Below are 57,671 nucleotides of genomic sequence, written 5' to 3'. Positions count from 1 at the left end.
ATAGAGTAAAGATTCTTTTCTCTACCCACTACCTTCGCCTTGAGACCGAAATCGCGTAATCGACCTTCAATTTCGCTGTGAATTCGCTGAATCATCTCTTTGCGGTTACCACGCGCAGACTTAACTACATTCTTTAATACGCGATACCGATTAGGATAGAGAGCTTCAAAACCCAGCTCTTCAAGCTCAGTTTTGATGTTATGAATACCTAGACGATGGGCAAGGGGGGCAAATATTTCCAGAGTCTCACGAGCGATTCGGCGGCGCTTATCCGGACGAAGTGCGCCCAGTGTTCGCATATTATGAGTACGGTCAGCCAGTTTTATCAGAATAACGCGAATATCCTGAACCATAGCCAGAATCATCTTACGAAAGTTTTCTGCCTGAGCTTCTTTGCGGTCTCGAAACTTCAGTTTATCTAGCTTAGAAACACCGTCCACAAGTTCGGCAACAGCCGTGCCAAATTTGGTTTCAAGTTCTTCTTTCGTGACTTCGGTATCTTCAATGACATCGTGGAGAAGTGCGGCCTGAAGGGTTTCAAGGTCTAGGCGCATTTCAGCCAGAATTCTGGCGACAGCGACCGGGTGGATAATATAAGGTTCGCCGCTTGAACGGGTTTGCCCTTCGTGGGCATCTCTCGCTACCACATAAGAGTGACGCAGAGCCTCAATTTGAGGCTCTGACAAGTATTCCTGGGCAACGTCTTTGAGGCTATCAAATAGATACAAATTATAGGCCCGTGATGTTGTGTGACTCTTTGCTCACTATTAACGGTTGTGAGCGATACTGCTTACTGCTGCTAGTTCTGCAGCTTCTTGTTCCTGTTGTTCCTGACGCTCACGTGCATCAAGTACTTCTTTAGTGATAAGGCCTTCTTCGATCTCGCGTAGAGCGATAACGGTTGGCTTATCGTTCTCTTCCGGCACTAGTGAATCTTTACCGCCAGTTTGCATCTGACGAGCGCGGCGAGCCGAAATAAGAACTAAGTCGAAACGGTTGCCAATTTTTTCAACAGCGTCTTGAACAGTTACGCGTGCCATGAGAACTCCAATAAATAAAATTAATTACAACGGGTGACGATAAAGTATACAACTTAAGACAATGCTAGGCTAGCTGTATACTTTACATAAATCTACAGATTTCTGATTATGCCAAGAGCTCGGCAAGCATGTGACTATATTTAGCAGCTTGCTTCTCTTCTTTCAATCTTTCTGCACGAATGATGGCTTTTAAGTCCATCAGAGCGACATCAAAATCGTCATTGACGATAACGTAGTCATACTCATCGTAGTGTGAAATTTCAGACTGAGCTTCACTCATGCGTTTAGCTATGACCGCTTCACTATCCTGACCGCGAGCATTCAAGCGACGCTCAAGCTCTTCTTTTGACGGTGGAAGAATGAAGATACTTTGTGATGCAGGCATCTGTTTACGGATTTGTTGAGCACCTTGCCAGTCGATATCCAAAAAGACATCAATACCTTTATTCAGGTTATCTTCGATCCATACACGAGAGGTGCCGTAATAATTTCCAAACACTTCAGCGTATTCTAGGAATTCGCTCTTGGAAATTAATTCTTCAAAGTGATCTTTTTGTACAAAGTGGTAATGGATACCATCTTGTTCCCCTGGACGCATACCTCGTGTCGTGTGAGAAACCGACACTTTCATCGCATAAGTCGGGTTGGTTTCTAATAGAGCAGAAATCAAGCTCGATTTACCCGCACCACTTGGTGCAGAAACGATATAAAGAGTACCTTTGCCCATAGTCATTATTCCGCAATTATTCGAAGAGGTTAGATCAGGTTATCTTCTGCCAAGCCACTAATTAGCTCTTAGTAGACAGAAAATGGAGGCGAAGAGTATCATGATCAACAGGATCTTCTCAAGTTTTAAACGATTTAGGATCGTAGACTAACCCCAGTTTATGGGGTTGTACTTATTAATACATAGAGTATAATCGCCGCCCCTAAGAGAGTGATGAATTAATCATCATTTTATACACATTGTTGATAGAAGTATTACTTCGTTTGGGTTCCCTCGCCCCCAAATCAAACTAAAAAGGTATCGTATGAGTCAATTTACTCCTGCTCAGCAGCGCAAAGCCCTTTCTTATCTGGTTCTATTCCACCTATTGGTTATCGCATCCAGCAATTATCTAGTACAGATCCCGTTTACCATCTTTGGGTTTCATACTACCTGGGGTGCCTTTACGTTTCCCTTTATTTTCTTAGCTACGGATTTAACCGTGCGAATTTTTGGTTCTGCATTAGCAAGGAAAATTATCTTTATGGTGATGGTTCCTTCTTTGCTCGTCTCTTATGTCTTGTCGGTTATTTTTTATCAGGGCACATATCAGGGAATCGTACCGCTAAGCGAATTTAATGTATTTGTTTTTCGTATTGCTGCGGCCAGTTTTATGGGATACCTGCTAGGTCAGATTCTTGATGTTCACGTATTTAACCGTCTGCGTCAGTTACGTCAGTGGTGGATAGCTCCTGCAGCATCGACCGTGTTTGGTAATGCGTTTGATACTGTCGCTTTTTTCGGTATTGCGTTTTATCAAAGTCCAGATCCCTTTATGGCGGCGCACTGGACTGAAATCGCAACGGTGGATTATGGATTCAAACTACTGATCAGTCTTGGTCTGTTTGTTCCGATGTATGGGCTTCTATTGAATTTCTTGGTACGTAAACTAACGGCAGTCAATCCGGGATTAAAAATTGCTGGGATCAACGCCTAAAAATGAAAAGAGACCATCAGGTCTCTTTTTTATTACGGGGAGGATACAAACAAACACCGTTACATCACAGAAACGCTTCGGCCACTAATGCAGAGCCGACATATGTTCCTGTAAAAACAAGGAGAGAAACTATGGCAATTTTAATGCCTGATTGCTTGAACAGGTTGACTTCCATATTGGTTACTGCCATCGCTGCATAAGCAAGAACAGGGGTCGCAAGTGATAGGAAGCTAAGCGTTTTAAGCTGTTCTAGCATAGCGTCTGAAAACGGAAATCCTGGTAGAGTGCAGATCACACTGACAATTGAGACCCATGCAACAGTTGGTAGCGGTCCGCCGATGAATTTCTTCAGCGTCATACCGATAAGTATCATGACAAATAAAATCGCCATGCCCGGTAAGGCTGTGATAAAACTGTTACCACTTCCTGCCCAATTACTCATTAGAGCGATACCACAAAAGATCACTGTTAAGATAATATTTTCTTTGAAGCCCAATACTGGTTCGTCTTCTGTTTTTAAATCCATTTCATTTACGTTCATCATCATCCCTCCATTAAATCGTATTCGTTGTGCTGGTAGCTGAGCCTCTTACCGCACTTAATCGTTTGTAATACCATTCCGCAAATGGAAGGGCGACGAAGATTGCTACATAGAGACCTGTCGCATTAGTCAGTAGGTTACTGGCACCAGCAAAGGCAAGAATTTCATCTTTAATATCGGGATAGGCTGCGGCTAATGTTCCTGAGCAAGCTGCTGTCATGCTGCCACTGCCAACACCACAGGCCATCGCCAGAGCTTTTGGATCTATCCAGCCTGTTGAGGCGAGGAAACCGGAGATAAGTGCGAAGTAAATGGTACCAAACATTGTTCCCATCACGTAGACGCCCATAACCCCAACGCCTTCACTACTTTTTAGACCAAAGCGATCTGAAATGACGGCAATGTTTGGCTCGCGAGCGATAGAGTAGGTTGCGCCAATAGACTCTCGACCCATTTTGAATAGCAGCACCGCCACAGGCATAGCAATCAACATAGTGGCTAAATTACCCAGTTCCTGAAGTACCATTGCTACACCAGAATCCAGGATTTTAGGCAGGGCTGGACCAATCAAGGTACCAAACTTTGCTATGAAGGGTAGAATACCAATCGTAATGACAGACGTTGCTATCTTAGCCTGCTTCTTACTGATGAGTTTGGCTGAAAAGCTTGTGATGTTTGGGTTGACAAACAGGCAGATCAGAAACGCATAGAAAAGGGGAAGAAAAAGAAGTTTTGCACTTCCGATCGGGATACTTTGAATTCCGATGAGTTCGGAAATCACAGCTGACACCAGTACAATACAGTGCAGGCGCCAGTTTAAAAGGGCTTTAACAGAGTCATTACTCGCCATGGTACTCTCCTTGAGTAGCTTATCTATCCATGAAACATATCGTTTACAAAACCATTACATCACATAAGGTGTTCTATTAGTAATGCTTTATCGTTACCAAAAAGGCAACACTGAATTTTATTCATTTTCCATTAAAATCAATATTTTATTGTGTTTGGTTGTGTAATGGGGTGTAACGTAAAGCAAAAGGGTATGAGGGGAGTTTAGATAAGGTATTGATATTAAACCATTGGCTAATATTAAATCAGCCAATGGTTTTGGTTATTTAAGCAGATCTTCGACGAGATTTTTCCATAATGAAAGACCCGTTTCGATAATCGTGTCGTTAAAGTCGTAGTAAGCATTATGGAGTGGTTTGGACGGTGTTGTGCTGTCTGCTCCAAGCCAGAAATAAGCACCAGGGCACTGTTCTAACATGCATGAAAAATCTTCAGACGCCATTGAAGGTGCAATATTCCAATGAACACATTCCTCTCCCAGCGTACTTACTGCGATATCGTGCACTTGTTGTGCTTGTTCTGGATAGTTTGTCGTGACCACATAACCGTCAAAAAATTCACAGTGACAACTGACGTCATGACTGTTTGCCACACCAGTCGAAATCGACTCGATAAGCTGTTTTACTTTGTGTTGAACTTTCTTATCCAGACAACGATAAGTGCCTTGCAACTCAACAGTTTCCGGTATTATGTTAATGGCTTCGCCACCATGAATCTGTGTCACACTGACGACAGCGGAATCGAGAGGCGATAACCTGCGTGACGTGATTGTCTGTAAAGCCGATACGACTTCAGAAGCACAGACGATTGGGTCAATTCCTTTATCTGGCATGGCAGCATGACAGCTTTGACCCGTGAGCGTTATCTTAAACGTATCCAATGATGCCATCATGGCTCCACTATTCACCGCGATGTGTCCTGCGGGAAGTCCTGGCCAGTTGTGCAGCCCAAATACACTCGACATGGGATAACGGTCAAATAATCCTTCTTCCACCATTTTTTTCGCGCCGCCCAGGTTTTCTTCTGCGGGCTGGAAAATAAAGTGCACTGTCCCGTTAAACTGGCGAGTCTGACTGAGGTATTTAGCTGCGCCAAGTAAAATTGCGGTATGCCCATCATGCCCACAAGCATGCATGACGCCCTGATGGCACGATTTATGTTCTATATCACCGAGTTCGGTAAAGGGTAGGGCATCGATATCTGCCCTCAGTCCGATAGTCGGTCCGTCACCGTTACTTAATGTCGCGACAACGCCAGTCCCGGCTATGCCTGCTTCCACCTTTAATCCAAAGCTACTCAGTAGCTCGACGATTCTTTGCGAGGTTTTTACTTCTTCAAATCCAAGTTCTGGATATTGGTGAAATTCTTGGCGCCATGAAATTGTTTCTTCTACTAATGAGCGAGATATCGTCATTACTTCTTTATCCTTCTACTGTTCCGTAGTTAAAACTGAAGGCTGGTGTATCGGATGTTTCAACCCAGATACTTTTTACCTCACTGTACTCTCTGAGGACATCCAGCCCAGAAGAACGGCCATAGCCACTCTGTTTGTAGCCACCAAATGGGGAGCTAACATGGATTGTTTTATAACTGTTGATCCAGAAAGTGCCTGCTTTTACTTTATCAGCGATACGATGGGCTCTGGCAACATTATTTGTCCATACTGCACCGGCAAGACCAAATGAACTGTCGTTTGCGATTCTGATTGCTTCTTCTTCATCTTTAAATGGGATAGCAATCACCACAGGACCAAAGATTTCCTGCTGAGCTACATACATATCATTGTGACCTTCTAAAACAGTTGGATTAATGTAATATCCAGTACTGTCTGGGTTAGGTATGGTATCTCCGACGACTTTAGCGCCTTCTTTCTCAGCAATTTCAAGCATTTTAGCGATATGTTGATACTGTTTTCGGTTATTTACTGGTCCTATTTCGCTTGTCGTGTCAGTTGGATTTCCTACACGAATATGCTGAGCGGCTTTGGCAACAGAAGAAACGAATTTGTCGAATATTGTGTCTTGTACAAGTAGCCGTGATCCTGACACACAGCTTTGACCTGAGCCGCCAAAAATGGCTGACATAGCGCCTTTCATCGCTTTGTCTAGATCGGCGTCATCAAAGACAATATTGGCTGACTTCCCACCGAGTTCTAGTACGCATGGAATGGTTCTTTTTGCCGCGGCACTTGCAATATGACTTCCTGTGTTAGGCGAGCCAACGAAGCATACTTTTCTGATATCAGCATTCGCAATGAAGTCTTGACCGATGCTGTGTCCGTACCCAGCGATAACGCTGACTAAACCTTTAGGCGCACCGGCTTTCTGAATCAGAGCACCTAGTATCAAAGAGCTGATGGGGGTGAGCTCTGAGGGTTTTAAGATCACGGCATTTCCGGCTGCTATCGCCGGAGCGACCTGCCAGCCGCCGGTGAAGATTGGGGCATTCCATGGCGTGATTTGCATTATAGTACCCATGGCTTCGTACTTAACGTAGTTAAGGTGAGAGCTTGGTACGGGAATCACTTCGCCATGCAGTTTATCTGTCCAGCCTGCGTAGTACTCAAACATTTCTGCAACTGCGATCACTTCACCTTTGGCATTGCCTAATGGCTTATTCGCAGTAATACATTCTACCCAAGCTATAGAGTCAGCATTTTCTCTGATTTGAGCACCGATATTGTACATAACCCGCCCACGTTCTTTAGCTGCAAGTTGCCACCACTGTGTTTGGGCTTGTTGAGCGATTTCATCAACCATTGGTACGATTTCGCTACCCGCGTCTTGATAAGATAATATGACGCTCTCATCATGAGCCTGGATAAGCTCGATGGTCTCACCTGTTCCCGGGATCACTTCTCCATTGATCCAACTGCCAACGGTATCGGTACCCAATAATTCGTTTAGTATGTTGTTAAGTTTTTGCTTCATGATTTCAATTCTTCCCTGATATGGACTAGTACAAGTGGCTATCTGACTCTTTGACTATCTCGTTAAAGTCATCCGTATCGGACAGGTTGCTTTGATCTCGCCACATTTCGATGACTTGACGAGTCAGTGGCATTGCTAAGTCGAGTGAGTCCGCCAGTTTTTCTCCGAGGCCAACATCTTTGCGCATGAGACCCATTGTAAAACCTGAATCGTAGGCGTTATTGAGAATCCATTTGGGGAAGTTCACCTGACTGACGCCACTGCGCCCAGAGCCAGCATTGATTCCTTCGAGTACCTTTGCCGGATCAACTCCAGCCTTGTTAGCTAGGCTGATCACTTCGGCATTGGTGATGAGGTGAGCGGCACAAAGTAAGTTATTCGCAATCTTCGCGATGTTACCTGCACCAACATCGCCGATATGAACTTGTACCGAGCTGATTTTCTGTAAGATAGGCATAACGTTATCGATGGTTTCTTTATCACCACCGATGACCATGCTCATAGTTCCTGATGCAGCACCTGCTGGACCACCTGAAACGGGAGCGTCGATAAATTCAATACCAGAAAGTGCGAGCTGTTTTGCCACTTCTCTACTGGTTTCAGCCTCAGACGTTGTGGTGTCGATGAGTATTAAGCCTGATTTGGCGAAGCTGGCGATACCATTATTGCCCAAACAAATTTGCTTAACGTGTTCAGCTTTGGGCAGAGAAAGAATGATGACATCACAATGGGCTACTAACTCTGCTAAGTCTGCTACAGGAGTGACTCCCTTTGGCTTAATAGCCTCTAGAGCTTTTTCTGACAGATCGTAGCCAAAGACTTTTTCCTGTTTACTTGCTAATGTGGCTGCCATGCCTGAGCCCATGTTGCCAAGCCCGATAATGCCTATTTTCATATCTCGATTCCTTGAGTCGTCATTATGTGTGCAAAATGTTGAATTTTTGTTGGTCAAAACGATCGATTTTGAGGTGTTTTTCGAGTATAGATAGGCGTAGTGTTCTAAACAATAAACCCAATTTCACAAATTGTTGCCTTTAAGGCAACACATTGAGAGCGCGTGCGATGAGCTACTTACAGGAAAATAGAATTAAGTTTTTTTATGAAGCGGTTCAGCATGGCAGCGTACGTGCTGCTGCAGATTTTCTTAATATTGCGCCTTCTGCTGTGAGTCGCCAGATCAGTCATTTGGAGCAGGAGCTCGACACCGTTTTGATCGAAAGACACCGAAGAGGTATCAAGCCGACAGACGCTGGGGAAGAGTTGTTGCGCTATTACAAGCGTTACCAAATGCAGCAGGAAATCTTATTAGACAATCTTAAATCGTTGCGAGGTTTGCAATCCGGCACAATAGAACTGGCCGTAGGTGAAGGGTACATCAATATCACAACTAAGGTGATGTATGAGTTTTCTAAACTGTATCCTGGTGTACAGATTCATTTATCGGTCCATAGTGGGAATGATATTCTGCGTAAAGTTATCGATGATGACGTTCATATCGGGATTGTCTTTAATCCACCACCGCATCCTAAAATCCGTTCTCATTATTCCTCATTTCATCCAATGGTTGTCGCAGTGGGTAAAGAGCACCCATTGAATGCAGAGGAGCAGCCGCTTCGAATGAGTGTGTTAAAAAAATATCCTATTGCTTTACCTGACATGGCTCATGGTGTTCGTCATCTGATTGCTGAAGTGGAAAATGAAACCTGTATAACCCTAACCCCCAATATTATTAGTAATAATCTGACGGCTTTACATTGTTATGCAGCAAGCGGTGGCGTCACCATTATTCCTGACTTTATGATTCGTGGCATGCCCGACTGGTATCATTCTCTCAACTGTCTTTTGCTGAAAAATGAGCGTCTGAATAAAACGGACACGCACGTGATTAGTCGGCTTGGTCGACAGATGGGAAAAGCGCCCAGTACTTTTCTCAAAATGTTGATAAGTCGGATAGAAAAAGAGCTCGTGGCTTAGAAATAACCTAGATAGAAAAAAGCCTGGGACATACAGTCCCAGGCTATAACTTGATACATTCTTTCTTGTTTTAATCTAGTGGTCGTGTGCTTGTCCTGCGCCTTTAGGATAGCGTATGGATTCAACCATCTCTTGCACATCAGCCGGAACTTCTGCAGTAAACTTATTCACCACGATGGCGACCACAAAGTTCAGACACATACCTAGCGTACCGATACCTTCAGGACTGATACCGAAGAACCAGTTGTCCGATGTATTCGCAGCAGGGTTGATGAACTTAAAGTAAATGATATAAGCGGCCGTGAAAATAATACCAGCGAGCATGCCTGTCACAGCTCCTTCCTTGTTCATTTTCTTATAGAAAATACCGAGAATAATCGCAGGGAAGAAGGATGCAGCGGCAAGTCCGAACGCAAAAGCTACAACCTGAGCAACAAAACCTGGTGGATTAATACCGAGATAACCCGCCCCGACAATAGCGAGCGCGGCACCTACACGGGCGGCGAGAAGCTCTTGTTTGTCAGTCATATCAGGCTTAAAGCCCTTTTTGAGTAGGTCATGAGAGATTGATGTCGAGATGACTAGTAGTAGACCTGCTGCTGTGGAAAGAGCGGCAGCCAGACCACCTGCAGCCAGTAAAGCTACAACCCAGTTTGGTAATTTTGCCAGTTCAGGAGACGCCAGGACGATGATATCCCGGTTAATTTGTACTTCATTACGAGCATCGCCCGCATAGAACATGCGACCATCACCGTTTTTGTCTTCCCAAGAGACTAAACCTGTGTTTTCCCAGTTTTTATACCAACTTGGCGCATCAGCTGCTGCTACACCTTTCATGTCTGGGCCGTTAATGGTATCGATCATATTGACGCGAGCAAAGGCTGAAACGGCAGGTGCTGTTGTATAGAGGAAAGCAATAAATACTAAAGCCCACCCAGCAGAGATTCGAGCGTCAGATACTTTGGGAACGGTAAAGAAGCGAATGATTACGTGTGGTAATCCAGCCGTACCGACCATCAGTGCAGCACAGATGAAAAAGACGTCAACCATACTCTTTGAACCATCCGTGTAGGCGGTGAATCCGAGTTCTTGAGTTAGACCATCCAATTTTTCAAGCAGATAGGTGTCTGTTCCAGACATTGTGGAACCAAAACCAATTTGTGGAATTGGTGTCCCTGTCATCATCAGAGATGTAAAAATAGCGGGCACGAGGAAAGCAAAAATCAGGACACAATATTGAGCTACCTGAGTATACGTAATGCCTTTCATTCCACCCATCACGGCATAGAAGAATACGATTGCCATACCGATAATAATACCCATATTGATATCCACTTCCAGGAAGCGAGCGAATACCACCCCAACTCCACGCATCTGTCCGGCAACATAAGTGAAAGATACAAAAATGGCGCAGAATACCGCAACCATGCGTGCTGTTTTTGAGTAATAACGATCACCGATAAAATCTGGAACGGTGAACTTACCAAATTTACGGAGATAGGGGGCTAAACATAATGCCAGTAGAACATAACCACCAGTCCAACCCATGAGGTATACGCCACCATCGTAGCCAATAAATGAGATGATACCAGCCATGGAGATAAACGAAGCGGCTGACATCCAGTCGGCAGCAGTTGCCATACCATTAGCGACAGGATGAACACCACCGCCTGCAACATAAAACTCACTGGTGGATCCCGCTCTTGCCCAAATTGCTATGCCAATATATAAGGCGAAGGTGATACCGACCAGGATAAAAGTCCAAGTTTGAATATCCATTGGAGTCTCCTCTAGTCTTCGTGAACGTTGTATTTTTTGTCCAGGGCATTCATTCTCCACACGTAGACAAAAATAAGGGCAACGAAGGTGTAAATAGAACCTTGTTGAGAGAACCAAAATCCGAGTTTGAAGCCTCCCATATGAATGGTATTCAACTGTTCAACAAACAAAATACCTGCGCCGTAAGAAACTAGGAACCAGATAGCGAGCAACGTTCCCATGATCCCTAAATTCTCTTTCCAGTAGGCTTGAGCATGTTCCGATGATTCGAATGACATGGTCATCTCCTTTTATCATTGTTGTTAATTAAATGTTACAAAGGAAAGATAGCAGGGGTCGCAAAGAATCTCCTTGCGACTTTGGTCTTGAGGTTTATTTTTTATTTTTCAGTTGGTTACTTTTAGTTGGGGGCGAATTTGTGACGCAAGAAAGGGGGGCTGATTTTTAGCTTTAGCCTAAAGTAGTATAAGTAACTTGTTGAGTGTGATAGAAAAGTCGCGTTATTCGTGCAATTCATTGAGCAATATCACAGCTTGAGTTCTATTTTTCACGCCAAGTTTGCGAAAAATAGCCGTCATATGCGCTTTGATAGTGGCTTCTGACACATTGAGCTCGTAAGCAATTTGCTTATTGAGTAAGCCATCTGAGAGCATATCCAAGACCTTATGCTGTTGAGGTGTTAATGCAGCAATACGTTCGGAAAGATCATTATCTTGGGTACTTTCTACGATCAAATGCTCAGGGAAATATGGGTCTCCGTCGAGCACTTGATTGAGTGCTTTGATTAACTCGCGCATGTCACTGGATTTCGGAATAAAGCCAAACGCGCCATGCTTTTTCACCTGAGAGACAACGCTAGGTTCTTCGCTGGCAGAAATCACAACAATCGGTAAGTCAGGATACTCATTACGCAATTGAATCAGACCGGACATCCCGTTAGCCCCAGGCATTTTGAGGTCAAGAAGCAGTAAATCGGGGTCGGATTCTTTGCTCAGTAACGTCATCAGTGCATCTAACGAATCAGCCTCGAGCAAATTAGCGCCACTCACAGCCATCCTTATCGATTGAAATAATGCATTTCTAAAGAGGGGATGATCGTCAGCGATTATTATTGTGTAGTCTGCATTCATTGCTTTCGATGCCTGTCGTGATGAACTTAGTTCATTATTGTCAGGAATCGAACTATCAACAATATTGAGCCTATAAAAGTCTGATGTTTATCGCTATTTTACTTGATTTGTGAATTGTTTATTCCACTTTTTGCTTAATTGGTTTAGATGGTTCAAATAAGTATCTGCGTTCATAAACCCGGTTACTCTTGTTTGGGACTGTGTTTCGCCTCTTGGGTCCCAGAACTGAATAGTAGGCAATCCCAAAATGCCTAATGTTTTGAGCAGTTCCTGGTCGTCTGCGTTGTTGGCTGTAACATCGGCTTGAACGAGAACATAATCTGCCAAAATCCGTTGAACTCTTGCATCGGTGAACGTGTACTTTTCAAATTCCTTGCATGCCACGCACCAGTCAGCGTAAAAGTCCATCATCACCGGTCGGTTTTGTTTCTTCGCCTCCGCCAGTAGATTTTGTAGTTCAGACAGTGTGCTAACATGAACAAAGGACAATGCTTGTTGGTGAGGAGATTGATACGCCTTCCATGATCCAATCCAGAAAGAGTTTATCGACAGGGCTAATCCAATCACCAGTATAGCCGAGACTAAAAGTTTAATACCGATAGATGGTTTGAGCGATAATAGCGTTTTGGCCAACCAAAGGAGCGTACAAACAGCCAGTAATCCCCAAAATGCTTTGGAGAGGTAGTCTGGTATGATGCGCTCTAATAAAAAGAGTGGGGCCGTTAATAAGACGAATCCAAAAAGGTGTTTCACCTTATCCATCCAGGCACCAGAGCGAGGTAAAACGTGTTGCCCAAAGACGGCGACCGCAATCAGAGGAACGCCCATACCAAGCGCTAAAAGATACAAAGCTAGTGCACCAGTATATAAGTTACCTGTCTGGGATACGTAAAGCAGTGCGCCTGACAACGGGGCTGTTGTACATGGAGAACAGACCAGACCAGAAATTGCGCCCATCACAAATACGCCCCACAGCGTTCCACCTTGTTGCTCGTTACTCCAGGCGTTCAGTTTGGTTTGCACCGAGCTGGGAAGCTGGAGAGAGAAAGCCCCGAACATTGATAAGGCCAGCAAAATGAAGAGAATGCTTAACGTCACCAGAATATACGGATTTTGTAAGTAGGCCTGAAATTGCAGACCTGCAGAGGCAACAATAAGGCCTAAGATCGTATAAGTTAAGGCCATTCCCTGTACATAGATAAAAGATAGGGTTAGGGCTTTCGATTTCGTTAATTCTTTTTGCCCAAATACTAAGCTGGTCAGAATCGGATACATCGGTAGAACACATGGCGTAAAGGCTAAGCCGATTCCTAAGATAAACAGCAAGAGTAAGGTCCAATTATCACTGGATAATTGGCCTGCTATCTGGTCTTGTTGGGATAAATTAATTGGCGGAGTCGCTGCATCTGATGTTGGAGACAGAGTAATGGTTCTGGTCTCTGGTGGGTAGCAAAATCCAGCATCAGCGCATCCCTGATAAGTAATTGATATAGAGCTGTTATTGCCAATATTTGAGAGAGATTGCTTAATAAATAATGAGTCACGGTAAATCTGAACGTGACCAAAAAACTCGTCTTCGTGTGGTAGGCCATCTGGTAGTGACAAAGGGGTTAAGCTGACATCTTTCCCGTTAATTTTGATGCTTTTTCTATACAAGTAATATCCGGATTTAATTTGCCAGTCGATATGTACTGTATCTTGGGTTTGGCTCGCATTGAAGTCGAATGCCTCGTCAACTTTAACAAAACGATTTGATTGGTTATTAAAGGGGGATACAGCATTAGATTCAAAGGCGGCAGAGGCTATTTGAGAAAACACACACAATGAAATAAGGAATAACAGTCTGAGCATAGCGAGTCACAATTGATAAGTCTGGCTGCATCATAACCTATCAGGTCATTAATAAATATGCCAGTAATGTTCAAGACTAAGAATCGGGCCCTTACTGGGCCCGACATAGAAGATTAAGCGTCTTCTTCTGTATAACGTTTTGCTTTGTATTGTGGTTTGCGTAAGTTTTCTACCGAGAAGATATCATTCAATTCATCTTCGGTAAGAAGACCACGTTCCAAAACTACTTCGCGTACACTTTTGCCCGTTTCGGCACAGATCTTACCAACAATATCCCCCTCATGATGACCAATATATGGGTTTAGATAAGTCACAATGCCGATCGAGTTAAAGACATAGTTTTCACAAATATCTTTATTGACGGTAATGCCATCGACGCATTTATCTCTTAGGTTGATACAGGCATTAGACAGCAGAGAAATGGATTCGAATATACATTGTGCAATAACAGGTTCCATTACATTCAGTTGTAACTGACCACCTTCTGCAGCAAATGAAATAGTGTTGTCGTTACCCAAAACTTTAAAGCAAACCTGGTTAACAACTTCAGGGACTACCGGGTTAACTTTGGCTGGCATGATTGAAGAGCCCGCTTGCAACTGCGGCAAATTGAGCTCGTTCAGACCTGCTCGTGGACCAGAAGATAACAAACGGAGATCGTTACAGATTTTAGAAAGTTTTACCGCCAAGCGTTTCAGAGCACCATGAGCCATAACATAGGCTCCACAGTCTGAAGTCGCTTCAATCAGATCTTCAGCCGGAACCACTGGCAGGCCCGTTACCTCAGCCAGATGTTTAACTGCCAGCTCTTGGTAACCTGGGGCTGTGTTTAATCCAGTACCAATTGCCGTTGCTCCTAGATTCACTTCAAGCAATAGTTTTGACGTGTATTCCAAGGCGCGAATTTCTTCATTAAGTGTGACTGCCCACGCTTTGAACTCCTGGCCTACTGTCATTGGTACCGCATCTTGGAGCTGAGTTCGTCCCATTTTTAAAACGTTATCGAACTCCTGACTCTTTTGCGCAAAAGACTCTTTAAGGTATTCAATGGTTGTGATGAGTTTCATGACGCTATTGTATACGGCGATACGAAATCCAGTCGGATAGGCGCAGTTAGTTGACTGACTTTTGTTGACATGGTCATTAGGGTTAATAATGTCGTACTGACCTTTTTCTTTACCAATTAACTCTAACGCAAGATTGGCAATCACTTCGTTGGTATTCATGTTGACTGATGTTCCTGCTCCACCCTGATATACGTCGGAGGGAAACTGATCCATACATTTACCAGTATGCAAAATAACATCACATGCTTCGATAATTGCGTTTGCAACGGATTTAGGCAGAACACCCAGTTCTTTATTAGCAAGAGCAGCGGCTTTTTTAGTCATAACCATACCACGAACAAACTCAGGAACATCTGAGATGGTCGCGGATGAGATATTAAAGTTTTCGATAGCTCTTAAAGTATGAATACCGTAATAGGCATCAGCCAGAACGTGACGCTGACCTAACAAATCTTCTTCTAGACGAGTTTGAGCGGAAGCATGAGCTTCACTGACGATTGTCATATATGTAGGACCCTTAATTAACTGAAATTACTATTGATGTTACTTCGTTAAGAATCCTTTCAGTTTTTGCAAACTGGTTTCCTGCCAGTAGGGGGCTGTCTACGACAGATACAAAATATCTTTTTTGGCGTATTTTCTGTATCAAACAACCTACGAGGCATAATCTACGGACTTGGCGAGGTTTTCACAACTGTAAGATTTTCAAAGCCGTGAGCTGAGACACAATTTTTCCCTTTTCGTTTTGAACGGTATAAAGCTTTGTCTGCATGCATGAATGTAAGTTGATTATCCTCTGATATCTCCGAGATGCCGATACTTACCGTTACTTGAACATCTGTAAAGGAATCGATGACATTGCAGATTCTGTGCATTAATTCGTATGCGGCTTTGACATCAATGTGTTGAAGGATCACAGCAAATTCGTCTCCACCGATTCTGGCGATGATATCCGTGTCCCTCAAACGGTTTTTGAGCTGGGATGCTAGGGTATTAATTACCTTGTCGCCGGTATGGTGACCATACGTATCGTTAATCGATTTAAAGTCGTCAATATCTATGATCGCGAGACAACTTGATGGTTGATCCGGATACCGTAGGCGTAAGCGAGAATAGTGAAGCAGGCTATCATTGAACTTTTTCTTATTCCATAGGCCGGTTGCAGGATCCTTTTGACTTTGATCTTTTAGCTCATCAATCACATGAGATTGCTCTGTTATATCGACAAAGGAATAAATGTACTGTTTGGAGTGATGAAAGCTGCTTGGTAACTCTTTGACATCCATCTGATAGTGCTTGTCACCAATATCGACTTCACAATGCCAATGATTGTTCATTGTTAGTCCTTGCAGCAGTTCTTTTCGAATAAATTCGACCTGTTTAAACGTGAGCATATTAATTTTTTTTATTTCAGCCAGCTCAAGTCCTAGAAGGTGACATAAGTGTGTGTTGGCCATTAAGACTCGATGCTTATCATTGGTCAGTGCTACGGCTAGTCCGTTATCGAGAACACTTTTATTGAAGGTTTTCTCCAATCGAATACGTTGATAGCTATCCCAAAATACGGCGGTAAGACCCGAGATAATGCCAAGTAAAAGCAGTAATGATAAAGAATCGTTTTTTACCTCGTCATCACGGTTGGCAAAAACATCACTTATCTGTTTCATTGGAATCAAAGTAATGAGTGTGAGTGGTTTTGTACTATCAAACAATCTCGCCGAAAAGGGTTTATAGATATACAGACCAGCAGGCGTAAGTAGCGCACCACCTCTTGTCTTCGTGGAGGAGACTTCTTTCCATAGATCTGGATTTTGTTTAGGCAGATTGATGTTATTTCTTTCTTTAATTAGGTCACCAAATAGCTTGGTCTTATCACTACTCATAACGTAGTAGCCGTCACTATCGATAAAATCCACCGAATAGTGTTGTGTATTACTTGTTACGTAATCAATGCCACCAAGCACTTCTAAATTTGCGATGAAAAAGCCCAAACGAGTGCCTTCAGAATCGATTGGGTAAATGAGACGAAAGCCAGGTTTATATGGGATAACTGGTTTGCCATGTTCATATTCAAGATCAATCCCAAAAGAGCCTTGCTCTCCTGGTGAAAGATGCTCAGCATACAAAAAGTAATCTCTTTGGCCTTTGTTCTGTAATTCCTTGTCGGGAACAATATACGGTGTAGGCATGAGCTGAGTGTAATCGACCCGAATCATTTCCTGACCACTGTTATCCAGATAGCGTAGTTGATAGAAAAAACGCAGGTTTTTAGCCGTTATATACCACTGATGCTCTAGGTATTGTTTCAGTCTCGGGTCATTATTTTCGGCATAGTCTCTAAGCAGAGGTGATTGACTAAGCTCTTTATAAATTCCGCGAATACGTTGATGCAACTGTGAGGCTCGGTCATCAACGAAAGATAAGAATTGGTTTCCCTGTTCTTCAAAGCGGGAAATGAGAAATCGGTGGGCTTCACTGGTCGTGTGTCGGTAATACAACAATGGAATTATCGAGAGAACGAGCCAAACTATCACCATCTTTTGAATAATACTTATCGATGCTTTCATTAATACGCCAACTCAATATTGTTATGACACAAAGTGACTATTGTCCAAAGTAAAAGCTAGTTTAATAATTTGTGTTTTGCCAATTCATTTATGAGACGTTTCGACAGAAGGTTTAAATTCTCACTCACTACCCCAATATAAGAAGTACCAGTACTTGTGATGACGCCGAATTTTCCGCCATCGTGCATATTTTGATACAAAAGTTTGATATGGCTAATTCGGATTCCTTTTGAGAATACGCTAAACTGGACCGAATTACTGAAGCGGAGGTACTGTGTTTCCAATCATTTTAGTTTTATTTATTGCTGTCCCGAGCATCGAAATTGGCTTGTTTATTCAGGTGGGTGGATTTCTTGGGCTCTGGACGACAATTGCGCTGGTTTTGCTCACCGCATTTGTGGGAGCATCGTTAGTTAGAAGCCAAGGTATCCAGACATTGATGACAGTGCAGCAACGTTTGAATCAGGGTGAAGTACCAGCACAGCAGATCCTTGAAGGCGTTATGTTGGCCGTTTCTGGTGTATTACTGTTGACTCCAGGTTTTATGACGGACACTCTCGGAATGGTATTGCTTCTGCCCAAACCAAGGGCAAAACTGGCTCAATACATGATGAAGCGAGTCGCTGTACAGAGTCAGTTTAATTCTGGCTTTCATCGTCCCAATGGTTCCGATCCCGATGGGGGTAACACCTATGACGGTGAATATGAACGTAAAGATGACGATGATAACCATCGACTAAGATAGACGCTTAAATGGGGCTCATTACTGAGCTCCATCAAACTCCATTTGACGCCATGCTTCATAAGCTATGATAGCCACTGCATTGGAAAGATTAAGACTCCGCGCGTCTGGCATCATAGGAATTCGAATTCTTTGTTCAATCGGCAAACTTTCGATCACCTCAGAAGGTAACCCTCGGGTTTCCGGTCCAAAAAGCAATACATCCCCTTGTTGATATTGTGCGTCAACGTGATGACCTGTCGTCTTGGTCGTGCAAGCAAATAGACGGTATGGTTGCTCTCTTTCATTTAAAAAAGTGAGAAAGGCAGAGTAATCTTTATGTCTGGTCACATTTGTCAGGTCATGGTAATCCAGACCTGCACGTCGTACTTTTTTCTCTTCTAAATCAAACCCAAGTGGTTCTATTAGATGAAGCTTCGCGCCACAGTTGGCGCAGAGACGAATAATATTACCGGTATTAGGCGCTATTTCTGGCTCGTAAAGAGCAATATCAAACATGAGTTATTTTAAGTGACTGGGATTGGGTGCTGAGAGTATAAAGCGGCCCGCTCTAATTGTAAAAGCAGGCCAGAGAAGAGAGTTGGATTACAAGGCATCAGTATAGTTTTTTTCGACGGCTGACCAGTCAACGACATTCCACCAGGCCGTTATGTAATCTGGGCGCCGATTCTGATAACTAATGTAATAAGCATGTTCCCAGACATCGAGAGCGAGAATAGGGGTTCCCTGTTTAGGAGCCACATCCATTAATGGGTTATCTTGATTACTAGTCGATACAATACTGAGTTTGCCTGCATTGACCACTAGCCATGCGAAACCAGAACCAAATGTATTAATGGCCGCTTGAGAGAACTCTTCTTGAAATTGTTCGAAGCTACCAAAAGTAGAGTCGATTGCACCTGCTAGAGATCCAATTGGTTTACCACCTCCCTCAGGAGACATGCAATTCCAATAGAGAATGTGGTTGTAGTACCCGCCACCATTATTGCGTATCGCTGCCGAATGCGATGATATATTGGCAAAAATGGCTTCTATACTTTGCTCTTCAAGCTCAGTGCCTGAAACTGCTGCCATAAATTTGTCAAAGTAGGTACGGTGGTGCTTACTGTAATGCACTTCCATTGTCTTTGCATCAATGTAGGGTTCAAGAGCATTGTAGGCGTACGGTAGTTCTGGAAACAGATGAGACATAGCTGATTCTCCTTATCGATTATTGTTATTTGATGTTAATGATAATCGATCTCATTATCAACTATGTCTTTATTGTGGTTATTTTATCAACGGCAGTTCGAACTCAATTTTAAGCCCACCAAACTGGCTTTTCGTGGCTGTCAGCTTACCGTTGTGCTGACGTACCGCATTTTCTGTAATGGCAAGTCCAAGGCCAGCTCCGCCACTTTGACGATCTCGAGCCGTAGAGACTCGATAAAAGGGACGGAATATATCTTGAAGCTCTTGAGCTGGTACACCAGGCCCATCGTCTTCAACGTCGATTTGCAATATCTCACCTTTGGTATGAAAGCTAACGACAATCTGTTTTTCACTGTATTTAATGGCATTGCGAATGACGTTCTCAAGTGCACTTATAAGCAACTTGGGGTTCCCCGAAATGGAACGATTGGGAATGCCTGAATAGCGCAGTGTCTTGTGGCTTTGTTCCGCTTCAAATTGGGCATCGTCAAGCATGGTTTCCCATAAACTAGAAAGTGATTGTGTTTCATGCTCCATATGACTATTGATTTGCATACGGGATAACTCAAGTAATTCACCTATCATCTGCTCAAGTCGACGAGCCTCGGTATCGATTCGCTCAAGTTCAGGACTGTCGCCGAGTTTCCTTTTGGCCAGGGCATTCGCCATAGTTAAGCGTGTTAGTGGTGATCGAAGTTCATGAGATATGTCTGATAGCAGTCTTTGCTGACCTGAAATCATGCCATTGACGGCCTCAACCATCTTATTAAAACTTCTTCCTGCCTGTCTGAATTCTATGGTTCCTGATTCCAAAGATGGATCGCTTTTAAATTCGCCTCGCGCAACGCGTTGCGAAGCCTGTGCCAAGCGATTGGCTGGTTTGCTTAATGCCCAAGCTAGCCAAAGTAGTAAGGGGGTACTCACTATCATGGCTAACAGTAAAAATGATAAAGGATTATCTAAAAGCCTAATGATAAACGGGGGGCCATTATCAGTTCGCATCGCGATGTAGAGCAATAAGTCTTTTTGTGCGAGATGAACAGGAAATGGACCGGCTATAGTCAGTCGGCCATATAACCTTTTCTGTGGCTCAGACACAGAATCACTTGAGGTGATGAAGTTCTTTAACACTTTTATTTTAAAGTCTTCACGAGTTTCAGAGTGAATCAAATTACCATCCTGATCGGTGAGGAAAAAACGCATTCGATCCCGACCTCTATCCGCATGCATACTCAGGTGCATGGCAATCTTATCCAGGTTAGATAAACCAGAGAATTGCAGTTCAATTCCATCGCGAATATCAATAAAACGCGCTAACTCACTCCCGGCTAGATCTTTTGACCTTCGCGGGTCCAAACTTGGAAGACTCAATACTGTTATCAGTATGAGTAGAATAGTCAGCCAGAAAATCGCAAATATCCGACCATATAAATTATTGAATCTTGGTAAAACCATCAATCCTCCAAAATCATCATGTAGCCACGGCCGCGAAGGGTTTTGATGCGAGGCTTACCGTCCTGACGTTCTGGCAGTTTTTTACGCAAATTGGATACGTGCATATCGACAGCTCGATCAAATGCAGATAGCCGCTTACCCAACACATCCAAACTCAGTGTTTCTTTTGTTATGGCTTCGCCAGGATGCTGGATAAAGTGACTTAACAGAGCAAACTCAGTCGTGGTTAGGTCAAGATATTCCTCATTGCAATACGCTTCTTGTTTACCAGGGTAAAGAGTGATGTCCTGATAGCTTAAGTGATCGCTTTTTACCACTGTTCCATTTTGAGTTCGACGCAGAATGGCCTTAATACGAGCGAGTAGCTCTCTATCGCTAAAAGGTTTAGGCAGATAGTCATCCGCACCTAGTTCTAAGCCGATGACGCGATCGATTTCTTCTCCTTTTGCTGTCAGCATCAGCACGGGAGTTTGCCACTTCTCACGTAATTTTTTGAGCGTATCCATACCGTTGAGTTTGGGCATCATGACATCGAGGAGTATGAGATCAATTTTATCATCAAGACAATCTAGGGCTTGCTCACCATCATTAGCTTCAGAAACAGTGAATCCCTCCAGAGTTAGGATTTCTTTTAATAATCCAGTTAATTCGGTGTCATCATCTACGATTAGAATATGAGTCATCTGCTTCGCTCCGTTTGGCTTGTTTAATTATTCTACGGTGAAATGGTCGAAAAAGGTGCAGCTAAAATCTTGTCTTTACACTCTTTTACTCACTGCATACGTTGATTGACATATGAGGCGCTATTCTACAATCACACGCTAAGAAAAACGAAATTGAACCGAGATTGGAGGAACATCCATGAAAGCCCTTAAAAAATGTATTCTCGCTGCAGCTATGATTCCTGTTGTACTTGGCTCCGCTAGCGCCTTTGCACACAATGGCGATAAGGATCGCGATGGTAAAAGGCCAATGATGCAAGATTGTCGCCCAGATGGTGAGCGTGACATGATGCGCAAACTGAACCTTACACCAGAGCAGCGCGATCAACTACATGATATTCGTCATGAACAACGTGAGGAAATGCGCGCTGATATGGATGCTCACAGAGCACAAATGCAAGCGTTTCGCGCAGAAGAAGATAAACTTCTGTTGAGTAAAGATTTTAGTCCTGAACAAGCGAAGGCATTAGCGAAGAAAATGTCAGATCAACAGATTGAACGTCGTGTTCACATGATGGAAAATCGTCATAAAATGCTGAGTGTCTTGACGCCAGAGCAGAAAGCCAAATGGTCTGAACTTAGGGCTCAAGGTCCTAAAGCATTTGCAGAATGTCATTTTGGTAAAGGCGGACCAGATGGTGACAAGCACCCTCAGCCTCCAATGGAGCCCAAACCAGCAATGGAATAATCCATTTTTTTAGCAAAAAGGCAGCGTAAGCTGCCTTTTTTATTAGGGGAATGACAGTGCTAATTTTAAGGGAATACTTTGATTTATGTAAAAATACGCCACTATAATAGGCTCAAATCAGGGAGTTGAGAGGTTGTATGGAAAAAGAATATGCACGTTTGGTGTCAACGGCAGCATGGGCTGCAACGGCAGTGGCGACGCTTTTACTTATTGTTAAATTAATGGCGTGGTGGGTTACTGGTTCAGTGAGCTTACTCGCCTCGCTAATTGATTCCTTTATTGATATCGCAGCGTCAGTTGTCAATCTCATTGTTGTTCGTTATTCACTGCAACCTGCGGATCGTGAACATGCCTTTGGTCATGGTAAGGCTGAATCATTAGCGGCACTCGCTCAAGCCATGTTTATTACCGGTTCTGCTGTTTTCCTTATTTTAAATGGTATCGATCGCTTCTTTAGACCACATCAACTTCAGTCTCCAGAATACGGTGTCTATGTCAGTATATTTGCTTTATTGGCGACAGCTGGCCTGGTGATGTTTCAGAAATATGTTGTGAAAAAAACCAAAAGCCAAGCGATCGCTGCCGATTCACTTCATTACCAAACCGACCTCTATATGAACGTCGCGATCATGATTGCTCTTTTGCTTAGTTGGTATGGCTTTTCTCAAGCGGATGCCATCTTTGCTATTGGTATTGGTATTTATATCTCTTTGAGTGCGATTAGGATGGTTTATCAGGCTTCGCAGACATTACTGGACAGAAAACTTCCCGATAGTGAGATTATTCAAATTCGTAAAATTTGTATGGATGTGGAAGGGGTTCTGGGTTTGCATGGGGTTCGCACCAGAATGTCTGGTCCTATCCGTTTTATCCAATTGCATCTGGAGTTGGACGATGACATGCGCCTTATTGAAGCGCATAAGATATCTGATACCGTTGAACTTAACCTAAAGCGCCATTTTCCAGGTGCCGATGTATTGGTTCATCATGACCCGTATTCAGTTATTTTTGATCAAGAAATAGAACAGAAAAAAAGAGGTTGGTAATAGAAAATTAATTAAAAAATAGCCAATTTTTGTAATAATAGAACGTGAAAATGATATGTATCAACGAAGAATAACGACATTGTTGTAATACTTTTTCACAAATTAAAAACTTAATCAACGGTGCAAAATAAGAGTAGTATTCCTTTCCAATACGGGTAACATATTGCACAGTTTGAAACCGAATCTCCATTTATTGACAGGTTCGTAAATGGCTACAACTATTAAATAATAAGTTCCCAATATCATAGGGGTGAGCATGATTAAAAAGATCGGGATTTTGACAAGTGGCGGTGACGCACCAGGGATGAATGCTGCGATTCGCGGCGTCGTGCGTACTGCATTAGGAGCTGGACTAGAAGTATACGGTATCTACGATGGTTACTTAGGCCTGTATGAGGATCGTATCGTTAAATTAGCCCGCTCAAGTGTTTCAGATGTAATCAATCGTGGCGGTACCTTTTTAGGTTCGGCTCGTTTTCCTGAATTTAAGGAAGAGTCTGTTCGTGCGAAAGCGATTGAAAACTTGAAGAAACACGGTATCGATGCACTTGTTGTTATTGGTGGTGATGGCTCTTACATGGGAGCGAAGAAACTGACTGAAATGGGTTACCCATGCATCGGTTTACCAGGCACTATCGATAACGATATCGCAGGTACGGATTATACTATCGGTTATTTAACGGCGTTAAATACAGTGATTGAATCGATTGACCGTTTGCGTGACACTTCATCATCACATCAACGTATTTCTATCGTAGAAATTATGGGTCGTCATTGCGGTGATTTGACTTTGATGTCTGCGATCGCTGGTGGTTGTGAATACATTATTACGCCAGAAACTGGCCTGAATATGGAAGAGCTGATTGCGAACCTTCAGGACGGTATCAAGAAAGGTAAAAAGCATGCAATCATCGCATTAACTGAGTTAATGATGGATGCGAACGAACTTTCTCGTAAAATTCAGGCGGCAACAGGTCGTGAAACTCGTGCGACAGTCCTTGGGCACATCCAGCGCGGTGGACGTCCAACAGCATTCGACCGTGTGTTGGCTTCTCGTATGGGTAACTACGCTGTACACCTTTTACTTGAAGGCTATGGTGGTCGCTGTGTCGGTATTCAGAAAGAAGTTCTGGTTCATCACGACATTATTGATGCAATCGAGAACATGAAGCGTCCAGTACGTAATGATCTGTACAAAGTGGCGGAAGAGTTGTTTTAATCAGGACTCTTACCAGATTTATAAAAGGTCGCGCGAGCGACCTTTTTTAATGATTATACAATTACGGCTCTTTCTTCCGGGTCCTTACGATCTAAGTAGTGGATGGATTTAATTCGACGAATTGTACGGCAGCGACCACGAATTAAGAGCGTTTCAGTGGTAGCAATATTGCCTTTACGGGTAATGCCTTCCAGAAGGTCACCTTTCGTTATCCCTGTTGCTGCGAAGATAACGTTATCACTGCGCACCATATCTTCCATCGCCAATACAACATTGGCTTCAACGCCCATTTCAGCACAACGACGTAATTCTTCTTCACCCAGCTTACGATTCTCTTCTGAGTCACCTTTAACATCATGACGAGCTAACAGTCTCCCATGCATGTCGCCGTCTAGAGCTCTGATAACAGCTGCAGAGACGACACCCTCAGGAGCACCGCCAATGCAGTACATCATGTCGACTTCGCTATCAGGCATACAGGTCAAAATCGAAGCTGCCACATCACCATCAGGAACAGCGAATACGCGTACGCCCATATTTTGCATCTCAACGATAACGTCATCGTGACGTGGTTTCGCTAGCGTGATAACGGTCAATTCAGTTAAAGGTTTGCCTAAAGCAAGCGCGACGTTTTCCAAGTTTTCTTTGAGTGGCTTATGTAGATCAATACAGCCTTTCGCTCCCGGTCCCACGACTAGTTTTTCCATATACATATCTGGCGCTTTAAGAAAACTACCTTTATCAGCGGCGGCGAGTACTGCGAGTGCATTCGATTGTCCCATTGCAGTCATACGAGTGCCTTCAATAGGATCCACTGCGATATCAACGGCATCTCCACCCAAACCCACTTTTTCACCAATGTATAGCATCGGTGCATCGTCGATTTCGCCTTCACCGATAACAATTTCACCATCAATTTCGGTTTTATTTAGCAGGCTGCGCATTACCTCTACCGCAGCACCATCGGCGGCATTTTTATCGCCTCGGCCAAGCCATTTGTAACCCGCCAGTGCCGCACCTTCAGTGACGCGTGAGAATGCCATCGCTAATTCGCGTTTCATGCTTACTCCAAATAAAGAGAGAAATAAAAATTTGCAGAAATTTTAGCATATCCATAGCTAAACGTTTGCTATTTTGCTCCTTCGCGGGTTGCACTTGATCAAATTGATCTGAATTACATTAAGTAATTTGTAGAATATTGCTGTCTATTTAGGGCAGGGATACATCAGTTCGATTCGTTTTCGTTAATATCGTGTCAATTAACGCTTTTTTTTTAAGCGAATGGCGCGATTATCCAATATAGGACGTGTTTCTGAACGGATCGGTGAGTAAAATAAAGCAAATTAGGTGAAGATTTTTCACGAGACTATATTCAACGAGGAGAGACGAATGTCTTTTGAAGTACTAGAACAACTAGAAGCTAAAATTCAAACTGCAGTAGACACCATTACTTTGCTACAAATGGAAGTGGAAGAACTAAAAGAAGATAAGCAAAAGCTGGAAAGCGAAGCAAATGAACTCAGAACCAGCCGTGAAGAGTTAGAGCAACGTGTTCAGACTATCCAGCAAGAACATGCTGCATGGCAAGAAAGAATCCGCAGCCTGATTGGTAAAATGGATAACGTAGAATCCTAAGTAAAAAAGCCGACGTTATCGTCGGCTTTTTTCTTTATCTGGAGAGAGTAGATTATTCGTTATACCTGAGGACGAACGCCTAGTGTATGACAAAGAGCGTAAGTCATTTCAGCACGGTTTAATGTATAGAAATGGAAGTCTTTTACACCTTCTCGGCAAAGAATACGCACCATATCGATTGCTTGGCTCGCACCAACAAGCTGACGTGTTGTTGGATCATCATCTAACCCTTCAAACTGTTTTGTCATCCAGCTTGGTACTTTTACATTATTGATAGCCGCAAATTTACTCGCTTGCTTGAAGTTTGATACAGGTAAAATACCAGGAACGATTTCTACATCGATACCGGCAGTCACGCAACGGTCACGGAAACGCAGATAGCTTTCTACATCGAAGAAGAACTGAGTAATAGCTCGGTTAGCGCCGGCATCTACTTTTCTTTTCAGGTTTAGAAGGTCAGCTTGTGCACTTTTGGCTTCAGGATGAACTTCTGGGAAGGCCGCAACAGAAATATCGAAATCATGGCGAGACTTTAGAAGCTCGACAAGGTCTGAAGCGTACATATCTGGTTTACCACCACCTGCAGGGATATCACCACGTAGCGCAACAATGCTCTCAATACCGTTTTTCCAGTAATCTTCAGCGATGGTGATCAATTCGTCGCGAGTAGCATCAATACAGGTTAAGTGAGGAGCAGCGATTAAACCAGTCTGATCTTTGATTTCTTTGATAATCGAATGAGTACGATCTCGTTCACCTGAGTTTGCGCCATATGTAACAGAAACGAACTTAGGTTTTAGTGTTTTTAGGCGATGCACGGAGTTCCACAGTGTTTCTTCCATTTTCGGACTACTTGGTGGAAAAAATTCAAAGGACACATTGATATCATCTGATAATTCAGCAATGTTTTGGTTTAATGCGTCGATGTGACTCGCGTGTGTGTAACCCATAATACTACTCTCCAAGAAGGGAAAACCCAGTATGCTACTCTTATTGACGTTTAGACGTCTATATGTCTAAAGAATGTCTTGAATTGAATTTAATGTCAATGATCTATGCATGAATTTTATTCATGCTAAGTTGAGTTTTATTCACGTAGAAAAAAGGAGCTCTAAGCTCCTTTTTCTTATAGTAATGATGATAGCAAATTGATATCAGATTGCAGTGCGCCTGCTGTCACTTCTCGACCGGCTCCCGGACCTCTGATGACCAGAGGATTATCCTTGTACCATCGGCTTTCAATAGCAAAAATATTATCGCATGGTAATAAGTTGGCCAGAGGATGTTCCGCCGATAACGCTTCAACACCGACACTTGCTTTACCTGAACGTTCAAGTCGTGCCACGTAGCGTAAAACTTTATCTTCTTTTTGGGCTTTATGTAAACGTTCTGATAGTAGCTCATCAAGTTTGTGGCTGTTATCTAGAAAGTCGTCCAAAGAGAGTGGCTTTAGCTCTTCAGGAACTAGAGATTCAACGATAACACTATCTGGTTCAATTTCTTGGCCAGCTTCGCGGGCAAGAATGACCAATTTACGCATGACATCAGAGCCATCCAGATCTGCCCGAGGGTCTGGTTCAGTGAGACCTTGTTGCCAAGCTAAATCGACAAGCTGACTAAAAGGTACGGAACCATCGTATTGTTGGAATAACCACGACAGTGTTCCTGAGAAAATACCGGATAGGGCAACAATTTCATCACCGCTTTCTCGAAGGTCGCGCACAGTATGGTTGATGGGTAAACCTGCACCTACCGTCGCATTGTACAGCCAGTGTCGGTTAATCTTAGAAAACGACTCTTTGACCTGATAGTAAAACTCACTCGATGCCGAACCGGCTATTTTATTGGCCGAAATCAAGTGTAAACCTTGTTGAGCAATATCCAGGTATTGGTTGGCTAAATCTTGACTGGCTGTAACATCCAATACAATAACGTCATCGTATTTTTCTGCTTTACCCAGTTTTAGCAGCCACTCGGTGCCGTCGTTGCTTATGGACTTGTCTTTAAATTGCTTATCCGCTGTTTTAGCATCGATCCCATCTTCATCGAACCAGTATGATTGACTATCAACGATAGCGATTAATTCGAAATTCATACCACGCCGCTTTTCCAACTCACTTTTCTGTTCAGCGAACAGTTTGAGCCAGCTAGAGCCAATATTTCCTTTACCGCATAATGCAATTCCAACCCGCTTCTGTGCTTGGAATAATTGGGTATGTACTCCCTGAACAAGTGCTGCAAGTGGGGCGGTGCTACGCAGGACTGCAACAAGGCTTAGCTCGGTATCCGATTCTGTAATAAATTCAACCGGTGATGATTTAAGTTGCTGATAAAACCCAAAACAGTGCTGAGCATTTTTCGTCACTCCCGCACCAACGGCCGCAATAAGTGAATAGCCTTCACGAAGCTTAATTTCAGCTTCTATTGCAAGTTCCTGTAGATATTCAATCGCACTGTTGGCTAGTTCGCTGGTATAGGCGAGACGAATACGTTGCTGATCGGCATGGATATCTGTTGCCAAAGGGACTAATTGTGCTTTTTGCAGCAAATCCATGGTTGATGTCAGCAAGCGCTGAAAATCATGGCCTTTCGCAAAGTTGAGCTCTAGCAGCATCACGTTTTCTAGTGAAGAGATGATCTTCGCTCCACGACCTGATGCAAGAACCCGCTCTACATGAGTAGATCCTGATTCTGGTTGGTAGCTGCAGCGAAGATGAAGGTCAATGGCACTTTGAGCAACGGGCTGAAGCGTTCGGCTATGTAGAACGGGTGCTGCCAATCTGGCCAGCTCACTGGCTTCGTCCAGTCGCAGAAGTGGTAATAGGCAAGCATCTTCGACGATTCTTGGATCGGCGCTATAGACACCTGCAACGTCACTCCAAATCGTTACTCGTTCCACTTCCGATAACGCGCCGATGATGGTTGCGGAATAATCAGAACCATTACGTCCGAGTAAGACCGTTTTTCCATCGTCATTTTGCGCGATGAAGCCAGTAAAGACGATACGTTCATTCGCGTACTGAGCCAGAATCTCTTTCAATAAAGGATACGATTTGGCTTTCTCTATTTCTGGCTGAGCGCCAGATGGCGCGCGAAGGAATGTTCTTGAGTCTTGAGCGATCGCGGTCAATTCATTTTGATTTAAAAGCGCAGCCAACAAGCGAGAAGACCAAACTTCTCCATGAGCGAGAATACCTGCGTAATCAAACGTGGATAAAGGTGCTGTGAATTGAGCAAGTAATTTCAGTTCATCCTCTAATTGAGCAAGTAGGGAAACTGCAGATTGCCCATCAATCAATTCGTTAATTAACGTCGACTGAAATACTTTAATTTCTTCAAGAATTGCGGCTGAATCAATCTCTGCTGTGGCAAGAGATTCAGTGAACCTGATTAGGTTATTGGTTGTTTTCCCTGCTGCAGAGACCACGATAAGGTCGTTGGTATTCGAATACTGCTTGAGAATATCAACGACACGTCTGTAGCATTTTGGATCTGCTAAGCTACTACCGCCAAATTTGTGTAAGTGACGAGCCTCAGACATTATTGAATCCCCTTCGATGACTCAAGTGCTTGAGTTAAATCTGCAATCAAATCAGACGCGTCTTCTAGACCAACAGAAAGACGCAGCAACTGTAATGAAACTCCAGCAGTAGCGAGTGCTTCTTCGCCCATAGCACGGTGCGTCATGGTTGCTGGATGGCACACTAAGCTTTCTACGCCACCTAATGATTCAGCAAGCGAGAAGAGTTTTAACGCACTTACGAAGTGTTTCAGTTGCTCGTAGCTACCGCCAAATTCAAAGCTAAGCATACAACCAAAACCGGATTGCTGTTTTTTCGCAATTTCATGGCCAGGATGGCTAGGAAGACTTGGGTGATAAACTTTTTTCACCAGCTCATGTTGAGTTAAGAAGGCTAAAATTGCCTGGCTGTTTTCTTCATGCGCGCGCATACGTGCACCAAGCGTTCTTAATCCCCTTAATGTCAAATAGCTATCAAACGGCGTACCGGTCGAGCCAATACAGTTACCCCACCATGCAAGTTCTTCTGCGTGAGCCTGAGTTTTAGCAATGATAACGCCACCAATGACATCAGAATGTCCATTCAGATACTTAGTTGTTGAGTGAACAACGAAATCTGCACCGAGAGAAATTGGCTTTTGGAACACAGGTGACAAAAAGGTGTTGTCGACCGCGACAAGAGCACCGATTTCTTTTGCCTGTTTACATACTTTCGCGATGTCTACCACTCGTACAAGTGGGTTTGATGGGGTTTCCAACAGGATAAGTTTTGGTTTTTGCGCCAGTGCTGCCTGCATTGCCTCTTCGTTACACTGATCAACAAACAGAACTTTAAAATCGCCTTTTTGACTACGAGTATTGAACAGACGGTAGGTACCACCGTAACAGTCATGAGGAGCAACAATGGTATCGCCTGGTTTTAGAAACGTTGATACCCATAGGTTCAAAGCTGATGTACCGCAGTTAGTAACAACGGCACCTTCACCACCTTCTAATTCGGATAAAGCAGACTCTAATAGTCCTCGATTTGGGTTACCAGAGCGCGTATAGTCATATTTAGGAACTTCGCCAAAAGCAGGAAAGCCATAATTGGTCGATAAGTAAATTGGCGGAACCACAGCATGATATTGAGTGTCTGATTCGATACCGGTACGAACCGCAATAGTAGCTGGCTTATGAGTGGACATATCTGCTTTCCTTCCTAATAAATGCAACGATGAGAAAGATAACCCATCTCTCTTCTTGTTTAAATAAGTGAACCTTACTTCGTAATATGCACACTTTAAACTTGTCTGGTAAAGACGTCAATACTTCTAGACGTCCATATGTCTTTGCTTGTAGCAGTAAATAACGCTAAAATTGTCCTCAGTTTTCGAATCAGTATTATTTTGAGAGAGGGATAAAAATGGCGGATTGGAATGGCGAGTACATCAGTCCTTATGCAGAGCATGGTAAAAAGAGTGAGCAGGTAAAGAAAATTACAGTTTCTATTCCTCTTAAAGTCTTGAAAGTTCTAACTGATGAGAGAACCCGACGCCAGATTAATAACCTGAGACATGCCACGAACAGTGAACTTCTATGTGAGGCTTTTCTGCATGCTTACACAGGACAACCTTTACCAACTGATGAAGATTTACGTAAAGATCGTCCAGATGATATCCCAGCGGAAGTGAAAAAAATCATGACGGAAATGGGAATCGAGTTCGAATCGTTCGACGAAGAATACTAATTATCTCTCTTATTAATGAAAAGCCGCTGAATTATTTAGCGGCTTTTTTGTTTCTCTTCCTTTTAGACGAAAACGTGCTCTTTTAGGCCTTATTATTCTAAAAACACCATCCTTATAAAAAAATATTGCAAAGATTCAAATAATTTTTACTTGAACTGGTTTCATAGGAAGAGGATGATTAAAAAGTGAGATGTAGAGCACACTTTTAAATCATCCTTATCCTCGTTATAAAAATTTATAAGTCAGCCATTCAACAAATGGGGAAGTTATATGAGTAACACTAGTATTGCATATTTTATTACGGACACTTTACGCCAAGCGGGAATTAAACGTATTTGGGGCGTAACCGGGGACTCACTCAATGGAATCAGTGATAGTTTAAGAAAAATTGGTTCAATTGAGTGGTTAGGAACTCGTCACGAAGAAGTGGCTGCATTTGCAGCTGGTGCAGAAGCCCATATCTCTGGTGAACTTGCTGTCTGTGCTGGCTCATGTGGTCCTGGCAATATGCACCTTATTAACGGATTGTATGATTGCCACCGCAACAAAGTACCTGTACTTGCGATTGCTGCCCATATCCCGTCGTCGGAAATTGGTACCAACTACTTCCAAGAGACTCACCCACAGGAACTATTCAAAGAATGTAGTGTTTTCTGTGAGTTAGTTTCAAACCCTGAACAAATGCCGTACATGCTAGAAACGGCCATGCGTCAGGCTATTCTGCATAATGACGTTGCTGTCTTGGTTCTACCTGGTGATGTTGCTCTTAAAGCGATGCCCGAAGGCGTGACTGCCAAATGGAATCAGCCTAAACCTGCTTTCTATACTCCAGCGCAAAGTGATTTAGATGAATTAGCCGAAGCACTTAATGGCAGTCGTAAAGTGACTCTTTTATGCGGTGCGGGTACAAAAGGCGCTCATGACGAAGTAGTAGAATTAGCGAAAAAACTTCAGGCACCTATCGTTCATGCTATGCGTGGTAAAGAGTATTTAGAATATGAAAACCCTTATGATGTGGGTATGACAGGTCTGATCGGTTTTGCTTCTGGTTATCACGCGATGCGCGAAGCAGACACATTACTTTTGGTCGGAACCAGCTTTCCTTACCGAGCTTTTTATCCTGAGAAAGCACGTATTTTACAAATCGATAATAACCCTGGTTCACTTGGCCGCCATGCGCAAATTGATCTTGGTGTTTTGGGTGATACCAAAAGTACTCTCAAAGGGTTATTACCTCTAATTAAAGAAGATCGTTCAAGTAAACACTTAGATAGTTGTTTGAAAAACTATAAGGAAGCGAGAAAAGATCTTGACGACTTAGCGGACGGTAAAACATCACATAACTTAATTCATCCACAGTATTTGGCGCGTCTTATCAGTGAGCAGGCTGCAGAAGACACGGTCTTTACTTGTGACGTTGGTACCCCAACGGTTTGGGCTGCTCGTTACCTTAAAATGAATGGCCAACGTCGACTGATTGGTTCCTTTAACCACGGTTCGATGGCGAATGCGATGTCCCAAGCTATGGGGGCTCAAGCGGTGGATAGAAATCGTCAGGTTGTCGCGATGTGTGGTGATGGCGGTTTCTCAATGCTTATGGGGGATTTACTTTCCCTGAAACAGTTGAATCTGCCAGTAAAAATTATTGTTTTTAATAACCGCTCTTTGGGTTTTGTGGCAATGGAAATGAAAGCGGGTGGTTATCTATCGGATGATACTGATTTGGAAAACCCGAATTTTGCTGAAATCGCTGAGGCGTGCGGTGTTAAAGGGATTCACGTCTCTGATCCAGAAGCGCTCCCTGGCGCCCTTCAAGAGACGATGCATTATCCTGGTCCTGTCGTCTTGTCTGTCGATACAGCAAAACAGGAACTGGCCATGCCACCACAAATAAAAATGGAGCACGCAAAAGGCTTCAGTGTTTATATGATGAAAGCCATTATCAATGGTCGTGGTGATGAAATTGTTGAACTAAGTAAAACGAACTGGTTACGTTAATCCGATATAGTCAGTTTTGGGCCACTCATGTGGCCCTTTTTTATGGAATATTATTACGTGAAGCGTTAGGGTGGGTGAAACTAAAAATAGAGAGGTTAGGTTTATGATTCAGCTTCATCATCTAGTTATGTCGCGCTCCAATCGGATTGCGTGGTTACTCGAAGAGTTAGATCTAGAATATGAGGTGATTCGTTATGAGCGCGATCCTAAGACGTCAGCTGCACCAGAGTCATTAAAGGCAGTACATCCCTTGGGTAAATCACCAGTTATTACTGATGGTGATCTGACGATTGCTGAGTCCGGGGCGATTGTAGAATATTTGATCGATACTTATGATACTCAAGCAAGACTAAAACCTTCCGGCGGACAAGCATTGCTAGATTATCGTTTCTGGCTGCATTTTGCGGAAGGGTCAATGATGCCATTGCTGGTTATGAGGCTGGTATTGGATAAATCGTTGACGTCGCCAATGCCATTTTTTATTCGTCCCGTGATTAAAAAGTTCATCGCGGCGTTGAACAGATATTTTATTGAACCGCGTTTAACCCCCCAGCTTGAGTTAGTGGAAGACCACCTGAAGCAAAGTGACTGGCTTGCAGGCGATGCACTGTCAGGTGCCGATATTCAAATGGTGTTAGCACTGGTTTTTGCCAAAACGACGACTGACTTTGCGCCATACCCTAATATTAATGCCTACTTGCATCGGGTGAGTTTGCTTGACTCTTACCAAGCTGCTGAACAAAGGATGTAAAAAAACCGCTGATTAACAGCGGTTTTGTATTTCTAAAGAATTAGGAAATTAGCTTTCCATATAACCTTCAGGCATTGCAATTCGAGCTGAGCCAGAATCAACGGCTGCTTGTGCGACAGCTTTTGCTACACGAGGAAGTAAGCGAGGATCCATTGGTTTTGGAATAATATAGTCTTTACCAAAGCTTAGGTGCTCGACACCCGCAGCTTTTAATACTTCCACTGGTACTTCTTCTTTCGCTAACTGGCGGATAGCTTCAACAGCTGCGAGCTTCATGTCATCATTAATTTCCTTAGCTCGTACATCCAGTGCACCGCGGAAGATAAATGGGAAACATAAAACGTTATTCACCTGGTTAGGGTAGTCTGAACGACCTGTGCCCATGATTAGATCATCACGTACCGCGTGAGCTAATTTAGGTTTGATTTCAGGATCTGGGTTTGAACAAGCGAATACAACTGGTTTATCAGCCATCAACTGCAGTTCTTCTGGTGAGATTAGATTTGGACCGGATACACCAAGGAATAGGTCAGCATCTTTAATCACATCTGTCAGTGTGCGCTTATCGGTATTATTCGCAAATAACTGCTTATATTCGTTTAGATCATCACGGCGAGTATGAATAACGCCTTTACGGTCAAGCATGTAAATCTTCTCGCGCATCGCGCCACACTTAATCAAAAGCTCCATACACGCTACGGCTGCAGCACCTGCACCAAGGCAGACAATCGTGCAGTCGTGAAGATTTTTACCTTGTAGCTCTAACGCGTTAAGCATACCCGCAGCAGTAACGATTGCCGTACCATGCTGGTCGTCATGAAAAACGGGTACATCACAACGTTCGATGAGCTGCCTTTCGATTTCAAAACAGTCTGGTGCTTTGATGTCTTCAAGGTTAATACCGCCAAAAGTATCAGCAATGTTGGCCACGGTATTAACGAACTCTTCAGTCGTTCGGTGTTTTACTTCAATATCAATCGAGTCAATACCTGCAAAACGTTTAAACAGAAGTGCTTTACCTTCCATGACAGGCTTTGATGCTGTTGGTCCAAGATTACCTAAGCCCAAAATAGCCGTACCGTTGGAAATAACCGCAACAGTATTTCCTTTAGCGGTATATTTATAAACGTTTTCCGGGTTTTGCGCGATTTCTCGAACCGGTTCTGCAACGCCTGGACTATATGCCAGCGCTAAATCTTCGGCTGAATCTGCTGATGTCGTTAGTGAAATTGCGATTTTACCTGGAGTAGGGTATGCATGATAGTCTAGTGCTTTGTTTCGAAATATCTCTTCTGGAGAGAGTTCTTGATCATTGTTATCGGACATGGATTGTCTCTCTTGTCGTTGTTATAAAAGTTTTAAAGTTGATAATTTGCCGCAACATTTTAGATCAAGCTGATAAAAGCGACTAGCAAAGAAAAGTTTCAAAAGTGGAATAAAAAAAGGCGCCTCAGAGGCGCCTTTTTCGAATCTGTTGAATAACAGCTTATTTTTTGCCGCTTGATAGAGCGCCAAAACGTTTGTTGAAGCGATCAACACGGCCGCCTGTATCAACAATACGTTGTTTACCAGTGTAGAATGGGTGACATTGGTCACACACGTCTAGGTGTAGTTGATCTTTACCTAGAGTAGACTTAAACACGAAAGTGTTACCGCAAGAGCAGTTAGCTGTTACGTCTTTGTATTCTGGGTGGATACCAGTTTTCATGGGAGAACCTCAAATTAGGCCGTGTCGCTATCCGATTCTAAGCCGGACACCACACGTATGTTAAACAATTTTGCTAGAGAGCAATATCACAGGGATAATGCTAAGGCGCGCTATATTAATGAATCCTTGGTTTAGGATCAACCTGTTTTGCTGTTATTTTAGCCATAGACTGAACTCGAATTTCATCAGTCCTTCGTTTACACTATGTTTTCGTCTAAAAATGTGGTGTTACTGAATTTATGCGACCCTCCATCGCTCGTGTTGCCTTACCTGTTCCGCTCGATAAACAGTTTGATTATTTGATACCTGCAGATTGTTTTCCTATCGTTGGTGGACGTGTGACGGTTCCATTTGGTCGGCAAACTTTGGTGGGTATCACTATGGAGTTGCGTACAGAATCAGACATCTCAGTTGAGCTGTTAAAGCCAATTAAATCTGTTCTTGATCAACAGCCTATATGGTCTGAATCCCTTTTCTCCCTTCTAAAATGGTGTAGCCAGTATTACCACTTTCCGCTAGGCGACACATTATCCAATGCTTTGCCAACGGCTCTGAGAAAGGGGAAAAGTGCAGAGTTACAAGCTCAAACTATCTGGACTATCTCTGAACAGGGACAGAATAAACTGAGCGCTGGTTTAGGCCGAGCGATTAAACAGGCTAAAGCTCTTCAGTTATTATCATCAGGAAGTTTGACCCACGATGCCATGTTGGCAGAAGAGATTGGGAAGCCAATACTGAGTGCTCTTGAGGAAAAAGGTTGGGTGAGTTCAACCACTGAGCAACCCCAAATTGCACCCTGGCCAAGTGAAATTGAAAATGCTAACGATAAGCCACGCCTCAATGAGGAACAAGCTATTGCAATAGCCAGTATTAATAGTTGTAGTCAGTTTGGATGTTTCTTGTTGGATGGTGTAACCGGTTCGGGTAAAACAGAAGTGTATCTGAATACGATGCTGCCAGTATTGGAGAAAAAACAGCAAGTATTAGTCTTGGTTCCTGAGATAGGACTTACGCCACAAACGATTCAACGTTTTCGCCGGCGTTTCCATGTTCCTATTACAGTCATGCACTCTGGGCTTAATGATACCGAACGACTCAATGCCTGGATTGCGGCAAGAGAAGGGCACGCTGGTATTATCATTGGTACTCGTTCAGCTTTGTTTACTCCGTTCAAACAGCTCGGAATGATCATTGTCGATGAAGAACATGATTCCTCATATAAGCAGCAAGATAGTCTACGTTATCATGCTCGGGATATCGCAGTTATGCGAGCCAGTCAGGAGCAGGTTCCTATCGTTCTTGGGTCGGCCACGCCATCTTTCGAAACGCTCCAAAATGCACTGGCAGGTAAATATTATCATCTGGAGTTGACTCAAAGAGCGGGTCAGGCTGTTCCTACCAAAAATCATGTATTGGATATTAAAGGTCTTTATTTAGACGGTGGTTTATCAGCCCCCCTGATCGCGAAGATGCGAGAGCATTTGCAACGGGGGAATCAGGTTATGCTCTTTCTCAATCGTCGAGGTTATGCTCCAGCACTCATGTGTCATGAATGTGGTTGGATTGCAGAATGTAAACGGTGTGATTCTTACTATACATATCATCAATCTAGTCGCGAGTTGCGTTGCCATCATTGTGGTTCGCAGCAGCCAGTGTTACACCAATGTCGTGAGTGTGGCTCGACTCATATGGTTACGGTTGGTGTGGGTACGGAGCAATTAGAAAAGCAATTGGCGATTTTATTCCCTGAATACAGTACGATTCGTATCGACCGTGATAATACACGTCGTAAGGGAAGTCTTGATCAAGCGCTAGAAGACATTCGCAAAGGCAAGCACCAGTTGCTCATTGGTACACAAATGTTAGCTAAAGGACACCATTTCCCTGATGTAACACTTGTGGCTATCCTTGATGTTGACAGTGCGCTGTATAGTAGTGATTTTAGAGCGGCTGAGAGGCTGGCTCAATTATACATTCAGGTATCCGGTCGAGCAGGACGCGCTAGTAAACCCGGCGAGGTCATCCTGCAGACCCACCACCCAGAACACACATTACTTTCTTCTTTATTGAAACACGATTATCGACAATTCGCGTTGTCGGCGCTAAACGAAAGAAAGCTGGCTGCTTTACCGCCGTTTAGCTATCTTACTTTGTTCAAAGCTGAGACCAATCAATCTGAACACGCTGAACAGTTTTTACGTCAAGTTCGCCAGACGCTCGAGGTTAATCCGCTATTTAATGAACAGTGCCTCATCCTTGGACCTTCTCCAGCGCCAATTAGTAAAAGAGCAGGACGATTTCGTTGGCAGCTATTACTTCAGGTAGAAACTCGCTCGAGTATGCAAAAAATACTGATGAGTTCTAAACAGGCAATAGAACTGCTTCCTTTGGCAAAGCGCGTTAAATGGTCTGTTGATGTCGAACCTCAGGAGTTATCTTAGTTATTTATCAATAGTTTAAACGGATTAAGTGCTGAGGCTTGATTTTCGGTTGTACAGAAAGTATTGGTTTCGAATGCGATCAATATCACATTTACTATGTAAAATTTGTTACTTTGACCGAAAATTTCACTCAAGAATGACTTACACTAGACGAAGATTTAAATAGCTTCCTGATAATCATGCATGGCTGCAAGTGCTTGAGAATTTCAGAAATTAAATAAGAGGTTATGATTTATGGCAACAATGAAAGATGTTGCTCAATTAGCCGGTGTGTCTACAGCTACGGTATCTCGTGCATTGATGAATCCAGAAAAAGTATCGCCATCTACGCGAAAGCGAGTTGAAGAGGCTGTCTTAGAATCTGGCTACTCACCGAACTCTCTGGCAAGAAATTTGAGACGTAATGAATCAAAGACGATAGTTGCTATCGTCCCGGATATCAGCGATCCCTATTTCTCTGAGATTATTCGTGGTATTGAAGATGCCGCAGTTGAACATGGTTATCTGGTTTTATTGGGGGATAGTAGTCATCAGAGTAATCGTGAAAGTTCCTTTGTTAACCTTGTATTCACGAAACAAGCGGATGGTATTTTGCTGCTTGGAACTGATTTACCGTTTAATGTGAGTAAAGCGGAGCAGAAAAACTTTCCACCTATGGTGATGGCTTGTGAGTATGATCCTGAGCTTGAGTTACCGACAGTTCACATCGACAATTTAACGTCTGCTTTTGAGATAGTGAATTATCTGACTCAGATGGGACATAAAAAAGTTGCCGAAATCGCGGGTCCTGAATCTGCCGCTTTGGTTCATTTTAGACACCAAGGGTATATGCAGGCGTTGCGTCGAGCAGGGATAACAATGAACCCAGTGTACAAGACGGAAGGCGATTTTTCATTTAAGTCTGGTGCCACTGCAATGAATAAGCTATTGAACCTTTCTGAACCACCTACTGCGATATTCTGTCATAACGATATGATGGCGATTGGTGCTATTCAAGAGGCTAAGCGTTTAGGTTTTCGTGTTCCTCAAGACATTTCGATTGTTGGCTTTGACGACATCGTCTTTTCTCAATATTGCGATCCACCGCTGACTACTGTGGCCCAACCAAGATATGAAATTGGCCGTCAGGCGATGCTTATGATGCTAGAGGTACTCAAAGGACATGATGTCAGAGCAGGTTCTCGCTTGCTCGAGACTCGCTTAATTGTACGCGATAGCGTCGCTGCACCTCGTTTAGTATGACAAGCTTTAACGTTAACAAAAGCAACAAACAGTAGTTGAGTATAGCGTTGGAGTTCCTTAACATACACTCATCGTTTATTTGGATGTCTTTTTTACGTGGCTAGTCGAGATTATGTAAAACGTGGTGGCGGTTCTCCAAAGAAGAAAGCCCCTCGTAAACAAGCAGCTCCTCGCAAAGGTTTTCCTTGGCGTAGCGGGCTGCTTGCTATTATTGCCGTTTGTGCATTTGGCACACTTTTGATTACTTTGAATGGTCAACCTGACCCCGAACCTTCGGTTCCCGATGAAGTGATTGTACCTAAGACAACGTCACCAGCAGTCGCGCCTTCGCAGAAGAAAGAGGTTATACCGCCTCCTCCGACTGAAAAGTGGGATTATGTCGATATACTGCAAAATCGAGAAATTGAAGTCACAGCTAAAGATCTTCCTGTTTCGGATATCCCTTATGTAATGCAGTGTGGTGCATATAAGACAATGGAGCAAGCTGAGGAACGAAAAGCAAAAATCGCGTTTCAGGGCTTAACCAGCAAAATTCGTAAGCAAGAAGACAGTAGCTGGTATCGCGTGGTGCTTGGCCCATACAAATTTAAACGTGATGCAGAGAAAGATAAGCACAAATTACAACGAGCAAAAATTAACCCTTGTGCAATTTGGAAAGAACGACAGTAATTGACAAAAATAAGACATAAGAAAGAGGAATTCTGGTCGGATAAGGCTTGAATTCCTTTTTTTTTATCCTCATATACCTCTTTAACACATTAAGTGAAACAAACAGAAGAGGTCATCTCGTGACTACTATTGTATCAGTTCGTCGTAAAAATAAAGTTGTCATCGCAGGCGATGGACAAGTCTCTCTTGGTAACACTGTGATGAAAGGGAACGCGCGTAAGGTGCGTCGCTTGTACAACAACCAAGTATTGGCTGGCTTCGCTGGGGGAACCGCGGATGCGTTTACTTTGTTTGAACGATTTGAAAGCAAGCTCCAGATGCACCAAGGGCATTTGACAAAAGCTGCTGTTGAACTGGCAAAAGATTGGCGTAGCGATCGAGCACTACGTAAGCTTGAAGCAATCCTGGCTGTAGCCGATGAAACCGCTTCTCTTATCATCACTGGGAACGGCGATGTTCTCCAACCGGAACACGATCTTATAGCCATTGGTTCCGGTGGTAATTTTGCTCAAGCTGCCGCGCTTGCACTACTTGAAAATACTGAGTTAGATGCGAAAGAAATTGCGGAAAAAGCGTTGACTATTGCAGGTAATATTTGTGTTTTCACCAACCAATTTCATACGATCGAAGAGTTGGATATTCCTGAAGGCACTGTCCCTGCGCTACCACAAAGCGATAACGAATAGTCGCGTTAATTATCGATTTTAAGGATTTCATTATGTCTGAAATGACTCCTCGTGAAATAGTTCACGAACTGAACCGCCATATCATTGGTCAAGACAACGCAAAGCGTGCTGTTGCTATTGCACTTCGTAACCGCTGGCGTCGTATGCAGCTTGACGAGAGCTTGCGTGTCGAAGTTACGCCCAAAAATATTCTGATGATCGGTCCTACCGGGGTTGGTAAAACTGAAATAGCCCGCCGTCTTGCGAAGTTAGCAAATGCGCCATTCATGAAGGTAGAGGCAACTAAGTTTACCGAAGTTGGTTATGTCGGGAAGGAAGTTGAAACGATCATTCGTGATTTGACTGAAGTCGCAGTCAAAATGACGAAACATCAGGCAATGGAAAAAGTGAAATTTCGCGCAGAGGAATTAGCTGAAGAACGTGTATTAGACGCATTGCTTCCTCCTGCACGAGATGCCTGGGGACAGGATGAAAAGTCAGAAGATTCATCTCACACTCGTCAGGTATTTCGTAAAAAACTACGTGAAGGCAAGTTGGACGATAAAGAAATAGAAATCGATGTAGCAGCACCACAAATGGGTGTGGAGATAATGGCTCCTCCAGGTATGGAAGAAATGACCAATCAGCTACAGGGTATGTTCCAAAATCTAGCTGGCGACACGAAGAAGAAGCGTAAGCTGAAAATAAAAGATGCCATGAAAGCGCTTGTTGAAGAAGAAGCTGCGAAATTGGTGAATCATGATGAGTTGAAAGACCAAGCTATCTTCAATGTAGAGAATAACGGTATCGTGTTTATCGATGAAATCGATAAAATCTGTAAACGTGGAGAGTCTTCTGGTCCTGATGTGTCACGTGAAGGAGTTCAGCGTGACTTGCTGCCTCTTATTGAAGGTAGTACGGTACAAACCAAGCACGGTATGGTTCGTACTGACCATATTCTATTTATTGCCTCTGGCGCATTTCAGGTGGCGAAACCGTCTGATCTGATTCCAGAACTTCAGGGGCGTTTGCCTATTCGTGTTGAGCTTGATGCTCTTACCAGCAGTGATTTTAAACGAATCCTTACGGAACCTAAGGCATCATTAACCGAACAGTATGTGGCGTTAATGAAAACTGAAGGCGTTGATGTTGAATTTACTGAAGATGGTATTGAACAGATTGCGAATGCGGCATGGCGAGTGAACGAAACCACCGAAAATATCGGTGCTCGTCGCCTTCATACGGTTATGGAACGATTGATGGATGAGATTTCTTACCAAGCTTCTGAAAAGTCGGGAGAAGCAATGACCGTCAATGCCTCTTATGTCAAGGAGCGTTTGGGTGAATTGATTGAAGACGAAGATCTAAGTCGTTTCATCCTTTAGTAACTTTAATAAATAGCCCGCATAAGAATGCGGGCTTTTTATTATGTAACATTTCAGCGTATACTGGCACTCTTGTCATTAAAGTTTTTCAAATAATGAATAGATCGCTTGCTATCTGGTTCGATGCAGCCAGACCCAAAACATTGCCTCTTGCACTCGTTTCAATATTTACGGGCAGCGCATTGGCCTATTCCATGGGAACATTCTCATGGATTGTTGCCGTGCTCGCTTTCGTAACAGCGACGCTGTTGCAGATTTTGTCTAATTTGGCAAACGACTATGGAGATGCTGTTAAAGGAACTGACAATGAGTCTCGTCTTGGTCCCATGCGAGCGATTCAGTCTGGTCAGGTATCTCTTAAAGACATGAAGCAGGCCATATGGATCAATGTGGTGCTAACCGTGTTGTCTGGCTTGTGCTTAATTTTCATCGCATTGGATAGTCTTGAAAGCATTCTCGCTTTCATTGGACTGGGTGTGCTTGCCATGTTGGCAGCCGTTGCCTATACGATGGGTAATAAACCATACGGCTATGTAGGTCTTGGGGATCTATCGGTGTTTATTTTCTTTGGCTTGCTCGGAGTATACGGCACCTATTTCCTTCATACAGGAACAGTGTCCTTTGAATTACTTCTCCCTTCTGTTGGCTGTGGTTTACTCGCGGTTGCGGTGCTGAATGTCAACAATATGCGTGATATTGAAAATGATCAGGTTTGTGGGAAGAGAACCGTTGCCGTCAGACTAGGGCAAAGTTGGGCCAAGCGTTATCATTTTGTTCTGCTAGCTGGTGCGTTGATCGCATTCGGAACATATCTATGTGCCCAAACAGGTTTTAATTGGGTAAACCTACCCTTTGCAATCAGTATTATTATCGTGACCCGGCATGCTCTGGCAGTAAAAGCTGCAACTCAGCCGGTTCATATTGCGCCAATGCTTCCAGCAATAGTGAAATGCTCTGTAATGACTAACCTTTTGTTTGTTGGGGTAGTTATAGCTCAAACTCTGTTGAGTTAATTGAGTTTTGTCATTGCAATGACGTAATCTACGGATATACTCGTTTATACACCTACCAATAGAGAATGATGGCTATGGAATATAATACTTCAGCGCTTTGTGATATTTATTTAGATCAAGTGGATGTTGTGGAACCAATGTTTAGCAATTTTGGCGGTCGAGCGTCATTTGCTGGGCAGGTGACAACGGTTAAGTGTTTTGAAGACAACGGCATCATCAGAGAGACTCTAGAGCAAGATGGACTTGGACGCGTTCTATTGGTTGATGGTGGTGGTTCACTGCGAAGAGCACTGGTAGATGCGGAAATCGCTGCACTCGCGGAAGAGAACGAGTGGGAAGGTATCGTAGTTTACGGTTCTGTGAGAGAACTCGATGAGTTGGAAGAGATGAATATTGGTATTCAGGCTCTTGCATCGATTCCTGTTGGTGCAGTAGCTCAGAATATCGGTGAAGTAGATATCCCCGTGAATTTTGGTGGCGTAACGTTTCTTCCTGAAGACTACTTATATGCTGATAGCACGGGCATTATTTTATCTCAAGAGCCTCTAAATCCTGATCTGGATGAAGAAGAAACCGAAGACGACGAAGAGTAGTCCCATTCTCGCAATGAGTATCACCGGTATTATTCTATATCGGTGATCTGCTTTTCCTTTCTAAGTCTAAGTGCGTTCATATAGCCTAATATGCCACCGATTATGTTTCCAACTGCAATTCCGATAAATAGCCCTTCAATCCCTAAGTAAGAACTGCCAATCCAAGCACCGGGTAATACAAAAGCAAACAGACGCATGAAATTCCACAGAAACGCCTGCAGTGGTTTGTGAAACGCATTCATTGCAGAAACCAGCATCATGATTATTCCCTGAAAACCATAGCTGATAGGTACAATGATCAGATATTGCCACAGCAGATGTTTAACGGTCGGTTCCTGAGAGAATAAATGTGCGAGTGGTGAGCTGATTGGGACCATCATTAGAAAAATGAAAAATTGAAATATGATGGCAAAACGCATACTAAGAAAGAGGCCGGAAAAGGTTCTTTGATAATTCTTCGCCCCAAGGTTTTGGGCTAAAAATGGAGTGAGCGCAGAGGTGAGAGACATCAGGACCAGTAAGAGAATCGATTCAACTCTTTGCGCTGCCCCATAAGCCGCTACCGCAGACGTCCCAAAGGTGGAGAGTAAGGTCATGAGTACAGCTCCTGAGATAGGATTCATTGCAGTAGATAGGGCTGCAGGTGTTCCTACGCTCAATACCGCTTTCCAGTCGGATACGACTGTACTGATTGATGGCCTTGCGAGACGTTTTTCTTTTATCGTTAATACGTAAAGCGACGCAAGTAAGCCAAATAACCAGCTAATCGCACTCGCTATCGCTGCACCTTGTATACCCAATTCAGGAAATGGGCCGTAACCAAAGATCAGCAAAGGATCCAATGCGCCATTGATGAATCCTGAGAATACCATTATCTGAGCAGGCGTCTTGGTGTTGCCAGTTGCCCGAATAGCACTGTTCCCCGTCATAGGTAAAACCAGTAAAGGAATCGCCAAGTACCAGATAAACATGTAGTCATTAATTAGTGGGAGTAAATGCGCTGGCGCACCCAATAATGAAAATAGAGGCGTTAAACAGGAAATGCCCAGAGCCGAAGTTACACTTACTAGTAGCAGAGCGAGTATAATGCCGTGGGTCGCGAAGATCGCCGCTCGATGTCCATCGCCTTGCCCTAAGAGCTTGCCTATGTGAATTGAAAGACCGACACCAATGCCCATCGTAATACAGTTAATCCCGAATGTGATAGGGAAGGTATAGCTAACGGCGGCAAGCGCCTCTGTTCCTAACAAGGAGATAAAGAAGGTATCGACGAGGTTAAACATGAGAATAGCGATCATGCCTAATGTCATGGGAATCGTCATGCGACGCAAAACATCAGAAATGGGATCGGTTAATAAACCATGTTTATCGTGCATTCAATCTCGTGCGTAATTATTTATGGGGAAATGGACGTCAAGGATACGGTATTAATTCGTTAGCGACCAGTAGTAATCGAGTCGAAATGAAAGGGCCAGCATAGAGCTGACCCTTGACGTTATATTGATTGATAAATCACAATGAAACTTATGCTTCAGCAGCCGCTTTAACAATCGCAGCGAAGCTTTTAGCATCTAAAGATGCGCCACCAACTAGAGCACCGTCGATGTCTGGTTGTGCGAAGTAAGTTGCAGCGTTTTCTGGTTTAACAGAACCGCCGTATTGGATAATGACTTGCTCTGCTACTGCTGCATCTTTAGCTGCAATAACACCACGAATTGATGCGTGAATACGTTGTGCATCATCAGCAGTTGCCGCTTTACCAGTACCAATCGCCCAGATTGGCTCATAAGCGATGATTGCGCCATTGAACGCTTCAACACCAAGAAGATCAATAACAGCATTGATCTGACGAGCACATACTGCTTCAGTTTCACCAGCTTCGTTTTGTGCTTCAGATTCACCGATACATAGAACTGGAACCAGACCATTTTCTTTTAGGAATGCAAATTTTTTCGCAACGTATTGATCAGATTCGCTGTGGTAATCACGACGCTCTGAGTGACCGATGATTACGTGAGTAACACCAAACTCTTTATACATTTCTGGAGAGTTATCACCAGTGAACGCACCGCTGTTTTTCAGATCAACGTCTTGCGCACCAAGGATGATTTTTTCTTTACCTTCAGCGATAACGCGTTCTGCTAGATCTAGATATACTGCTGGTGGAGCAACTGCAACATCAACACCTTGTACACCTTTAAGTTCAGCATCAAGACCACTAATAAGGTCTTTAACCATTGCTTTGCTACCGTTTAATTTCCAGTTACCCATAACTACAGGACGACGCATAGGAATATCTCCATATTCAGTTAATATATAAATAAAATCGAATGCTCCTGAATATATCAGATAAGAACAAGTAAATCATGATACTTGTCATGTCTTTCTCGGATTGCAGAGTTTGACAAAGATCTCATCGCGAGAGTACTGCAATAAATAATAAAAAATCCGTAAATCGGTAAGGAAACGGTATGCCAAATCTAATTATGGAATACACTAACTCGGTCGATGAGCGAACTAATGTTCAGCTGCTACTAGAAGAGTTACATCAGGGGATGATGGATAGTGAACTTTTTGAGATTTCATCCATTAAATCCAGAGCCTTCCGGTTGAATCAGTGGTTAATTGGAGAGCATCAGGATAGGGAAGATTTTATCCATGTAACGGTCGAACTATTGAAAGGAAGAACTGACGAAGAAAAAGGCCGCCTTGCAGAAAAGCTTATTCAGATTTTAGCGAAAAATGCCGTTCACATAGAATCACTCACCGTAAATATTCGTGATATGGAGCCGCTCTATTTTCGCAAATTTGCACACAATGTTCTCTGAATTGTTGTTAATTTAAAACAGAATTTCTCTTATCTGTGGCTACGAAATGGGATAATTTCGGCGTTATTTTGTATATGGTCACCAGGCTTTTGAGAGAGAGCTGATTGAAATTTATGCATTTGTTTTGCTAATTCTTGCATAAGTTTGATATTTGAGTGAACCGGGTTTTTGCAGGATCCAACCAGTCGGTCGATATAACTTTGCTGTGCCCAAAGACGATCCTGCATGGCTACAGAAGCAGACATAATGGCCTCTTCGCAGATGTCCTGCTTTAAAATATTGAAGGCTTCTGGGTTTTCTTTCGCTAAATCAACCAGTTCATCAAAAGAAGGTAGTGCGCTCATAATTATTCTCCTGCATAACAATCAAACTGATTATAAATTGAACACTACTAACATTATAGTAACTAATCACAGGATGAAGGGATATTACAACGCAATCTTACTTTTGAGACGTTAGCGTGGGGCGGATTTGATAAGTACAGCGTCTCTGACCAGACACGATATGGTCTTTTCTTTCTACGGTGCATTGGCCTTTCAGTAATGTCTGAAAAATATGCAGCTCTGATTGACATAATGCAGGACAGCGAGTGGCTGCTCGGCATATCGGGCAGTGATTCTCTATGAGTAAAAAACCGTTATCCACCGCTTCGAGTTCCACCATATAGCCTTCTTTTTCTCTGAGTTCGACTAGAATATTCAGTTTGTCGACTAGGGAAGAGGAACCTTCAAGAGCCTTTTGATAGGCATGCAACGTTTGAACTTCTCGCTCTTCGGCGATCTTCTTTAATCCATCGCTGCCAAATACAGTCTCAACCGCGTCGATCATCTGTACAGTTAATTCGCTGTGACGATCAACAAAGTGTTCATGTCCTTGGGCTGTTAGAGTCCAGTGTCGGGTGGGTCTACCCACCTTAACTTTTACATCATAAAACTTAAGTAAGCCATCATCTTCTAATGACTGAAGATGCTGACGTGCACCCATTGTTGTAATACTAAACTGTTCAGCTAATTGCTTTGCAGTGACAGTACCTTCCTTTTTTATGATGTGGAGTATTTTATCCGCCGTTTTCATTCGTTCTCCTCTGCTCGACAATATTATTCCTAGTCTAGTTTATAAAGTAAACAGTTGACTAACTTAGATTCGAGAACTTTTCTTAGCGTGTGAAAACGTTTAATTGATCATTTTTTGTAAAAATAATCATATTTTTCTTCGACTCCCCCCTTGGATATTCATTTTTCTCCCCCACATTATCAGCACGAGCAATTAATTAATTGCTCATTTCATTAACATTAACTGAAACGGATAAAATTTAATCAGGAGAGGCGACAGATGAATATTCGTCCATTGCATGACCGAGTTATCGTTGAACGTCAAGAAGTTGAATCAAAGTCGGCTGGTGGTATCGTACTAACTGGTTCTGCAGCTGAAAAATCAACACGTGGTAAAGTTCTAGCGGTTGGTAAAGGCCGTATTCTTGAAAACGGTTCTGTTCAGCCATTGGATGTAAAAGTAGGTGATACTGTTATCTTCGCTGAAGGCTATGGTACCAAGTCTGAAAAGATTGATGGCAAAGATGTGTTGATCCTTTCTGAAGGCGATATCCTTGCTATCGTTGAGTAAGAAAGCAATCGTTGAGTGATTTTTGCTCATAATGACCTTATAAACAAAGAATTGTGAAAAGGAAATAACAGATGGCTGCTAAAGAAGTCAAATTTGGAAATGATGCTCGCGTAAAAATGCTTGCGGGTGTAAATATTCTAGCTAACGCGGTTAAAGTTACTCTTGGCCCTAAAGGTCGTAACGTCGTTTTAGACAAATCTTTCGGCGCTCCAACTATTACTAAAGATGGTGTGTCTGTTGCTCGTGAAATCGAATTAGAAGATAAATTCGAAAACATGGGTGCTCAAATGGTTAAAGAAGTAGCGTCTCAGGCAAATGATGCCGCTGGTGACGGTACGACTACAGCAACAGTTTTAGCTCAAGCGATCGTAAATGAAGGTTTGAAAGCCGTTGCTGCAGGTATGAACCCAATGGATCTTAAGCGTGGTATCGATAAAGCGGTTGCTGCTGCTGTTGAAGAGCTAAAGGCGCTGTCTGTTCCATGTACAGATTCAAAAGCCATTGAACAAGTTGGTACTATTTCTGCTAACTCTGACACTAGCGTCGGTAAAATCATTGCTGAAGCAATGGAAAAAGTAGGCCGTGATGGCGTTATTACTGTTGAAGAAGGTCAAGCACTTCAAGACGAATTAGATGTTGTTGAAGGCATGCAGTTTGACCGTGGTTATCTATCACCTTACTTCATCAATAACCAGGAAGCTGGTTCTGTTGATTTAGATAGCCCATTTATTCTTCTTATCGATAAGAAAATTTCTAATATTCGCGAACTGCTTCCAGTACTTGAAGCTGTTGCGAAAGCATCTCGTCCTCTTCTAATCATTGCTGAAGATGTTGAAGGTGAAGCTCTGGCGACACTTGTTGTGAACAACATGCGTGGTATCGTGAAAGCGGCGGCTGTAAAAGCTCCTGGTTTCGGTGACCGTCGTAAAGCAATGCTTCAGGATATCGCAATCCTAACTGGTGGTACGGTTATTTCTGAAGAGATTGGTCTAGAGCTAGAAAAAGCAACTTTGGATGATCTTGGTCAGGCGAAACGCGTGACTATCACTAAAGAAAACACAACTGTTATCGATGGTGCTGGTGAGCAAGCTTCAATCGAAGCTCGTGTTGGTCAAATTCGTCAACAAATCGAAGAATCTAACTCCGATTACGACAAAGAAAAGCTTCAGGAACGTGTCGCTAAACTTGCTGGCGGTGTTGCGGTAATTAAAGTTGGCGCAGCAACTGAAGTTGAAATGAAAGAGAAGAAAGACCGTGTTGAAGATGCACTTCACGCAACACGTGCTGCTGTAGAAGAAGGCGTTGTTGCTGGTGGTGGTGTTGCTCTTATTCGCGCAGCGTCAAAAGTAACTAACCTGACTGGTGATAACGAAGATCAAAACGTGGGTATCCGTGTTGCACTACGTGCAATGGAGTCTCCTATTCGTCAAATCGCGACTAACGCTGGTGATGAAGAGTCAGTTGTTGCTAACGGCGTTAAAAATAACGGCGAAGGTAACTACGGTTACAACGCGGCGACTGGTGAGTACGGCGATATGATCGAGTTTGGTATCCTGGATCCAACAAAGGTAACTCGTAGCGCATTACAATTCGCAGCATCAGTTGCAGGTCTTATGATCACAACAGAAGCGATGGTTACTGAATTACCAAAAGACGATACGCCTTCTATGCCTGATATGGGCGGAATGGGCGGCATGCCTGGTATGATGTAATAGCGTGATTTACGTTATAGAACAAAAAACGGAGACTTCGGTCTCCGTTTTTTTTTGTTTTGCATCATTATTGCTATGATTATTAATGAAATATACTTTAATGGCTAAGTCAACGCGTTGTAATTATGGTTAGAATATTAGTGTTAGTTAAAGTAATCTATCCTTGGGATTTTCGGTAGGTAAAGTATACGAAGTAATGATTGGGTCGGTGAACAATGTCAACTAACCAACAACAAACGAAGTGGATGAAAGGTCTCTGCAGTCTATCCTGTATTTTTCTTAGTATGTTTTCTATGAGTGCTGAAGCAATTGGTTTTGGGGATAAGATTAGACTGAGTGGATTTGGTTCGATCTCTGAATCGTATTCTGATTCAGATAGTTTGGGTTTTCGTAGCAGTCTGGCTCAAGATGGGAAAACCGGATGGAGTTGGAAGCCAGATTCGCTAATTGGGTTACAACTAGACTCCCAGCTTACTGACTCCTTAGATGCAACCCTACAATTCGTTGGACGGGATAGAATCAATAATGATCTCGACTCGAGCGTTGAATGGGCATATTTAACCTACCGCTCTTCTGACCTTTGGAATGTTCGCGTGGGTAGAGTGGCTTTTGATAGCACGTTGATTGGAAGTTTTGGAGCTGTTGCCTATGCTTACGACTGGGTTCGTCCTCCTACGGAGTTTTACAGTCAAATTCCAATCTATTCCTTTGACGGTGCAGAGCTCGCTCGTCGCTTTTATTTGAGTAATTCATCCTTAGAATTAAAGTTATTTGGTGGTTATTCAAGTAATGATTATCAGGCTCAATCATCCCCAGTGACGTTTAAATTAGCGCCTATTATCGGTATCGCAGCCCGCTATGAATCTAACGGGGTGCTCGCAAGGTTATCTTTCTCACATAGTGAATTTGATGGTTTCTACAACCGAGATGTTGAATATGTTCAGGGATTACTAGAACCATACAGTGCCAGCCCCGCAATAGCTGAAACACTGGATAACCTTGACTTAAACAACTACAGCGTAAATTATTATTCGGCTGGAGTTCAGTACCGATTTGACAACTGGACATTAATGAGCGAAGCCTCGTATCTCCAATCTGATGCCTCTCTTTTTCTTTCCTATTTTGCTGCCTATATGGGGGTGAGTCATAGGATAGGAGAGTACTCTCTATTCGGATTTTTATCTCATGGGCAAACGACTGACGATGTTTATCAAATACCCTCTGGAGTAAATTCTAACATTCAGCAAATTTTTAATGTTGTAGATAGCCACCAATCAACTGTGAGCTTGGGTAGTCGCTGGGATATTACCAATCAGCTAGCAATCAAATTTCAATGGGATAGGAGCTTTGTAAAACAAGGGGAGGCTCTCTTGTGGTCTCGTTCAACGGATGACACGCCCAAGCAGAATGTGGATGTGTTTACGCTTAGCCTTAACTTTATTTTTTAGCATCATATGAGAAAAAAAAGCGTCTTTTTGTTAATGCTATTACTCTCCTTCACTTCAAGCTATGCATGGAGTGAAAGGCTAGTTGTAGTTGTGAATAAGCAAAACCCGCTGTCATCGATAACGCAGAGACAACTAACGGATATGTATATGGGGCGAACCCAGTATTTTTCCGATGGTCGCGCTGCTCTCAAGATTGATGCGCCAGGAAACTCAGAAATGCGTCAGTATTTCTATGATTTCTTAGTTAATATGACGCTACCAGAAGTGAATGCTTACTGGGCAAGACTAATGTTTAGCGGCAGGGCCACACCGCCAATGCAGGTCTCTAACGAACATGATGTGATGCAATTGGTTACGAGTAACCCAAATGCAATAGGTTATGTACCAGAGCAGGATGTAAATGCCGATGTTAAAGTCATTTTTTCTATTCAAGTGGATTAGCCAGCGCCTAGAGTTAAAAATATTAAGCTGGCTTTTTCTAGTCTGCCTTCTGCTTATTCCTATTGGTAGTTTTATTAGTTATAAATACGCTTATCAAAATGCGTTGTCTGCTGCTGAGCTTAAAGTCCATCAACTTGTTCAAGTTGTACAAAAGAACGCCGCTATTGCTGCCTACCTAAGTGATACACAGCTAGCACAAGAAATTATTTCAGGGATTGTGACTGTTCCTGAGGTGAGTGGTGTTACCTTCTCAATGACGTCCGGTTATGTGTTAAGTAAGGGGCTCATTGGCGATGAAGATAATTGTATTCAAATCGCATTGCAGGCGCCTTTTGGTAAAGAAGATGTGGGTGTATTGGATGTGTATATCAATTATAGCGATATCGAATCTCAGGCACAGAAGAAAGGTCAAGAGCGTGTTATTTGGGAGTTAGTCTTCATCTCAACAATTTTATTTCTGATTATGGTCTTGTTTCGTATTTTGGTTGCGACTCCAATTCGATCTCTGGTTAAACAAATTCACTCTATTCAAATTGGCAAAACAAGCTCTCAACAAAAAATATCGTTATCTTCTTCTGATGAGTTTGGTTTCCTAGCTAAAAATATGAATATCATGATTGAAAAAATCCATGATTCTTATGCAATCGATAAGGAAAAAAGTGAGCGAATCGCTTTACTTGAAAAGCAGTTTCGTATGATTTTCGATAATTCTCTTGCGGGCATTGCACTGTTAACTTCCGATAATAAAGTCTTTCTCGCAAATGAGTCATTTTCGGCTATTTTTGGTGACGTATATGAATCCATATATTTGGGTAATGTTACTGTCGACAAGGCATTTGAAAACAGTGATGAAATATTGCACATACTGATGCTAGTGCGTAAAAATCACCAAAATATTTTTCGCGATTTTAAAGTCTCCAGTATGGATGATATCTGGGTAAGAGCGCTGTTTTCGTTTATTGAGGGGGAGCATCAAGAGCAATATGTTGAGATGGTGGTGTATGATATTTCAGACCGAGCTAAAAAAGAGCAGACTTTTGAATATAATGCGTCACACGACCCATTAACCGGGTTACTCAATCGGCGCGGTGCTGAAGTCCGATTTACTCACCAACTTGATGCGGCAAGAAAGCAAAAGTCATGTTTTGCACTGGTGTTGATTGATTTAAATAAGTTCAAACCAGTCAATGATCTTTATGGTCATGAGGCCGGAGACATTGTACTCAAAGAGTTATCATCCCGACTTCGCAGTGTGGTGACCATTGATCATACCGTTATTCGATGGGGGGGAGACGAATTTATTATTTCCTTACTCTTACCGAATGAAGATATGTTGGAAATGATGATTGAAGCCATTCAGTCTATCTTTACTAGTGAAATCGAAATTAGCCAAGAAATTAAAGTCACTGTCGGTGCAAGTATTGGTGTCTCAACCTCTTCCGTTTGTGGTTATGATATCTCTGTACTGATCGAATTGGCCGACAAACTGATGTATGAGGTGAAACGAAATCGACAAGGCGGATATCTCATTGCGTCATCCTCAGATAGTCCTATCTCTCATAACCAATAAGTTTTTGTTGCTTGGTACTTAATCTCTATTTCCGTATCATGTATCCCTCACATCAACATCATTTCAGGCATTCTAATGAACATTCAAGGATTGAAACTTACAGAGCTAGTTATTCAAGATTGGTCAATTTCTCAAGATCAGCATTGGGGAATTTTTGTTACTCAAGGTACGGTAGTGAAACCACTTGAAGCTCTGTTTCGTGGCAAGTTGGGGCATATAGAAGCACTACCTGAGAAAATTGGGTTTGTTTCTCTGAGTGAGCAGCAAAAATTACTTGAGGAAGAAATTGCTAAAGATGAAACTGACCTACAAAACTTTATTGATTACGGTTCGACGGTTACTGAACTCATTAGAGGTGTAGGTTGCAGTGAGGAAAAAGCGGATCACCTGATTGATCTCCTTAATTTAAGCTCTCTCAAAGAGCGCGGTTTCCGCCAGCTATCGACTGGGGAAACCAGACGAGTGATGCTTGCTCGCGCTATTGCTTTAGAACCGCAGCTCCTTTTCCTAGAAGAACCTTATGCCGGCTTAGATGTCAATAATCGAGCGATGTTGAAAGACGTTCTCAGACAATTATCTAATCAGTGCCAACTTATTGTGTTAGCTTCTCGTGTGGAGGAGTTGCCAGCGTGTCTAACGAATATTGCGTTGTTTGAAGGTGTATCGCTATCGCAGACCATGACATCCCAAGAGTGGCATGATCATCCTGTCGTTCGTCAGCTTAATACGTTATCCGAGCAAAAAAGCGCAGAATACGTTGAATTAATTAATCAGTATGATGAACAACCTGAGATTGAATCCCCTTTGTTAACTATGACCAATATTAAGGTTGAGTACACCGATGGCCTTATTTTTAAAGACCTGAACTGGACAATTGAATCTGGGCAACATTGGCAGATCAGAGGGCCAAATGGTTGTGGAAAAAGCACATTACTTGGGCTAATCACAGGTGATCATCCGCAATGTTACTGCAATGATATTCAGGTTCTTGGATTCCAACGAGGTGGCGGAGAATCCATTTGGGATGTTAAGAAAAAGATCGGTATTGTGTCATCAGCTCTGCATTTGCAATATCGTGTTGGATGCAGTGCGATAGATGTTTTGCTTTCTGGATTTTATGACTCTATTGGTCTTTACGAGAAGCCGTCGGCAAAGCAAGTTATCATCGCTCAGCAATGGCTAGCTGTTCTCGGAATGGAAGCGGATAGGAAAAAGAGTTTTACATCGCTTGAGTATGGTCAGCAAAGGCTATTACTTATAGCTCGCGCACTGATTAAACGACCCGCTCTACTTATTCTTGATGAACCTTATCAGGGGTTAGATTACCTAAGTCGTCAATTAGTTATGAAGGTCGTCAATAAAGTGGCTCAGTTCAACTTAAGCCACTTATTGTATGTCACTCATCATAAAGAAGATCAGCTAAGTGCTATTCGCCATTATATCGACTTTATTCCTAATGCTGAGGGCGGGTATCTTCCTGTAATCAGTCATGATCCCGAGGTATAATTTAACTGCTAACGGCGACGAAAGCGTTGATGAACTCCGCGTCGAAGACTTTGAAAAGAGTTTTCGACTTTATCGACACCATAAAGTACAGCTAAGACTAACACGGTGATTATCATTGATTGATGCTCATGTCCAAGCCCTATCATTAAACCAATGGCGGCAAGTACCCAGATCACTGCAGCAGATGTCACTCCATGTATCTTGCCATCCTGTGTCATCATTACACCAGCACCTAGAAAGCCTACACCGGTAATTAATTGTCCCAAAACCCTTGATTGATCTAGAGTGTTTGGAGATAGAGATACCGCTAATGCGATGAAAAAGTAAGTTCCGGACACAATTAAAATGGATGTTCGGATACCGACAGGTTTGCCTCGGGTTTGCCTTTCAAAGCCAATTAACAGCCCATTAAACGCACAAGTCAGCAAGCCAACCCAGCTAAACGGATCGATATTGAACCACTCAGTTAAATTGCTCATTCTATTCTCCTGATATTTTGGCGCTGTAGTATACGGTGACTGAAAATTGCTTCTAATCCCGCTTTTGGTCGTCACGATTAGTTTTTTTACTCAAGGTTTAGGTCTAGAGGTATTTTACTTGCGCGACCACCAATCTCCCTAGTGAGCTGTGGAACAAGGTAGCCAGAGACCTCTTTAATCAAACCCGCCATAATCTCTTTTGCATGCACATCTGACACATAAAAGTGTGCGGCGCCCTGAACTTTGTCCAATACATTAAGATAATAGGGCAAGATACCACAAGAAAATAGGGCCTCACTCAGAGCCACTTGCGCCGTGACACTATCGTTGACCCCTTTTAATAGAACGGCCTGATTTAAAAGTGTTACCCGAGCGTTTTTCAGCTTGGTAAACGCAAGATTCAGTTCCTGATTTATTTCATTAGCATGGTTTATATGAGAGACCAATACAATATTCAGCCTTGAATTCGCGAGTAAATTGATCAAGGCGTCTGTAATTCTGTCGGGGATGACCACAGGAAGACGAGTGTGAATCCGTAATGTTTTAACGTGTTCAATCGCTTCAATTTGTTCCATAAACCACATCAACTCGTGATCTTTTGCCATTAAAGGATCGCCTCCAGACAAAATGACTTCATTAATTTCGTTATGTTGATGGATGTAGTCGATATTCTCAGCCCATACCGATTTACTGCCTTTATTTTCCTGATAAGGAAAATGACGACGAAAACAATAACGACAGTTGATTGCGCATCCGGCTTTTAGAATGAGTAATACACGATTCTTATATTTATGGAGTAATCCGGGTTGTTCAGTTTCATGTTCATCTAATGGATCAATGGAATACCCATCGTGTAGGTCAAACTCCTCTAAAACAGGCAATACTTGGCGTAGTAAAGGATCGTTGGGGTTTCCTTTCTCCATCCTATCGATAAAGCTAAGAGGTACTCTTTGAGAAAATAACTTTTTCGCGGTAAAGCCCTTTTCCCATGGTTGCGGATCGATATTCAGGTAGTTAAGAAGTAAATGAGGATCTGAGATCGCATTCGTTAGTTGTTTGAGCCAGTTTTGCTCAACAGAATCTAATTTTCGGGTTATTATGTCCGACATTGAATTTAACTCGAAGAATGTAAGAGGAAAAAATGGCTACTGTTAGCACGAATGAATTTAAAGGCGGTTTAAAAATTATGCTTGATAACGAGCCTTGTTCCATTCTCGAAAATGAGTATGTGAAACCAGGTAAAGGACAAGCATTTAACCGTGTTAAAATCCGTAAACTGCTTTCTGGTAAAGTACTAGAAAAAACGTTCAAATCTGGTGATACCGTTGAAACTGCAGACGTAATGGATATCGACCTAGATTATCTATATAACGATGGCGAATTCTACCACTTTATGAACAATGAAACATTCGAACAATTAGCTGCTGATGCAAAAGCGATCGGTGAAAATGCTAAGTGGTTGGTAGAAAACAACACTTGCATGCTAACTTTGTGGAATGGTAACCCAATCAGCGTGACTCCACCAAACTTTGTTGAGCTTGAAATTGTTGAAACCGACCCAGGCTTAAAAGGCGATACGCAGGGAACTGGCGGTAAACCAGCGACACTGACTACGGGCGCGGTTGTTCGTGTTCCTCTGTTCATTCAAATTGGTGAAGTGATTCGTGTTGATACTCGTTCTGGTGAGTATGTTAGCCGCGTTAAGTAATGCGTTGTCTCTGTCTTAATAACTGACATTGTCACAATGAAAATAAAAAAGGCTGAACTTGTAGGTTCAGCCTTTTACTTTTATCAGCGATCGCTTATTAGATCATGAATACAAAGATCACGCCTAAAGCAGTAACAACTCCAGCGATTCCGTAACAAATAATTTTGCCAGCAGCACCAGTATGAAGTTTCAGGTCATGCATGCCGTGGTGAACACGGTGCATTGCATGCCACATCGGTAGTGCTAAGGTTAAAATCACGAAGATTGCACCAATGAAGTTTGTTGCAAAATGTGCCGCTCTTTCATAGCTAAATGCATCTGCGTCAATGATACCCAAAGGACCCAAGATACCCAGTACTAAAATAGTCACTGGTGAAATCATGGCAAACCAAGTACCACCGGCACCAAACAGACCCCACCATACCGGTTCGTCAGAACGTTTTGGATGTTGATTAATCATGAAGGCCTCCCTAAACCAGCAGTAGTACGATGATGGAAATCACGGCAACCGCT

At 43.0% G+C, this 57,671-nt stretch carries 56 protein-coding genes (1 of these 56 running past the window's edge); 25 read left to right on the top strand and 31 right to left on the bottom strand.

Annotated elements, in window-relative coordinates; genetic code table 11:
- The 3 genes from spoT to gmk all read right to left on the bottom strand — a co-directional run.
- Nucleotides 1-728: the 5' portion of a bifunctional GTP diphosphokinase/guanosine-3',5'-bis pyrophosphate 3'-pyrophosphohydrolase gene (gene spoT, locus EES38_RS19725; protein ID WP_124938942.1), read on the bottom strand. The gene continues 1,393 nt to the left of window position 1, outside the view; the window shows 728 of its 2,121 coding nt (coding positions 1-728); the start codon lies at nt 726-728; the stop codon falls past the left edge of the window.
- A 39-nt stretch (nt 729-767) separates the two neighbouring features.
- Nucleotides 768-1,040, bottom strand: coding sequence for a DNA-directed RNA polymerase subunit omega (gene rpoZ / locus EES38_RS19720; protein WP_124938941.1), 273 nt, complete (start codon nt 1,038-1,040; stop codon nt 768-770).
- A 106-nt stretch (nt 1,041-1,146) separates the two neighbouring features.
- Complete coding sequence (gmk, locus tag EES38_RS19715; RefSeq protein ID WP_124938940.1) at nt 1,147-1,767, bottom strand: guanylate kinase; 621 nt, start codon at nt 1,765-1,767, stop codon at nt 1,147-1,149.
- A gap of 304 nt (nt 1,768-2,071) precedes the next feature.
- Here gmk and EES38_RS19710 point away from each other — a divergent pair, with 304 nt between their 5' ends.
- A complete protein-coding gene (locus tag EES38_RS19710; protein WP_124938939.1) occupies nt 2,072-2,743 on the top strand; it encodes a 7-cyano-7-deazaguanine/7-aminomethyl-7-deazaguanine transporter in 672 nt (223 codons plus the stop codon).
- A 64-nt stretch (nt 2,744-2,807) separates the two neighbouring features.
- Here the strand turns inward: EES38_RS19710 and EES38_RS19705 are convergent, their stop codons facing one another.
- From EES38_RS19705 to EES38_RS19685, 5 genes are all read right to left on the bottom strand, one after another.
- A complete protein-coding gene (locus tag EES38_RS19705) occupies nt 2,808-3,287 on the bottom strand; it encodes a hypothetical protein (protein ID WP_243694231.1) in 480 nt (159 codons plus the stop codon).
- A gap of 10 nt (nt 3,288-3,297) precedes the next feature.
- Nucleotides 3,298-4,134 (bottom strand): DUF3100 domain-containing protein, encoded by an 837-nt coding sequence (locus tag EES38_RS19700; RefSeq protein ID WP_124938938.1) that lies wholly within the window; start codon nt 4,132-4,134, stop codon nt 3,298-3,300.
- A 261-nt stretch (nt 4,135-4,395) separates the two neighbouring features.
- A complete protein-coding gene (locus tag EES38_RS19695; protein ID WP_124938937.1) occupies nt 4,396-5,547 on the bottom strand; it encodes a M20 aminoacylase family protein in 1,152 nt (383 codons plus the stop codon).
- A gap of 7 nt (nt 5,548-5,554) precedes the next feature.
- Nucleotides 5,555-7,063 carry an aldehyde dehydrogenase family protein gene (locus tag EES38_RS19690; protein ID WP_124938936.1) on the bottom strand — a complete coding sequence of 503 codons (1,509 nt, stop codon included), beginning with the start codon at nt 7,061-7,063 and terminating at the stop codon, nt 5,555-5,557.
- A 25-nt stretch (nt 7,064-7,088) separates the two neighbouring features.
- Nucleotides 7,089-8,015: an NAD(P)-dependent oxidoreductase gene (locus tag EES38_RS19685; protein WP_279432225.1), complete on the bottom strand. Its 927-nt coding sequence runs from the start codon at nt 8,013-8,015 to the stop codon at nt 7,089-7,091.
- 110 nt (nt 8,016-8,125) lie between these two features.
- On the opposite strand from EES38_RS19685, the gene EES38_RS19680 reads away from it, so the two are divergent.
- Nucleotides 8,126-9,037, top strand: coding sequence for a LysR family transcriptional regulator (locus EES38_RS19680; protein ID WP_124938934.1), 912 nt, complete (start codon nt 8,126-8,128; stop codon nt 9,035-9,037).
- A 75-nt stretch (nt 9,038-9,112) separates the two neighbouring features.
- Here the strand turns inward: EES38_RS19680 and EES38_RS19675 are convergent, their stop codons facing one another.
- The 6 genes from EES38_RS19675 to EES38_RS19650 all read right to left on the bottom strand — a co-directional run bounded on the left by EES38_RS19675 (nt 9,113) and on the right by EES38_RS19650 (nt 17,431).
- A complete protein-coding gene (locus EES38_RS19675) occupies nt 9,113-10,816 on the bottom strand; it encodes a sodium:solute symporter family protein (protein ID WP_124938933.1) in 1,704 nt (567 codons plus the stop codon).
- A gap of 11 nt (nt 10,817-10,827) precedes the next feature.
- Nucleotides 10,828-11,094 carry a DUF4212 domain-containing protein gene (locus EES38_RS19670; RefSeq protein WP_124938932.1) on the bottom strand — a complete coding sequence of 89 codons (267 nt, stop codon included), beginning with the start codon at nt 11,092-11,094 and terminating at the stop codon, nt 10,828-10,830.
- Between the two features lie 222 nt (nt 11,095-11,316).
- Nucleotides 11,317-11,946: a response regulator transcription factor gene (locus tag EES38_RS19665; protein ID WP_124938931.1), complete on the bottom strand. Its 630-nt coding sequence runs from the start codon at nt 11,944-11,946 to the stop codon at nt 11,317-11,319.
- 93 nt (nt 11,947-12,039) lie between these two features.
- Nucleotides 12,040-13,797, bottom strand: a complete 1,758-nt coding sequence (locus EES38_RS19660) for a protein-disulfide reductase DsbD (protein ID WP_124938930.1) — start codon at nt 13,795-13,797, stop codon at nt 12,040-12,042.
- Nucleotides 13,798-13,910: 113 nt separating this feature from the next.
- Nucleotides 13,911-15,368: an aspartate ammonia-lyase gene (aspA, locus tag EES38_RS19655; RefSeq protein WP_124938929.1), complete on the bottom strand. Its 1,458-nt coding sequence runs from the start codon at nt 15,366-15,368 to the stop codon at nt 13,911-13,913.
- Between the two features lie 164 nt (nt 15,369-15,532).
- The gene (locus tag EES38_RS19650; RefSeq protein ID WP_124938928.1) at nt 15,533-17,431 is read right to left on the bottom strand and encodes a GGDEF domain-containing protein; all 1,899 of its coding nucleotides are present in this window, start codon (nt 17,429-17,431) and stop codon (nt 15,533-15,535) included.
- A gap of 274 nt (nt 17,432-17,705) precedes the next feature.
- On the opposite strand from EES38_RS19650, the gene EES38_RS19645 reads away from it, so the two are divergent.
- A complete protein-coding gene (locus tag EES38_RS19645) occupies nt 17,706-18,176 on the top strand; it encodes an FxsA family protein (protein WP_124938927.1) in 471 nt (156 codons plus the stop codon).
- A gap of 18 nt (nt 18,177-18,194) precedes the next feature.
- Here the strand turns inward: EES38_RS19645 and trmL are convergent, their stop codons facing one another.
- The 4 genes from trmL to EES38_RS19625 form a co-directional block, all read right to left on the bottom strand.
- The gene (gene trmL, locus EES38_RS19640) at nt 18,195-18,671 is read right to left on the bottom strand and encodes a tRNA (uridine(34)/cytosine(34)/5-carboxymethylaminomethyluridine(34)-2'-O)-methyltransferase TrmL (RefSeq protein WP_124938926.1); all 477 of its coding nucleotides are present in this window, start codon (nt 18,669-18,671) and stop codon (nt 18,195-18,197) included.
- A gap of 87 nt (nt 18,672-18,758) precedes the next feature.
- Entirely contained in the window at nt 18,759-19,364 is a 606-nt protein-coding gene (locus EES38_RS19635; RefSeq protein ID WP_124938925.1) for a superoxide dismutase, read from the bottom strand.
- Between the two features lie 78 nt (nt 19,365-19,442).
- Entirely contained in the window at nt 19,443-20,819 is a 1,377-nt protein-coding gene (gene cpxA / locus EES38_RS19630; RefSeq protein ID WP_124938924.1) for an envelope stress sensor histidine kinase CpxA, read from the bottom strand.
- Nucleotides 20,819-21,502, bottom strand: a complete 684-nt coding sequence (locus tag EES38_RS19625) for a response regulator (protein WP_124938923.1) — start codon at nt 21,500-21,502, stop codon at nt 20,819-20,821. The genes cpxA and EES38_RS19625 overlap by 1 nt, the downstream gene beginning before the upstream one ends.
- Before the next feature lie 178 nt (nt 21,503-21,680).
- Between EES38_RS19625 and EES38_RS19620 the strand changes: the two genes are divergently transcribed.
- The 3 genes from EES38_RS19620 (at nt 21,681) to pfkA (ending at nt 24,494) form a co-directional block, all read left to right on the top strand.
- The gene (locus EES38_RS19620) at nt 21,681-22,229 is read left to right on the top strand and encodes a CpxP family protein (protein WP_124938922.1); all 549 of its coding nucleotides are present in this window, start codon (nt 21,681-21,683) and stop codon (nt 22,227-22,229) included.
- Nucleotides 22,230-22,366: 137 nt separating this feature from the next.
- Nucleotides 22,367-23,275 carry a CDF family cation-efflux transporter FieF gene (gene fieF, locus EES38_RS19615; RefSeq protein ID WP_124938921.1) on the top strand — a complete coding sequence of 303 codons (909 nt, stop codon included), beginning with the start codon at nt 22,367-22,369 and terminating at the stop codon, nt 23,273-23,275.
- A 256-nt stretch (nt 23,276-23,531) separates the two neighbouring features.
- Entirely contained in the window at nt 23,532-24,494 is a 963-nt protein-coding gene (pfkA, locus tag EES38_RS19610) for a 6-phosphofructokinase (RefSeq protein WP_124938920.1), read from the top strand.
- Nucleotides 24,495-24,547: 53 nt separating this feature from the next.
- On the opposite strand, the gene glpX is transcribed toward pfkA, so the two are convergent.
- Nucleotides 24,548-25,555 (bottom strand): class II fructose-bisphosphatase, encoded by a 1,008-nt coding sequence (gene glpX / locus EES38_RS19605; RefSeq protein WP_124938919.1) that lies wholly within the window; start codon nt 25,553-25,555, stop codon nt 24,548-24,550.
- Nucleotides 25,556-25,883: 328 nt separating this feature from the next.
- Here glpX and zapB point away from each other — a divergent pair, with 328 nt between their 5' ends.
- Entirely contained in the window at nt 25,884-26,129 is a 246-nt protein-coding gene (zapB, locus tag EES38_RS19600; RefSeq protein WP_124938918.1) for a cell division protein ZapB, read from the top strand.
- A gap of 59 nt (nt 26,130-26,188) precedes the next feature.
- On the opposite strand, the gene metF is transcribed toward zapB, so the two are convergent.
- The 3 genes from metF to EES38_RS19585 form a co-directional block, all read right to left on the bottom strand.
- Entirely contained in the window at nt 26,189-27,079 is an 891-nt protein-coding gene (gene metF, locus EES38_RS19595) for a methylenetetrahydrofolate reductase (RefSeq protein WP_124938917.1), read from the bottom strand.
- Nucleotides 27,080-27,255: 176 nt separating this feature from the next.
- Nucleotides 27,256-29,670: a bifunctional aspartate kinase/homoserine dehydrogenase II gene (locus EES38_RS19590; RefSeq protein WP_124938916.1), complete on the bottom strand. Its 2,415-nt coding sequence runs from the start codon at nt 29,668-29,670 to the stop codon at nt 27,256-27,258.
- Nucleotides 29,670-30,836, bottom strand: coding sequence for an O-succinylhomoserine (thiol)-lyase (locus EES38_RS19585; RefSeq protein ID WP_124938915.1), 1,167 nt, complete (start codon nt 30,834-30,836; stop codon nt 29,670-29,672). Before EES38_RS19585 ends, EES38_RS19590 begins: the two co-directional genes overlap by 1 nt.
- Nucleotides 30,837-31,054: 218 nt before the next feature.
- On the opposite strand from EES38_RS19585, the gene metJ reads away from it, so the two are divergent.
- From metJ to EES38_RS19570, 3 genes are all read left to right on the top strand, one after another.
- On the top strand, nt 31,055-31,378 hold the full coding sequence (metJ, locus tag EES38_RS19580; RefSeq protein WP_124938914.1) for a met regulon transcriptional regulator MetJ: 324 nt from the start codon (nt 31,055-31,057) through the stop codon (nt 31,376-31,378).
- A gap of 270 nt (nt 31,379-31,648) precedes the next feature.
- Nucleotides 31,649-33,376 carry a ubiquinone-dependent pyruvate dehydrogenase gene (gene poxB, locus EES38_RS19575; RefSeq protein WP_124938913.1) on the top strand — a complete coding sequence of 576 codons (1,728 nt, stop codon included), beginning with the start codon at nt 31,649-31,651 and terminating at the stop codon, nt 33,374-33,376.
- Between the two features lie 103 nt (nt 33,377-33,479).
- On the top strand, nt 33,480-34,127 hold the full coding sequence (locus EES38_RS19570; protein ID WP_124938912.1) for a glutathione S-transferase: 648 nt from the start codon (nt 33,480-33,482) through the stop codon (nt 34,125-34,127).
- 48 nt (nt 34,128-34,175) lie between these two features.
- Here EES38_RS19570 and EES38_RS19565 read toward each other — a convergent pair whose 3' ends face one another.
- Together EES38_RS19565 and rpmE are read right to left on the bottom strand one after the other, a co-directional pair.
- The gene (locus EES38_RS19565; RefSeq protein ID WP_124938911.1) at nt 34,176-35,453 is read right to left on the bottom strand and encodes a malic enzyme-like NAD(P)-binding protein; all 1,278 of its coding nucleotides are present in this window, start codon (nt 35,451-35,453) and stop codon (nt 34,176-34,178) included.
- 160 nt (nt 35,454-35,613) lie between these two features.
- Complete coding sequence (rpmE, locus tag EES38_RS19560; RefSeq protein ID WP_124938910.1) at nt 35,614-35,835, bottom strand: 50S ribosomal protein L31; 222 nt, start codon at nt 35,833-35,835, stop codon at nt 35,614-35,616.
- A gap of 239 nt (nt 35,836-36,074) precedes the next feature.
- On the opposite strand from rpmE, the gene priA reads away from it, so the two are divergent.
- The 7 genes from priA to rraA all read left to right on the top strand — a co-directional run bounded on the left by priA (nt 36,075) and on the right by rraA (nt 43,843).
- A complete protein-coding gene (priA, locus tag EES38_RS19555) occupies nt 36,075-38,276 on the top strand; it encodes a primosomal protein N' (protein ID WP_124938909.1) in 2,202 nt (733 codons plus the stop codon).
- A gap of 234 nt (nt 38,277-38,510) precedes the next feature.
- Nucleotides 38,511-39,518 carry a DNA-binding transcriptional regulator CytR gene (gene cytR, locus EES38_RS19550; RefSeq protein ID WP_124938908.1) on the top strand — a complete coding sequence of 336 codons (1,008 nt, stop codon included), beginning with the start codon at nt 38,511-38,513 and terminating at the stop codon, nt 39,516-39,518.
- A gap of 96 nt (nt 39,519-39,614) precedes the next feature.
- Entirely contained in the window at nt 39,615-40,187 is a 573-nt protein-coding gene (ftsN, locus tag EES38_RS19545; RefSeq protein WP_124938907.1) for a cell division protein FtsN, read from the top strand.
- A gap of 119 nt (nt 40,188-40,306) precedes the next feature.
- On the top strand, nt 40,307-40,873 hold the full coding sequence (gene hslV, locus EES38_RS19540) for an ATP-dependent protease subunit HslV (protein WP_124938906.1): 567 nt from the start codon (nt 40,307-40,309) through the stop codon (nt 40,871-40,873).
- A gap of 32 nt (nt 40,874-40,905) precedes the next feature.
- Nucleotides 40,906-42,237 carry an ATP-dependent protease ATPase subunit HslU gene (hslU, locus tag EES38_RS19535; protein ID WP_124938905.1) on the top strand — a complete coding sequence of 444 codons (1,332 nt, stop codon included), beginning with the start codon at nt 40,906-40,908 and terminating at the stop codon, nt 42,235-42,237.
- A gap of 95 nt (nt 42,238-42,332) precedes the next feature.
- Nucleotides 42,333-43,250: a 1,4-dihydroxy-2-naphthoate polyprenyltransferase gene (locus EES38_RS19530; protein ID WP_124938904.1), complete on the top strand. Its 918-nt coding sequence runs from the start codon at nt 42,333-42,335 to the stop codon at nt 43,248-43,250.
- 74 nt (nt 43,251-43,324) lie between these two features.
- Nucleotides 43,325-43,843, top strand: coding sequence for a ribonuclease E activity regulator RraA (rraA, locus tag EES38_RS19525; RefSeq protein ID WP_124938903.1), 519 nt, complete (start codon nt 43,325-43,327; stop codon nt 43,841-43,843).
- A gap of 29 nt (nt 43,844-43,872) precedes the next feature.
- Here the strand turns inward: rraA and EES38_RS19520 are convergent, their stop codons facing one another.
- Together EES38_RS19520 and tpiA are read right to left on the bottom strand one after the other, a co-directional pair.
- On the bottom strand, nt 43,873-45,219 hold the full coding sequence (locus EES38_RS19520) for an MATE family efflux transporter (protein ID WP_124938902.1): 1,347 nt from the start codon (nt 45,217-45,219) through the stop codon (nt 43,873-43,875).
- 148 nt (nt 45,220-45,367) lie between these two features.
- The gene (tpiA, locus tag EES38_RS19515; RefSeq protein ID WP_124938901.1) at nt 45,368-46,132 is read right to left on the bottom strand and encodes a triose-phosphate isomerase; all 765 of its coding nucleotides are present in this window, start codon (nt 46,130-46,132) and stop codon (nt 45,368-45,370) included.
- A 182-nt stretch (nt 46,133-46,314) separates the two neighbouring features.
- Here tpiA and EES38_RS19510 point away from each other — a divergent pair, with 182 nt between their 5' ends.
- Complete coding sequence (locus EES38_RS19510) at nt 46,315-46,671, top strand: 5-carboxymethyl-2-hydroxymuconate Delta-isomerase (protein WP_124938900.1); 357 nt, start codon at nt 46,315-46,317, stop codon at nt 46,669-46,671.
- Nucleotides 46,672-46,700: 29 nt separating this feature from the next.
- On the opposite strand, the gene EES38_RS19505 is transcribed toward EES38_RS19510, so the two are convergent.
- Together EES38_RS19505 and EES38_RS19500 are read right to left on the bottom strand one after the other, a co-directional pair.
- On the bottom strand, nt 46,701-47,015 hold the full coding sequence (locus EES38_RS19505) for a DUF3135 domain-containing protein (RefSeq protein ID WP_124938899.1): 315 nt from the start codon (nt 47,013-47,015) through the stop codon (nt 46,701-46,703).
- 97 nt (nt 47,016-47,112) lie between these two features.
- A complete protein-coding gene (locus tag EES38_RS19500; protein WP_124938898.1) occupies nt 47,113-47,745 on the bottom strand; it encodes a helix-turn-helix transcriptional regulator in 633 nt (210 codons plus the stop codon).
- A 258-nt stretch (nt 47,746-48,003) separates the two neighbouring features.
- Between EES38_RS19500 and EES38_RS19495 the strand changes: the two genes are divergently transcribed.
- From EES38_RS19495 to EES38_RS19470, 6 genes are all read left to right on the top strand, one after another.
- On the top strand, nt 48,004-48,294 hold the full coding sequence (locus EES38_RS19495) for a co-chaperone GroES (protein ID WP_124938897.1): 291 nt from the start codon (nt 48,004-48,006) through the stop codon (nt 48,292-48,294).
- A 71-nt stretch (nt 48,295-48,365) separates the two neighbouring features.
- Nucleotides 48,366-50,006 (top strand): chaperonin GroEL, encoded by a 1,641-nt coding sequence (groL, locus tag EES38_RS19490; RefSeq protein WP_124938896.1) that lies wholly within the window; start codon nt 48,366-48,368, stop codon nt 50,004-50,006.
- 293 nt (nt 50,007-50,299) lie between these two features.
- On the top strand, nt 50,300-51,454 hold the full coding sequence (locus EES38_RS19485; protein ID WP_124938895.1) for a hypothetical protein: 1,155 nt from the start codon (nt 50,300-50,302) through the stop codon (nt 51,452-51,454).
- Nucleotides 51,455-51,544: 90 nt separating this feature from the next.
- Nucleotides 51,545-51,895 (top strand): type 2 periplasmic-binding domain-containing protein, encoded by a 351-nt coding sequence (locus tag EES38_RS19480; protein WP_124938894.1) that lies wholly within the window; start codon nt 51,545-51,547, stop codon nt 51,893-51,895.
- The gene (locus EES38_RS19475) at nt 51,861-53,465 is read left to right on the top strand and encodes a sensor domain-containing diguanylate cyclase (protein ID WP_166434307.1); all 1,605 of its coding nucleotides are present in this window, start codon (nt 51,861-51,863) and stop codon (nt 53,463-53,465) included. Before EES38_RS19480 ends, EES38_RS19475 begins: the two co-directional genes overlap by 35 nt.
- Before the next feature lie 75 nt (nt 53,466-53,540).
- The gene (locus tag EES38_RS19470) at nt 53,541-54,971 is read left to right on the top strand and encodes an ATP-binding cassette domain-containing protein (protein ID WP_124938892.1); all 1,431 of its coding nucleotides are present in this window, start codon (nt 53,541-53,543) and stop codon (nt 54,969-54,971) included.
- An 8-nt stretch (nt 54,972-54,979) separates the two neighbouring features.
- Here EES38_RS19470 and EES38_RS19465 read toward each other — a convergent pair whose 3' ends face one another.
- Together EES38_RS19465 and epmB are read right to left on the bottom strand one after the other, a co-directional pair.
- A complete protein-coding gene (locus EES38_RS19465; protein WP_124938891.1) occupies nt 54,980-55,450 on the bottom strand; it encodes an MgtC/SapB family protein in 471 nt (156 codons plus the stop codon).
- Nucleotides 55,451-55,536: 86 nt separating this feature from the next.
- Entirely contained in the window at nt 55,537-56,559 is a 1,023-nt protein-coding gene (gene epmB, locus EES38_RS19460; RefSeq protein ID WP_124938890.1) for an EF-P beta-lysylation protein EpmB, read from the bottom strand.
- A 32-nt stretch (nt 56,560-56,591) separates the two neighbouring features.
- Here epmB and efp point away from each other — a divergent pair, with 32 nt between their 5' ends.
- Nucleotides 56,592-57,158 carry an elongation factor P gene (gene efp / locus EES38_RS19455; RefSeq protein ID WP_124938889.1) on the top strand — a complete coding sequence of 189 codons (567 nt, stop codon included), beginning with the start codon at nt 56,592-56,594 and terminating at the stop codon, nt 57,156-57,158.
- A 97-nt stretch (nt 57,159-57,255) separates the two neighbouring features.
- On the opposite strand, the gene frdD is transcribed toward efp, so the two are convergent.
- Complete coding sequence (frdD, locus tag EES38_RS19450) at nt 57,256-57,618, bottom strand: fumarate reductase subunit FrdD (protein WP_124938888.1); 363 nt, start codon at nt 57,616-57,618, stop codon at nt 57,256-57,258.
- Nucleotides 57,619-57,671: the final 53 nt, after the last annotated feature.

The sequence above is a fragment of the Vibrio viridaestus genome (genome assembly GCF_003856525.1).
GTDB classification, from domain to species: Bacteria; Pseudomonadota; Gammaproteobacteria; order Enterobacterales; family Vibrionaceae; genus Vibrio; species Vibrio viridaestus.
Note: the sequence above shows the minus strand (reverse complement) of the source record. Positions and strands in the feature narration are given on the sequence as shown.

Bases quoted from the DNA above. Each gene is read 5' to 3' on its own strand.
- efp (WP_124938889.1), top strand. From the start codon at position 56,592: ATGGCTACTGTTAGCACGAATGAATTTAAAGGCGGTTTAAAAATTATG.
- metF (WP_124938917.1), bottom strand. From the start codon at position 27,079: ATGGGTTACACACACGCGAGTCACATCGACGCATTAAACCAAAACATT.
- epmB (WP_124938890.1), bottom strand. From the start codon at position 56,559: ATGTCGGACATAATAACCCGAAAATTAGATTCTGTTGAGCAAAACTGG.
- EES38_RS19475 (WP_166434307.1), top strand. From the start codon at position 51,861: ATGTTAAAGTCATTTTTTCTATTCAAGTGGATTAGCCAGCGCCTAGAG.
- pfkA (WP_124938920.1), top strand. From the start codon at position 23,532: ATGATTAAAAAGATCGGGATTTTGACAAGTGGCGGTGACGCACCAGGG.
- rraA (WP_124938903.1), top strand. From the start codon at position 43,325: ATGGAATATAATACTTCAGCGCTTTGTGATATTTATTTAGATCAAGTG.
- EES38_RS19510 (WP_124938900.1), top strand. From the start codon at position 46,315: ATGCCAAATCTAATTATGGAATACACTAACTCGGTCGATGAGCGAACT.
- priA (WP_124938909.1), top strand. From the start codon at position 36,075: ATGCGACCCTCCATCGCTCGTGTTGCCTTACCTGTTCCGCTCGATAAA.
- poxB (WP_124938913.1), top strand. From the start codon at position 31,649: ATGAGTAACACTAGTATTGCATATTTTATTACGGACACTTTACGCCAA.
- EES38_RS19530 (WP_124938904.1), top strand. From the start codon at position 42,333: ATGAATAGATCGCTTGCTATCTGGTTCGATGCAGCCAGACCCAAAACA.
- EES38_RS19665 (WP_124938931.1), bottom strand. From the start codon at position 11,946: ATGAATGCAGACTACACAATAATAATCGCTGACGATCATCCCCTCTTT.
- groL (WP_124938896.1), top strand. From the start codon at position 48,366: ATGGCTGCTAAAGAAGTCAAATTTGGAAATGATGCTCGCGTAAAAATG.
- metJ (WP_124938914.1), top strand. From the start codon at position 31,055: ATGGCGGATTGGAATGGCGAGTACATCAGTCCTTATGCAGAGCATGGT.
- hslU (WP_124938905.1), top strand. From the start codon at position 40,906: ATGTCTGAAATGACTCCTCGTGAAATAGTTCACGAACTGAACCGCCAT.
- rpmE (WP_124938910.1), bottom strand. From the start codon at position 35,835: ATGAAAACTGGTATCCACCCAGAATACAAAGACGTAACAGCTAACTGC.
- EES38_RS19505 (WP_124938899.1), bottom strand. From the start codon at position 47,015: ATGAGCGCACTACCTTCTTTTGATGAACTGGTTGATTTAGCGAAAGAA.
- EES38_RS19650 (WP_124938928.1), bottom strand. From the start codon at position 17,431: ATGAAAGCATCGATAAGTATTATTCAAAAGATGGTGATAGTTTGGCTC.
- EES38_RS19680 (WP_124938934.1), top strand. From the start codon at position 8,126: ATGAGCTACTTACAGGAAAATAGAATTAAGTTTTTTTATGAAGCGGTT.
- EES38_RS19570 (WP_124938912.1), top strand. From the start codon at position 33,480: ATGATTCAGCTTCATCATCTAGTTATGTCGCGCTCCAATCGGATTGCG.
- trmL (WP_124938926.1), bottom strand. From the start codon at position 18,671: ATGTTTGATATTGCTCTTTACGAGCCAGAAATAGCGCCTAATACCGGT.
- EES38_RS19670 (WP_124938932.1), bottom strand. From the start codon at position 11,094: ATGTCATTCGAATCATCGGAACATGCTCAAGCCTACTGGAAAGAGAAT.
- EES38_RS19495 (WP_124938897.1), top strand. From the start codon at position 48,004: ATGAATATTCGTCCATTGCATGACCGAGTTATCGTTGAACGTCAAGAA.
- EES38_RS19465 (WP_124938891.1), bottom strand. From the start codon at position 55,450: ATGAGCAATTTAACTGAGTGGTTCAATATCGATCCGTTTAGCTGGGTT.
- cpxA (WP_124938924.1), bottom strand. From the start codon at position 20,819: ATGGTTTTACCAAGATTCAATAATTTATATGGTCGGATATTTGCGATT.
- EES38_RS19500 (WP_124938898.1), bottom strand. From the start codon at position 47,745: ATGAAAACGGCGGATAAAATACTCCACATCATAAAAAAGGAAGGTACT.
- EES38_RS19690 (WP_124938936.1), bottom strand. From the start codon at position 7,063: ATGAAGCAAAAACTTAACAACATACTAAACGAATTATTGGGTACCGAT.
- EES38_RS19635 (WP_124938925.1), bottom strand. From the start codon at position 19,364: ATGTCTCATCTGTTTCCAGAACTACCGTACGCCTACAATGCTCTTGAA.
- EES38_RS19585 (WP_124938915.1), bottom strand. From the start codon at position 30,836: ATGTCCACTCATAAGCCAGCTACTATTGCGGTTCGTACCGGTATCGAA.
- cytR (WP_124938908.1), top strand. From the start codon at position 38,511: ATGGCAACAATGAAAGATGTTGCTCAATTAGCCGGTGTGTCTACAGCT.
- EES38_RS19520 (WP_124938902.1), bottom strand. From the start codon at position 45,219: ATGCACGATAAACATGGTTTATTAACCGATCCCATTTCTGATGTTTTG.
- aspA (WP_124938929.1), bottom strand. From the start codon at position 15,368: ATGACAATCGTCAGTGAAGCTCATGCTTCCGCTCAAACTCGTCTAGAA.
- zapB (WP_124938918.1), top strand. From the start codon at position 25,884: ATGTCTTTTGAAGTACTAGAACAACTAGAAGCTAAAATTCAAACTGCA.
- EES38_RS19695 (WP_124938937.1), bottom strand. From the start codon at position 5,547: ATGACGATATCTCGCTCATTAGTAGAAGAAACAATTTCATGGCGCCAA.
- frdD (WP_124938888.1), bottom strand. From the start codon at position 57,618: ATGATTAATCAACATCCAAAACGTTCTGACGAACCGGTATGGTGGGGT.
- EES38_RS19675 (WP_124938933.1), bottom strand. From the start codon at position 10,816: ATGGATATTCAAACTTGGACTTTTATCCTGGTCGGTATCACCTTCGCC.
- EES38_RS19710 (WP_124938939.1), top strand. From the start codon at position 2,072: ATGAGTCAATTTACTCCTGCTCAGCAGCGCAAAGCCCTTTCTTATCTG.
- fieF (WP_124938921.1), top strand. From the start codon at position 22,367: ATGGAAAAAGAATATGCACGTTTGGTGTCAACGGCAGCATGGGCTGCA.
- EES38_RS19625 (WP_124938923.1), bottom strand. From the start codon at position 21,502: ATGACTCATATTCTAATCGTAGATGATGACACCGAATTAACTGGATTA.
- EES38_RS19660 (WP_124938930.1), bottom strand. From the start codon at position 13,797: ATGCTCAGACTGTTATTCCTTATTTCATTGTGTGTGTTTTCTCAAATA.
- EES38_RS19705 (WP_243694231.1), bottom strand. From the start codon at position 3,287: ATGATGAACGTAAATGAAATGGATTTAAAAACAGAAGACGAACCAGTA.
- EES38_RS19700 (WP_124938938.1), bottom strand. From the start codon at position 4,134: ATGGCGAGTAATGACTCTGTTAAAGCCCTTTTAAACTGGCGCCTGCAC.
- tpiA (WP_124938901.1), bottom strand. From the start codon at position 46,132: ATGCGTCGTCCTGTAGTTATGGGTAACTGGAAATTAAACGGTAGCAAA.
- EES38_RS19620 (WP_124938922.1), top strand. From the start codon at position 21,681: ATGAAAGCCCTTAAAAAATGTATTCTCGCTGCAGCTATGATTCCTGTT.
- rpoZ (WP_124938941.1), bottom strand. From the start codon at position 1,040: ATGGCACGCGTAACTGTTCAAGACGCTGTTGAAAAAATTGGCAACCGT.
- EES38_RS19565 (WP_124938911.1), bottom strand. From the start codon at position 35,453: ATGTCCGATAACAATGATCAAGAACTCTCTCCAGAAGAGATATTTCGA.
- EES38_RS19470 (WP_124938892.1), top strand. From the start codon at position 53,541: ATGAACATTCAAGGATTGAAACTTACAGAGCTAGTTATTCAAGATTGG.
- gmk (WP_124938940.1), bottom strand. From the start codon at position 1,767: ATGGGCAAAGGTACTCTTTATATCGTTTCTGCACCAAGTGGTGCGGGT.
- EES38_RS19485 (WP_124938895.1), top strand. From the start codon at position 50,300: ATGAGTGCTGAAGCAATTGGTTTTGGGGATAAGATTAGACTGAGTGGA.
- EES38_RS19590 (WP_124938916.1), bottom strand. From the start codon at position 29,670: ATGTCTGAGGCTCGTCACTTACACAAATTTGGCGGTAGTAGCTTAGCA.
- glpX (WP_124938919.1), bottom strand. From the start codon at position 25,555: ATGAAACGCGAATTAGCGATGGCATTCTCACGCGTCACTGAAGGTGCG.